A 56252-nucleotide genomic window follows, 5' to 3' on the forward strand; every position below is an offset into this window, starting at 1 on the left:
ACCCGGGGCAAGATCGTCGTCACCGTGGACTGGGCGACCGAGGAAGGGCCCGCAGATCACTGACGGCGGCGCACTGACGGCGGCGCACTGACGGCGGCGGCGCCTTGGTGCGACGGGCCGCTCAGAACACCATGGCCGTCGCGCACACCGCCAGCGCCATCGCGCACAGCGCGGCCGTCGCCGCGGCCCGCGCCGGAAGCCGGAGCGGCCTGCTGCTCGCGGCGAGCTCGGTCATCCTGCGGTGCGCCACGACCAGGAAACCGAGCCACACGAGCAGGCAGAGGGCGCAGGCGACGACGGCCACCGCGGTGGCGCCCTCCTGGAGGGCGGCGCGCGCAGCGAGAACCGACACGACCGTGCAGGACAGGGTCGTACGCCGCCACGCGAGCCGTGTGCGCTCCGGCTGCAGCCCCGGATCGCGCTCGGGAACAGCCGTCTCGCCCTGCTCGGTCACCCCTCCCACCCGAAGAGCACGACGACGACCATGGCGAGTGCCACGACCGCGACGGCCAGGCTCAGGACGGTCGGGAAGCGCGAGACGGGCAGATCGTCGCCGCGCCGCATCGCCCGCTCGCAGCGCACCCAGTGATTGACCGCGCGCAGCGAGCTGAGCACGCCCGCGGCGAGCAGGGCGAGCGCGAGCCCGATGCGCCACCCCCAGCGCAGGTCCGGCAGGAACTGGTCCACCGCGAAGCCGCCGCCGATGAGGGCGAGCGCGGTGCGCAGCCAGGCGAGGAAGGTGCGCTCGTTGGCGAGCGAGAAGCGGTAGTCGGGGGTGTCACCCTCGTCGCGGATCCGCTCGGGCGCGAACCACAGGCGCAGGGTCTGTACGAAGTTGCTCACTCGCCGCACCCTAACCGGCGCTAACCCGCACGGAACTCCCGCAGTCGCTCGTACGCCGCGAGCCCGTCCGGGACCCATGCCCACTCGCCGAGCCGCTCCGTGAGCTCCTCCTCGGTGAGGAAGGCGTGCCAGGCGACCTCCTCGGCCTGCGGGTCCACCGGCAGGTCGCAGCGCACCTCGTAGAGGTACGACCACCAGCTGTGCCCCGCGCCGTCCTCGTAGAGGAACTTGAACAGCGGTGTGGGTTGCGGCAGTCCGTGCACGCCGAGCTCCTCCTGCGCCTCGCGCAGGGCCGCGTCGTCGTAGGACTCGCCGGCCCCGACGACACCGCCGACGAACATGTCGTACATCGAGGGGAAGACCAGTTTGACCGGTGTGCGCCGGTGGACGAACACGCGCCCCTCGGCGTCCCGTGCCTGGACGAACACGCAACGGTGACGCAGGCCGCGCGCGTACACCTCACCGCGCGGGGCCTCGCCGACGACCTCGTCGTTCTCGTCGACGATGGACAGGATCTCTTCGCTGGGATCGGGCACGGTCCGGCTGTTCGTCGTCATGACGGCCATCCAACCCCACCACGCCGATCGGCCGCCCTCACTGCCCCATGACGTACTTGACGGTCGGGCCCGCGGTCCAGCCGCCGTCGACGGCGAGCTCGGCGCCGGTCACGTACGAGGCGGCGTCGGAGAGCAGGAAGACCATGGCGCCCGCGATCTCGTGCGGCTCGCCGACCCGGCCCATCGGGGTGTTGGGGTACTTGCCCTCGCCCTTCTCGATGCCCACCTGCGCGGTCATCGGGGTGTACGTCATGCCCGGGTGGACGGAGTTGACGCGGATGCGGGCGGTGCCGAGCTCCACGGCGCCGATCTTGGTGAGGCCGCGGACGCCCCACTTGGACGCGCCGTAACCGGCGGTGAGGGCCAGGCCCATGAGCCCGGCCGCCGACGAGATGTTGACGATGGAGCCGCCGCCCGCCTCCTTCATGGCCGGGACGACGCTCTTCATGCCGATGAAGACACCGGTGAGGTTGATGTCGAGGACCTTGCGGAAGTGCTCGACCGACTCCGACTCCAGGAACTGGCCCGTGGAGATGCCGGCGTTGTTGACCAGCCCGTGGACCCCGCCGAACTCGCCGACCGCGAGGGCCACGACGCGCTGCCAGTCCTCCTCCGAGGTCACGTCGTGGTGCGCGAAGCGGGCGCGCTCGCCGAGCTCGGCGGCGGTGACCTCGCCCTCCTTGTCGAGCACGTCGGTCAGGACGACGTTCGCACCGGCGGCGACCGCCTGGCGTGCGGCCTCGGCACCGAGGCCGCGGGCCGCTCCGGTGATGACGACGGTCTTGCCGGTGAGGTCGTGCGCTGCGCTCATGGTTCTCTCCGCGGGACAGGGGCCCGAAGCAGGGCCGTGGTGGTCTCGACGAGGTCCGCGAGGAAGAGCGGTTCGTCGGTCAGGGGGGTGGTGCCCGCCAGGTACTGGCCCGCGCGGTCGGCCATGGCTGCGCCGATCAGGGTGAGGGCCAGGTCGAGGCGTTCGAGCCGCAGCGGCTCGGGGAGGTCGGTGAGGCAGTTCTCGACGCGGCCGATCAGCTCCCAGTAGACGGTGCCGTCGAGGGTCGGGTGCGGGGTGCGGCTGCGGACGCCGCTCTCGTGGCTGAGCTGGGCCGAGATGCGCAGGCAGCGGCGGCCCCGTTCGGAGCGCAGCTCGGTGGCCTCCGCGTGCACCAGGGCCGTGAGCAGCCCGCCAAGGCCGTCCGCCGCCTGCTCCAGCTCGGCGGCGAGCATCTTCTCCGTACGCGTCTGGCGCTCGGCCATGACGGCGTCCAGGAGGCCCGCGCGGCTGCCGAAGTGGTACTGGACGGCGGAAGGGTTGCTCTGTCCCGCGAGTCGCACGATGTCCCGCAGCTGCGCGCCGTGCACGCCTTGCGCGGCGAAGACGTCCTCGCCCGCGCGGATCAGCTTCTCCCGGGTCTCGGGTCCTGAGGTCCTGGCCATGCGGTCATCGTAATGCTGGCCATTATTAAAAGCCAGGAGCTGTTCCAGGGGCCAGACGGTTGACGCCGCTCCCGCGGTTACTCAGGATCTGACTCACCAGTAAGCCCCTGCTTAGGAGGAACCCCCGGATGGCCTACGACGCAGACGTCATCGTGATCGGCGCGGGCCTCGCCGGCCTCGCCGCCACCGCGGAACTCGTCGACGCGGGCCGCCGGGTCATCCTCGTCGACCAGGAGCCCGAGCAGTCGCTCGGCGGCCAGGCGCACTGGTCCTTCGGCGGGCTCTTCTTCGTCGACTCCCCGGAGCAGCGCAGGCTCCGCATCAAGGACTCCCGCGCCCTGGCCCTCCAGGACTGGATGGGCACGGCCGCCTTCGACCGCCCCGAGGACCACTGGCCCCGTCAATGGGCCGAGGCGTACGTCGACTTCGCCGCGGGCGAGAAGCGGCCCTGGCTGTACGGACAGGGTGTGCGGTTCTTCCCCGTGGTGGGCTGGGCGGAGCGCGGCGGCTACGACGCGCAGGGGCACGGCAACTCGGTGCCGCGCTTCCACATCACCTGGGGCACGGGTCCCGGCCTCGTCGCCCCCTTCGAGCGCCGGGTGCGCGAAGGCGTCGCCCGCGGCCTCGTGCAGCTCAAGTTCCGCCACCGCGTCTCGGGCCTGTCCCGCAGCGCGGGCAGCGTCGACACCGTCACCGGCGAGATCCTCGAGCCCTCCGACGCCGAGCGCGGCACGGCCAGCAGCCGTGAGGTCACCGGCTCCTTCGAGTTCAGGGCCCAGGCGGTGATCGTCACCTCCGGCGGCATCGGCGGCAACCACGACCTCGTGCGCGCCAACTGGCCCGAACGCCTGGGCACTCCGCCGGAGCGGACGGTCTCCGGCGTGCCCGCGCACGTCGACGGGCGGATGCTCGGCATCACGGAGGGAGCGGGCGCGCGGCTCATCAACCGCGACCGCATGTGGCACTACACCGAGGGCATCCAGAACTGGAACCCCATCTGGGACAACCACGGCATCCGCATCCTGCCGGGCCCCTCCTCACTCTGGCTCGACGCGCGCGGCGACCGGCTGCCCGTGCCGCTCTTCCCCGGCTTCGACACCCTCGGCACGCTCGAACACATCATGAAGTCGGGCTACGAGTACACGTGGTTCGTGCTCAACCAGCGCATCATCGGCAAGGAGTTCACGCTCAGCGGCTCGGAGCAGAACCCTGACCTCACCGGCAAGTCCGTGCGCGGCGTCATCGACCGGGCGCGCGCGGATGTCGCCGCCCCGGTGAAGGCGTTCATGGACAACGGCGCCGACTTCGTCGTGGAGAAGGACCTCTCCTCCCTGGTGCGCGGCATGAACGCGCTCACCAAGGAGCCCCTCATCGACGAGGCCGCGCTGCGCCGCACCATCACCGCGCGCGACCGCGAGATCGCCAACCCCTTCACCAAGGACCTCCAGGTCACCGCGATCCACGGCGCCCGCAAGTTCCTCGGCGACCGCCTCATCAGGGCCGCGGCCCCGCACCGCATCCTCGACCCCAAGGCGGGCCCGCTCGTCGCGGTGCGGCTCAACATCCTCACCCGCAAGACCCTCGGCGGCCTGGAGACCGACCTGTCGTCGCGCGTCCTGGCCCAGGGCGGCGAACCGCTGCCCGGTGTGTACGCGGCGGGAGAGGCGGCCGGGTTCGGCGGCGGGGGAGTGCACGGCTACCGCTCGCTCGAAGGAACCTTCCTGGGTGGCTGCCTCTTCTCGGGGCGCACGGCGGGCCGGGCGGCGGCCAAGTCGGTGAGCTGACGGGGGCGTTCGTCGCGCCGTGGCGTGATCGTCGCCGCTTGTCCGAATCGTGTCCTGTCGGTCAACTGCGCAGGTCGGGGGTGAAGTCTGAGGATTTAGAAACGAGTTGGTGAAGGGGCCCGGGTAAGGCAGACCTTGACTGGAGGGCTGCCTACCGCTTTGCTGTGCGTGATCATCCGTACGCGAGCCGCGCCGGGGAGGAAGTCCCGCGGTGTCACCACCCCCACCCCCCTTGGGCCGTTCCCGCAAGCGAGCGGCCTACGCCTTCGACCCCGCACTCGACGACACCGAACTCGCCGACGCCCGCACCGCCTTGGCCCAGGGACGCTGGACCGAGGTCCGCGCGCTGCTCGCCGCCACCGGTGACGACTGGGACCGCAGGGGGCACCGGTTCGACGTACTCGCGCAGGAGCACACCACCACCGCCTGGGCCCGTGACTGGCGGCTCGCCGAGCCGGAGAGCACCGATGTCCTCGTGCTGCTCGCCTATGCGTCCGTACACCTCGCGCTGCGCGGCAAGGGGCGCTCCGAGAAGGCCCGGGACGCCTGCCGTGAAGTGGCCGCGCTGCTGCCGGCCGACCCCACACCGTGGCTCGCGCTGCTCACCCTGGAGCGTTCACTCGGCCGCGAGGAGGACGTCGTACGGCTCTTCGACGAGGTCCGCCACCGGCACCCCGAGCACCATCACGCCCACCATCTGATGGTGGCGAGGCTCGCCGAGCGGCGCCCCGCCGCGGGCCAGGACCCACTGCACGAGGTGTACGACTTCGCCGCCTGGGCGGCCGAACAGGCACCCGCGGACTCGCCGTTGGCGGTCCTGCCGGTCATCGCGCACGCCGAGCGCTACCGCGTGCTCGCCGCTGCGGGCAGCGAGCCCGTGAACCCGGTGGCCTCCGAGCACTGGACGGGACGCCGGGCCCGGCAGGTCATGAAGGCCGCCTTCGACTGGTGGCTCGAGTGGCAGATGCCCAGGAGCCCCGAGAGCACAGCCCACCCGCGCGCCCATGTCGACCTCAACTTCCTCGCCCACGCCAAGTTCTGCGAGGACCGGGCCGCCGAGGCGGCCGCCCTCTTCCACCGCATCGGGCGGCACGCGACCCGAGCCCCCTGGTCGTACCCGGACCGGGACCCGTACAAGGCCTTCACCGCCGCGCGCAGCGCCGCGCTCGGCTCCGCCTGACCCACCGCACCAACCCGCCGAATCGAAAGGACAACCGCGCCATGGCGACGGGCAGTTCGAGCAGCACGAGCGACACGAGACCCGCGAGCGGACCCGCCAAGAGCGCCGCCGACGGCAGCGGGATCAGCACGTACAAGGGTCAGGAGACGGCGCTGCGGGCCGGCCGCCTCGGCACGGCGGGTCTCCTCCTGTCCGTGCTCGCGGCGACCGGGCCGCTCATGGTCGTCGCCGGTGTCATGCCCACCACATACGGCGTGATGGGTGTGGTGGGACAGCCGCTGCTCTTCCTCATCCTCGGCGTGGTCCTCGGTCTGTTCAGCTTCGGCTACGCGGAGATGAGCCGGCACGTACACAACGCGGGTGCCTTCTACGCGTACATATCGAGGGGCCTGGGAGGCACCGCGGGCGCGGGTGCCTCGCTGGTCGCGCTCGTCGCCTACAGCGTGCTGCAGGCGGGGCTCTACGGCCTCCTCGGCTTCGAGGTGTCCGGGCTGCTGCACACCTACTTCGACGTCGAGGTCGCCTGGTGGATACCGGCACTCGTCACCGTCGCCGTCGTCGCGGTGCTCGCCTGGCTGAAGATCGACCTGAACGCGCGTGTCCTCGGCGTGCTGCTGCTCATCGAGGTGGCGCTCGTCGTCATCTTCGACATCGCTGCCATCGCGGACCCGGCCAAGGAGGGCCTGTCCCTGGAGGCGTTCCACTTCGACACCCTCACGGGGGCGGGCGTCGCCACCTCGCTCTGCTTCTGCATCGCCGCCTTCACCGGCTTCGAGCAGGCCCCCGTGTACGCGGAGGAGACCGACCGCCCGCAGGTCGTCGTCGCCCGCGTGATGTTCTTCGCGGTGGGCTTCGTCGCGATCTTCTTCGCGATCAGTTCCTGGGCGCTCTCGGTCGCCGCGGGTCCCTCCGGCATCGTTTCCGCCGCGCAGGAACAGAGCGCCGGGCTGCTCTTCGGGCTCACCGAGTCCCGGCTCGGCGGCACCTTCACCGACGTACTCCATGTCCTGTTCGTGACGGGCATGTTCGCGGCGATCCTTTCCTTCCACAACGTGGTCGCGCGATACGCCTTCGCCATGGGCCGTGAGGGTCTGCTGCCCGCCGCGTTCGGAAAGACGAACACCTCCACCGGCGCCCCCGGTACCGGCTCCCTGCTCCAGACGGTCATCTCCGTGCTGATCGTGGTGGCCTTCGCGGTCACCGACGACGGAGCCTTCGGCGACCCGACCGCCCCGGTCCTGCACCTGTTCACCTGGGGCGGCAACATCGGTGCCCTCGGCGTCATCCTCCTGATGGCCACGGCGTCCGTCGCGGTCATCGTCTTCTTCGTACGGCGCGGCGCCGCGCGCGCCCAGGCATGGCGCATCACCGCCTCCGCGCTCGCCGCGGTCGGCCTGCTCGTCATCGCGGGTTACACCGTCAAGGACTTCGACGTCCTGGTCGGCGCGGACTCCGGGTCGGCGCTCAGCTGGGTGCTGCCCGGCATCATCCTGCTCGCCGCTCTCGTCGGCGTGGTCTACGGCCTGTTCCTGCGCTCGACCAAGCCGGAGGCGCACGCCCGGATCGGCCTGGGCAACGAGGCGTTCCAGCTGGAGAAGGCGGCGAAGACGCCGGGCGAGTAGGGGCCGGGCCGAAGGTGACACCTGGTGGCGCGGGCAGACGCAGACGCCGGACGGGCTGGTGACAGCCCGTCCGGCGTTTCAGGACGATCTCGGCGCAGCCGGACCCCGGCTAGATCACGAGCGACAGCAACAGCACGAACCCGCCCGCGACCACGGAGATGATCGTCTCCATGACCGACCAGGTCTTGATCGTCTGCCCGACGCTCATCCCGAAGTACTCCTTCACCAGCCAGAACCCCGCGTCGTTCACGTGCGAGAAGAAGAGCGAACCCGCTCCGATGGCGAGCACGAGCAGCGCCGTGTGCGTGTCGGACATGTTCGCGGCCAGCGGCGCCACGAGACCCGCGGCCGAGATGGTGGCGACGGTCGCCGAACCCGTGGCGAGGCGGATCACGACGGCGATCAGCCAGGCGAGCAGCAGCGCCGGAATCGACCAGTCCTCGGAGATCTCCAGGACCATCTTGCCGACACCCGACTCGATGAGGGTCTGCTTGAAACCGCCACCCGCTCCCACGATCATCAGCACACCGGCGATCGGCGCGAGCGACTTCTCGACGGTGGTCGAGAGTTGCCCCTTGGTGAAGCCGGCCGCACGGCCCAGCGTGAACATGCCCACGATGACCGCCGCGAGCAGTGCGATCAGCGGCGATCCGACGACGTCGAAGACGCGCTGAACCGTGTGCTCGGGGTTGTCGACGATGATGTCGACCAGGGCCTTGGCCAGCATCATCACGACGGGCAGCAGCACGGTCGCGACCGTCACGCCGAACCCGGGACGCTTCTCCAGGTCCTCCGAAGGACGCTGCGGCGTCATCTTCTCGGGGACGGGGACGTCCACCCACTTCGCCGCGTACTTCGAGAAGACCGGCCCGGCGATGATCACCGTCGGGATGGCGACGAGCACGCCGAGGGCGAGGGTGATGCCGAGGTTCGCGTCCACCGCGTCGATCGCGACCAGCGGGCCGGGGTGCGGCGGGATGAGCCCGTGCATCACGGACAGGCCGGCCAGGGCCGGGATGCCGATCCGCATCAGCGAGTAGTTGCCGCGCTTGGCGACCATCAGGACGACCGGGATCAGCAGCACGATGCCGACCTCGAAGAAGAGCGGGAGCCCGATCACCGAGGCGATCAGGACCATCGCCCACGGCATGGAGCGCCCGCCCGCCTTGGCCAGGATCGTGTCGACGATCTGGTCCGCGCCGCCGGAGTCGGCGAGCAGCTTGCCGAGGATCGCGCCGAGAGCGATCAGCACACCCACGCCCGCGACCGTCGAGCCGAGACCTGCGGTGAAGCTGGCGATCGCCTTGTCGAGCGGGGCGCCCGCGAAGGCGCCCAGGGCGAGCGAACCGATGGTCAGGGCCAGGAACGCGTGCAGCTTGAACTTCGTGATGAGCAGGACGATGACGGCGATGCCCGCGAGGACGGCGATACCCAGCTGGGCATGGCCAGCGGAGGTGATCGGCTCGACGGCGTCCGCTGCCAGCATCTCAACGCTGAGACTGGTCACGGTGTCTTCCTTGTACGTCAGGGGAGGGGGTGCGGGGGACGGGGGACTACTGGTCGAGCAGGCCGAGCGCCTCGAAGGCGCGCTCGCTGATCTCTTCCGGACTGCCGGTGACGTCGACCGCGACGCCCGCCTCGTCCGCGCCGAGCGGCTGCAGCGTGGCGAACTGCGAGTCGAGCAGGGCCGTCGGCATGAAGTGGCCCTGGCGGTGGGACATCCGGTCCTCGATGAGGGCCCGGTCACCGGTGAGGTGGACGAAGACGACGCCGGGGGCGGCGGCCCGCAGCCGGTCGCGATAGCTGCGCTTCAGCGCCGAGCTGCTGACCACACCGCCGAGTCCGGCCCTGCCGTGGGCCCAGGCGCCGATGGCATCGAGCCACGGCCAGCGGTCGTCGTCGGTCAGCGGGGTCCCGGCCGACATCTTGGCGATGTTCGCCGGGGGGTGGAAGTCGTCGCCCTCGGCGTAGGGAACGCCGAGCTGTGCCGCGAGCAGGGGACCGATCGTCGTCTTGCCGGTTCCTGCCACGCCCATGACCACGACGACGTGGGGGGTGCTCATCGCTGTCCTGCCTCGCTGTCTTCTTCGACATCGGTCCGAAACGAGCCATCGGGCCGGAACGAGCCACGGGACGGGGGAGACCCGTGGCTCGTTCACGTCACTGAAACCCATTAGGTCCGACAAATTCAAGAGGCTGTGACACAAAAGTCTGACTTTTTGTTCCCGCGGGTCCCCACATACCCTGACGACATGACCGATCAGGCCCGTGGGCTGCACGCTCGCGTACTGGAAAGCCTCGGGCCCGCCATCACCGGCGGCGAGTACCCGCCGGGCAGCGTGTTGCGCACGGACGAGCTGGCCCAGCGCTTCGAGGTGTCACGCTCCGTCGTGCGCGAGGCGGTGCGCGTCCTGGAGTCGATGCACCTGGTCGAGTCCCGGCGCCGGGTCGGCGTGACGGTGCGGCCCACCGCGGAGTGGAACGTCTACGACCCCCAGGTCATCCGGTGGCGTCTGGCGGGCGCCGACCGGCCCCGCCAGCTGCGCTCCCTCACGGTCCTGCGCTCCGCGATCGAACCGGCCGCGGCCGGGCTCGCCGCCCAGCACGCGACCCCCGAGCAGTGCGCGGCCCTCACCGAATGCGCCCTCGGCATGGTCGCCACCTCGCGGGGCCAGCAGCTGGAGGGCTACCTCTTCCACGACATCAACTTCCACCGCATCGTCCTGAACGCGTCGGGCAACGAGATGTTCGCCCGGCTCGGCGATGTCGTCGCGGAAGTCCTCGCGGGCCGTACCCACCACCAGGTCATGTTCGAGGACCCGGACCCGGCGGCCGTCACCCTGCATGTCAGGCTCGCGGAGGCGGTGCGCGAGGGCGACGCGACGCGTGCGGAGGAGCTCACGCGGGAGATCGCGGTGGGGGCGCTGCACGAGCTGGACATCCTTGCCCCGTAGCGTCGGGGACAATGGTCCGCATGTCCCGACGTGCCGCCAGTCTCCAGTCCTCCTGCCCCTGCGGGCACCCCGTCCCCTACGAGAAGTGCTGCGGGCGGCTGCACCGGGGTGAGGCCGTGGCCGCCGTGCCCGAGGAGCTGATGCGTTCCCGCTACTGCGCCTTCGCCGTCCAGGACGAGACGTACCTCCTGCGCACCTGGCATCCGCGCACCAGGCCACCGCGCGTGGAGTTCGACCCCGGCCTGCGCTGGGTCGGCCTGGAGATCCTGGACACGGCGGACGGCACCGCGTTCCACACCACCGGCACGGTCGAGTTCCGGGCCCGCTACACCGACGGGGGCCGCAAGGAGGCCCTGCACGAGCGCAGCCGCTTCGAGCGGCTCGACGGGGCCTGGGTGTACGTCGACGGTGCCTTCATCGACTAGCCACGGGCCCGCCCGCTAGCGGATGTCCCCGTACTCGCTCATGACACCCGGCGGGGCCAGCGCGTTCACGTAGTGCCCGGGGCCGTGGTCCTCGAAGGAGTACGTGAACGGGACGTTGCGCGTGAGCGCGAGCCGGGCCGCGAAGAACGCGAGGGGCGCCACCACCGCGAGCCCCGCCAGGCTGTCCATCTGCGGGTAGTGCGGCGCCGGATCGCGCACCTCGACCCAGCCGGCCTCCCGGCCGCGGCCCCGCGCCAGGTCCGTCACGGCACGCCCCACCGCCCTCGCCCGGCGCCCGGCCGTGGCACGCAGCCGCCCCGCGAGCAGATCGCCCGGCAGGGACAGCGCCTCGATCGTCGCGTCGGCCACGAGCGACAGGCCGCCGTCGACCACACCCCGCTGCCGCCGGTAGTGGAACTCGCGGCCGAAGGGCGCGTAAGGACCGACGGGGCGCGGCGGCAGCGCGGGCACGACATCACGGTCGAAGATGTAGCGGATCAGCCGGTCGCGCAGCACGTGCTCGCCCCGCCCGTCACGGACCCGGTGGCAGGCCGCGGCGAGGTCTGGCCCGCCGAGCATGGGCTGGCCGAAGGTGTAGACGGCCCTCAGCCGCTCCGCGACCGCGGCGTACCGCGGCTCGTGCGTCAGGACGACACCCATCAGCGCCGCCATCGCACCGCCGAGGCTGTGCCCGGTGATGTAGAGCGCCTGCATGCCGTCGCCCACCGTGCCCTGTTCGTCCGGGTTGACCGACTCGCCGCGCAGGGCCCGCTCCAGGGCCTGCATGACCAGGTAACGGGAGGCCCGCATGTTGCGGTAGAAGCCCGCGTGGACGTCGTAGCGCTGGTCGCCCAGGTCCACGTGGAGCATCTCGGGGCGTACGTCGGCGTCGGTGAGGATGCTGATGATGTCCTCGGGCTGCGTGCCCCGGTAACAGAGGATCACCACCCGGCGGTCCTTGTCCTGCAGCAGATACGCCGCCGACGCGATGTACATCGCGCCCACCCGCTGCTCGAAGACCCGGCAGCGGTTCTCCTCGAGGCCGAGGCGCGCCATGATCATGGCCAGCGTCTCCGGATCGGCTGCCTCGGGGGTACCGGCGTACGCGTACGCCGCGCAGGTCGCCAGGGCATGCGGGAGGACACCGTCCGGATCGGGCTGCGCCTTGCTCGCCGACAGCAGCTCCACGAGGTCCGGATAGACCGGGAAACCCGGGCCGGGGCCGGGGTCCGCGGTCGCCTTGTACGGGTGGCGCAGCTCGGTGAAGGACGGCGCCTTGGCGTGCTGGTCCCGCATGGCTTCCCCCCGCGACGAGCCGTGGCGGCAACGGAGTTGCGAGCACACCACCGGCCCGATCGCGCAGTCAACTCAACGGGGCCGTACCCCCGCCCACCCGTCATGGACCGGCCATCGGCGCGCCCCGCTCCTGGGGTTGCTGTGAGAGGAGTCCCCAGAGGGGCATCCGGACGATCATCCGCGCCGTGCCGCACGGCCACCTCGGGCCGCCCGACGGGCCCAAATGCCGTTGCCCGCCCGCCTGTTCGACGACCACGCGACGCCCCGCACATAGGCGGGAACCCGCGCTGTGGCCGTAGCACGCCGCCAGTAGCGTCCTAGGCCCTGTCGGCAGACTCCCGCCTGCCCCGCGGCGTACGGCAAGTCTGGCAACAGGGCCTGGCCCCCCGTCCCGTATGCCTGCGTGCGAAGGAAGCGCCTGATGGCCGACACCGGACAGTACGAGCAGACCTACGAGCGATACGTGGGCGGCAGCCCAGAGGCGGAGCACCGCCTCTTCGAGCGCCTGGCCCGCGAGATCATGAAGGTCCAGGCGAAGAGCCGGCGCACCAGCGGTGCCGGTTCCCTCGCGCGCACCCAGCACGCGAAGCCCGCGCTCGGCGTGGAGAACGCCCGCCTCACCTTCCACGAAGACCTCCCCGACGCCCTGCGCGGCGGCTTCGCCCAGCCGGGCGCCGACTACGCGGCGACCGTGCGGCTCTCCAACGCCAGTGGCACCCGGCAGCCCGACGCGGTGGCCGATCTGCGCGGCGTGGCCGTACGCGTGACCGTGTCGGCCGAGGAGAGCCACGACCTGCTGGCCACCAACTTCCCGGTGTCGCACGCCCGCGACGCCCGCGAGTTCGTGGCCTTCGCCAAGGCCATGGCGGGCGCGAACAGCACGCTGCAGAAGGCCTTCGGCCTGTTCGTGAAGCTCCCGCTCGCCGTCGGCTTCTCCACCGCGACCCGGATGCGGCGCAACATCCAGGAGGCCACCCGGCACAAGGTCAACAGCCTCGCCAAAGAGACGTACTGGAGCCGCGGCGCCATCCTCTGGGGTGACGCCGGCCCCGTCCGCTACCTCCTGCGTCCCGTCCTCGGCAGCGCCCCCGACCCCAAGCCCGAGCGCCGCGACCCGGGCTTCCTGCACCGTGAACTCGCGCACCGCCTCGTCACATCGGACGTCGTCTTCGACCTGTGCGTCCAGCGGTACGTGGACGAGGAGCGCACGCCCATCGAGGACGGCTCCGTCGAGTGGAAGGACGACGTCGCGCCCCCGGTGCCCGTCGCACGCCTCACCGTGCCACGCCAGGACCTGGCCTCCGCCGACGCGCAGGCGGCGGCGGGCCGGGTCGAGGAACTCGCCTTCAACCCCTGGTACACCACCGACGAGTTCCGCCCCCTCGGCAACCTCAACCGCGCCCGCAAGGCCGCGTACGAAGCGAGCGTGGCCCACCGCCAGGGCCTGCGGTTCAGCACGGACGAGCCGCTGCGCAACACGCTGCTCGGCATCCCGGTCGGCCGGTTCTTCGGGGCGCTCAACCGCTATGTGCCCTGGCACAGGCTCCCGTTGGAGGCGAGCCTGCTGAACCTGGTCTTCCTGCGCAAGGCGCTCCGGCGCCTCAACCTCATCGACACCGACGTCCACGAGGCGCCGCCGAAGGCCGTCCGGGTGCCGCCGCCGGTCGACGAACGGCTGCGCACGGCCCGTTCGTACGACGGGACGTACAACGACCTCTCCGCGCCCAAGATGGGATCCGTGGGCGCGGCCTTCGGACGCAACCTGAAGCCCGACTTCCGGCCCGACCTCTTCGACACCCCGAATCCGGTCACCGTCAGCCGCACGCTCCTGCAGCGCGACACCTTCGTGCCCGCGACCTCGCTCAACATCCTGGCCGCCGCCTGGATCCAGTTCCAGGTGCACGACTGGGTCAACCACGGCCGCTACCCGACCGGCACCAAGTCGGTCGAGGTCCCGATGCCACCCGGCAGCACCTGGCACAACACCCCCGGCGGGCCACCGGAGAACGTCATGCGCTTCGCCGAGAACGAGGGCATCCAGCTCCCCGGCGACCAGCCTCCGATCCTCTTCGCCAACACGGCGTCCCACTGGTGGGACGGTTCCGAGGTGTACGGCGCGGACGAGCAGACCGCGAGGTTCCTGCGCGAGGCGGACGGCAGCGCCAACCTCCGCCTGGAGGACGGCCACCTGCCCGTCGGCCAGAACGGCATCCCGCTCACCGGCTTCAACGAGAGCTGGTGGCTCGGCCTCAGCGCCATGCACACGCTCTTCGCCCGCGAGCACAACGCGGTCTGCACCGCCCTGCGCCGCGAGTACCCGGCGATGAGCGAGGACAGCGTTTACCACACGGCACGCCTTGTCGTCTCCGCCCTCATCGCCAAGATCCACACGGTGGAGTGGACCCCGGCGATCCTCGCCACCGAGGCCATCGACCTCGGCCTGCACACCAACTGGGAGGGCCCGCCGGACAACTGGCTCAACAAGCTCGGCCTGTGGCTCCTGGAGTCCCACTCGCTGACCGGCATCCCCAAGACCCTGCCGGACCACCACGCGACGCCGTACTCCCTCACCGAGGACTTCGTCACCGTCTACCGCATGCACCCGCTGATCCCCGACGACTACGTGATGCGCGAGCACCACTTCGGGCAGCGCCTGGAGAGCCTGACCTTCCAGGACATCCAGGGCGGCGCGGCGGAGGCAGCCATCCGCAAGACGGGCCTGGCCGACACCCTGTACTCGCTGGGCATCGCCCACCCCGGCGCGATCACCCTGAACAACTTCCCGCGCGCTCTGCAGCGCTTCGAGCGCGACGGCGAGATCATCGACCTGTCGGTCGTCGACCTGGTCCGCACCCGCAGGCGGGGCGTGCCGCGCTACAACGACTTCCGCGCGGGCCTGCACAAGCCGCGCATCCGCCGCTTCGAGGAGCTGAGCCAGGACCCGGAGACCGTCGCGCGCCTCAAGGACGTCTACAGCTCGGTCGACGAGATCGACACCGTGGTCGGCCTGTTCGCCGAGAATCCGCCGACCGGCTTCGGCTTCAGCGACACGGCCTTCCGCATCTTCATCCTGATGGCCACCCGCCGACTGCAGAGCGACCGCTTCCTGACCGTCGACTACCGCCCCGAGATCTACACGCCCCTCGGCATCGAATGGGTCGAGAAGAGCGGCATGAAGTCCGTGATCCAGCGCCACGCACCGGACCTCGCGAGTCTGCTGCCCCGCGACGCGAGCGCGTTCGCCCCGTGGCGGCAGGTCAAGCCGGTGCGGGACGGAGGCAGCGATGTCAACGGGTGAGACCGGGCCCGACAGCCGGGCGAACGGCCACCACCCCGGGCTCGCCGACCTCTTCGTACGTCCCCTGCTGGAGACGGTCTGGCGCCGCCGCACCCACCGGGTGAGCCGCGGCGCCACCGTCCCCGCGGGATCGATGAGTTACGTCTCCAAGGACGCCCCGCAGCCGCTGACCGATCTTGAGGAAGCGGTCCTGATCGCCCTCACCGGCTGTACGGGGCTGACCATGCCCGACCGCCCCTTCGAGGACCCGCGCAACGGTAAACCGATCATGGCGAAGCCGAACCTGACCATGGCGGGGCGCACCGCGGGCAGCCCCGACAACGCGCAGGGCACGCACTTCTTCCTGATCAACGACACGGGCACGTACTACCTGAGGAAACTGCCGCCGGCGCCGGAGGAACCCTTTGACGACGCGACCCTGACCGCCCGCGCACGCGAGGCCAAGGTCAAGGTCCTCGACCACCGCCTCGACGTGGCGGAGGGCCTGCGGGACTTCCCGGCCTACCTGGACTCGAACCGCTTCCTGTCGAACCTGCCGGGCACGACGGTCCTCTTCCCGGTGGTCGACCTGTCCCATCAGTACATCAACGCCCTGATGTACCTGCTCACACAGCCGGACGGGGCGCGGCCCACGCTGGTGGACGACCGGAACTTCTACCGGCCCGCGGGCGTACAGAAGTGGATCAAGAACGGCTTCCTGAACGAGAAACTGAAGCTGCCGCTGGGCGCCCTCGGCCCGCTCCGCACCCAGATCGAGGCCGACCTGCTGCTGCAGAACCTGATGCTGGTGGCGGAGGCGATGGGCCTCGGCGCCTGGATCCACGCGTCGATCAACCCCCAGATCGCCCTGGGCGACCCGAAGTTCTCCCGCGCCTACGGCAGGATGCTCGGCTTCACCTTCGTCACCCCGCGCTGGCGCCCGGCCGACATCTGGCGCTGGCACATCCCGCTCCCCAAGTACGCGAACGTGCGCTCGCACCCGGTGGGCCTGAAGGGGCCGGGCGGCGAGCAGCTGATCTCCGCGATGTGCCCGCCTGCCTTCGCGTCGATGTCCGACGCGGTGGACGCGGTGATCCGCGAGAAGTTCGGCCCCGGGGGCGTCTACGGCGACAAGGACGTCTTCAGCCGCATCTACCGTGAGGACTACGGCCAGCGCTATCTCGCCGAGGCGAGCGAGTACGAGGAGCGGGTGATCGAGTGCGCCCGCGACATCTGCACGTACATCCTGCGCACCCACCGCCGTTTCCCCGCGCACACGGACGCGATCCACGTCCCCGGGGTCTGGCTGCAGGCCCACCACGTGGAGAACGAGTACTACGACAAGTACTTCACGCAGGGCCTCACCCCGGCACACCGCCGCCACGGCGGCCTGTGGGACGGAGCCCTTGATCCGCGGGATTGATCAGTGCTCGTTCGGCGGTACGTCCGGCTGGTTTGGTGGGGATTGCGGGTATTCGATCTGGCATGCCCTCAGCTCCCGATACGCCGCCGGATGACGGACGCCGATCACCGCGCTTCCGCCGTCGCCTGTTGACGTCCTCGTCGTTCGCCGGGCTTGCCTGGAACCGGGGGCGGGAGATGGAGCTGATGCACCGTGCCATGGGCTTCGCGGCGCTGAGCTTTCTGACCCTCGTGCCGCTGCTCGTCGTGGTCGCCGCGGCCGACCTCGCGAGGGGAGAGGGCTTCGCCCGGTGGCTGGTGCAGGGTCTTGGGGTGTCCGAGGTGCCGGAGGAGGAGATCGAGCAGCTCTTCGGCGTACCGGGGCGGGCGTTGCAGCGGACCACGGCACTCGGCCTCGCCGCGCTTGCCGCGTTCGGCGTGACCTTCGGATCCGCCGTACAGACCGGCTACGAACGTGCGTGGGACCTGCCGTCGGCGCGCTGGCACACCATGTGGCGGCATGTCGTCTGGCTGGCCGTGCTGGTCGTCTTCTTGCTGCTCTTCGTCACCCTGCCCGCGCCGGAGGAGTCGTCCGCCGCCGAGACCGCTCTCGTCACCGTGGGCGACACCATCGGCGTGTTCCTCTTCTTCTGGTGGTCACAGCGACTGCTCCTCTGCGGCCGGGTCCGCTGGCGGGCCTTGGCCCCCGGGGCCGCCTTGACCGCGTTCGGGCTGCTCGGGCTGCGCGTCTTCTCGCAGTTCGTCTTCTCTCCGCTGATCGCGTCGAACGCGGTGACGTACGGCCCGTTCGGCACCGTGCTGATCCTGCAGTCCTGGCTGGTGGGCGTGGGTTTCGTCGTGTACGGCGGGGCCTTGGTGGGCCGCCTCGTCCATGAGCGGCGGCTACGTCGCGTGCTGCCGTCCGACGGAGAGGACTGACGGCCTGCCGCCGGAGTGCCGGAGCGCGGTGGCCACGCGGACCAGATGGGCTCGTTCCTCTGCCGGTGGGACCGAGGGCAGCGGAGCCGTGGGGGTGTCCGGCCGGGGTGGGACACCCTGCTGTTTGCGCGTGATGGCATCGATGAGCGTGGCGGCCGCACATGCGGCGGTGAGGTCGGGCGCGGGAGTGGTGGAGGGGGCTGACCGCCGGACACCGTCCGCGGGCTCGGGTCGCATCCAGGGGTGCAGGGCGTGGATGGCGTCGGAGATCTCCATGATGCGGCGGGGCAGATACCACGTCGTGACGTTCAGGGCGAGCTTCTCCGTGAGGGGGCCCGGCGGGGCGAGCGCCAGGCGTGGATCGCCGGCCAGCACCGTCAGCTCCCACAAGGGGTGGAGGGTGCGGAAGTCACGCCGCTCCTCGATCCAGGCGTCAAGGGCGGGTGCCAGGTATCCGTACTGCACGAGGAGGGTGCCCGCGCCGCTCAGGAGGGGCACACCGAGGTGGAGTACGTCGATGTGATGCGCGCCGAAGGAACTGGCCGTCAGCGGCGGAAGTTTGAGCGCGAACGACGTACCCAGGAGGAGCGCCCCGATCTGCACCGAGCGCAACCCGCGGCTGATCGAAGGGTGTTCGGTCTGGTGGGCCAGCCGCATCTTGCCGCACTGGTGGGCCGTGGCGAGCAGGGGAGCGGCGATGGCCACCCAGGTGGTGGCGAAGAAGTAGACCACCAGAGGGTGGGTGTCGACGGTGATGCGCCCGGCCCCCAGGTCCTGCGGGTAGCGGAAGGCGGCCAGGAAGTAGAGCGTGGTCATGGCGATGCCGAGCGGCGGATACAGCGTGGCCGGGCGGAGCAGGGGGCGCGGCCCCGGAGCGCGGACGCCGCCTTGGTCCTGACTCCAAAGCCGCACCAGCACATGGGAGTTGATGGCGAAGCCGAAGAGGCACAGGTAGATCAGCAGGGTGCTGAAGGTGGGGATGCCGGAAACGGCCCCGAGCCAGCGGTAGAGGGCCGGATACATGAGCAGAAAGGAACCGGCTGCCAGCAGGGTGCCCCAGGCGAGGATGCTCAGAGAGCGGGCGGAGTTGTTGCGCAGTGCGAGCATCTTGCTGGCGGCCGTCATGACCGACAGACCGCTGAGGAAGAAGTAGAGGGTGACGTAGACGGTGTTGAGGGCCGTCATCAGACACCGGTTCTGCGATGCGCCAAAGAGGCCGCGAGCTGGGCGTTGCCGATCTGATCCGCCCGCAGGTCCAGCATGGTGACCAACTGGGTGGCCACCACTTCCGCCTCCCGCTCCTGCGGAGAGCCGTAGTGGGAGCGCCCCATCAGGACCCCGTGGACGACGTCCGGATGAATGCCGGGCAGCAGGGTGCGCACGGTGGCCTTGTCGAACAGGGCGCCCTGGGCGGGAGTGTGCCCGCGCCACAGGTGCACGAGCTCATGGCACGCCGTGAGGATCCTGTTCAGGGGTGAGGCACTGTCACCGATGACGATGACATCGCGGTGGGCCAACTGCGCGCAGAAGCCGGTGAGTCCGGACGGGAGCCGACGGTGGTGGACCTCGACCGGCCTGCCACGTGCTCGCGCCACGGACTCGACGACATCCTTTAGCACGGGCAATTCCGGAAGATCGAGTTCCCGTATGAGCCTGATCGCGCGCCGTCGTTCACGGCCGATTCGCATGGTGCCCCCGTAGTGTTTCGACGCCTGCGGTCTGGTCAGGACCACGTGCGAGTGATCCTATGACCACCTGACCGTTCTCGGACACGGTGGCGCATTTTCCTGGTCGCTCAACCTGTTTGCCAGTGTGATGCGGGAGGTGCGGGCGCCCGTGCGCTCCGTCCTCGCCGCACCGACCAAGTCCTGCTGCTCCCACGCGAGTTATTTATGCGGGGGAGGCTTGGAAACGTTGTCGTGCGCGCCCGGGTCCGCGAGCAGGCTCTCGATCACGGCCGCGACCTCCGACGCCTGCCCCGGGGGGAGGCCGGCCATGCGGAACGCGATCTGCGCGGCGGCGGGGTTGTGAGAGATGCGGCGATAGGCGGCCAGGGCCTTGAGGGTGTCCTCCAGCTCGATGGCGACCGGTTCGCTGCTGTCGTAGGTGAGGGCCTCTCGGCGGACACCGAAATGGTGCGCGAGGGAGCCGAGGTCATCCGTCAGGAGGGCGTCGATGCCCACGCGGAGAAAGGCGGCCAGCGGCGCCAGCTTCGACAGGGTGGGCTGACTGTGCCCTTCGAGCAGCTTGTCGAGATACGTCGAGGACATACCCGACGCCCTGGCCGCCGCCCGCAGCGAGTAGCGCCGCCCGCGCTCGTCCACGCGCTGTGCCAGCAGGTGGTTGAGGCGGTCGGTGAAGCGTGCGGAGATGTGTTCCTGCGGAGGGTCGCGGTGCAGGGGTTCGAGCGGTCGACCGCGGCGAAGGCCGACGATCCGGCCCACTGTCACGCCCGTGGCCTCGGAGACCTCCTCGTTCGTCCACGGGCGGCCCAGCCGGGCGGGTACGACGTTCTGGAACAGCTGCTCCAGACGCTCCGCCACGCGCTGAGCCAGCTCGTCACCACTATCACTCACGGCCAAGCTCCTTGTCTGCCCAGGGCGTAGAGGGCCTGGGGAGTCTAGAGGGTCCTCGAAAGCTGCACATGGCGCTCAGTCAAATGGGAAGAACTGCCGGTTTCCGGGCGGGACTTCGAGAGCTTCATGAGGGTGCCATTAATAGTTGACACTTGTGCGGGTGGCCAGTGAGGATTCGGTGCGAACGGCTGATCGGGCGGATGTACCTCCAGCACGGCATGTTCAGGGGGATTCTCATGTGTACTTACAGGCTTCGTGTGCCGAGAGGTGCGCATCTCGTGCCGCCTGACACCGTCAACGGCTTGGCGGCCGCCCGTTGTTCTCCCCCCGCGCGGAAGTCTCTTTGAGCCGGCGCCGCACCTGCCGGCCGCACCGGCCGCGCTCGGGTGGGCCGTGCGTCGCGATGCCGTCCCACGGTCGCCCCGTGTGTGCGAGCCATTGATCACGTCGGCTCCGGCCGGCGTCCCCACGGTGGCCGCATCCTCGGTGGCCGCACCCTCTCCACGGCGCGCTCCTGACCGGGCGGTACGCGAACCCCCGACACCCCACCGCCCGGCAAGGGAAGACCTGTTCCGGTCTCGCGGCTGAGCCGATCGGTCATCGGAGAACCGGCTGACAGTGCTGCGCCCCCACGCGGCGCAATGTACCTGCGTAATGCACCTATTTTGTGAGGCTTGACTTGCCCCCCACGTCCGAGTCCGGTCCGTACCCCTCCTTCACACTCGCCCCGTTCTCCCACCGGGACGTGCGCCGGCCTCCGCTGGAGCCGACGCAGTTGAACGCCACACGCCAGGATGCCGAGCGCTTCGAGAGACACACCCGACAGGGCCTCGTCGTCTGCCTGACCGCACCCCTCCTGGTCTTCGTCGTGCTTGCGGAGATGCCCGAGCCGCACCCCGTACTCGGGTTCGTGACCGCCCTGTACGCCCTCCACCTGGGAGCCTTGCTGCGTCCGGTGTGCACCGGGTGCCGCTACGCCTTCCCGCCGTCGGCCCTGCTCGGCCCCACCTTCGCGTGGCCGGCTTGTCTCTGGCTTCTCCCCTATGCCGGTGCCTTCACGCGGGCGGAGATCGTCCCGCTCTCCGCAGTGGCCGTCGTGCCCGCGGCCGTCGCCGCGGCCGAGTTGTCACCGCGCGTCCAACTGGCCACCGGTGCCACGTGCGTTGTGCTGTCCGCCGCCGTCAGCCCGGACCCGGCGACCTCGGCACTGATCGCCGGGGGGATCTGTCTGACCGTCATCATCGCCGTCCGCAGCCTGATGCGACCCGTCACCGTCATCTCCCGGCTGGAGGCGGCCGCGGACGTGGCCGCCCTGCACGCGGTGGCCGAGGAACGGCTGCGGATGTCGCACGATCTGCACGACACGCTCGGCCGGCATCTGGCCATCATCGCCCTCAAGTCCGAGCTCGTCGCCCGCACCGGGAAGTTGCAGGAGATGGAGGAGGTGCAGGTGCTGGCGAGGGCGTCACAGAGTGAGCTGCGCGCGGTGGTCAACGCCGTACGCGCCGCGTCGCTCGACGAGGAGCTGGAAGGCGCGCGCTCGCTGCTCCAGGCCTTCGGCATCCGGTGCGACGTGATCGACGAAGGGTGTGGCCCGAGCTTGCCCCGCGAGGCGCGCGAAGTCCTCGGTTGGGCCGTGCGGGAAGCGGCCACGAACGTCATCTGGCACGCGTCCGAGGCCACCGCCTGCACGTTCACGCTGGCCCTGTCCGGCGCGGGGGAGGAGAGGGCGTGCGTCCTGCGGGTGGTGAACGACGGTGTGCGTGACCTGCGGGACCAGAGGACGGCACCCGGCACGGGCATGAACGGATTGAAGCGGCGCGTCGCACCGCTGGGCGGAAGCCTGGAGCACGGACCCGGACCTCATGGCACCTACCGCCTCGCGGTCACCGTCCCCCTCGCGCGAGAGGTGTGAGGGATGCGCGTCCGAGTCCTGCTGGCCGACGACGAGAAGATGATCCTGGGGGCGCTCTCCGCGCTGTTGGCGGCAGAGGAAGACCTCGAAGTGATCGGTGAGGCGGCCGGCGGTGTGGAAGCGGCCGAGATGGCGAAGAAGCTCGTTCCGGACGTCTGCGTACTGGACCTGAGCATGCCCGACAAGGGGGGAATCAGCGTCATCCGGGAACTCCGGTATGCCCGGCCCTCCATACGGTGCGTCGTGGTCACCTCTCATACGGCGCCCGGATATCTGGCGTCGGCCCTGTCGGCGGGAGCCTGGGGCTTCGTGCCGAAGACGACGTCGGCGAAGGAGCTGGCCGTCATCATCAGGTCGGTCCATCGCGGCACCCGCTACGTCGATCCGGAGATGGCCGCGAAGGCGATGTCGGCGGGCGGATCCCCGCTGACCCGGCGTGAGACGGACATCCTGGCGCTGTCGGCGGACGGGGCGCCCATAGACACGGTGGCACGGCGCGCGGTCCTGTCCCCCGGAACCGTACGCAACTACCTCTCGAAGATCGCCGGGAAGCTGCAGGCGGCGAACCGGCACGAGGCCGCCCATGTCGCCCGTCGGAAGGGGTGGATCTGACCGACGGACCTGTGCCGTTGCTTGCGCAGATCACGTCTCACCTGCGTGTGGCGTCAGTCACATTCTCTGGGCCCGCGAGGTGAGCGGGTCCGCTTCCCGCGGCGAACGTGCAGGTCAGGACGGCAACTGCGGCACGGGGCACGGTGACATTCGTCACGCCGGAGCCGTGCCACATGTCAGGCATCCAGCGAGGCATGCTCCGTTTGCCCCTGTGATCTGCGCCATGACGAAGGCCCCCGAGTGCTGGTTGTATCCCTTGCGGGTGGCCGGCGGAGACCCCTCCGTGGGACCAGCAGGAGGGAGCGTCGGATGCCGGACGCGGTGATCGTCGGTACGGGGCCCAATGGGCTCGCCGCAGCTGTGACGCTCCTGCGGGCGGGCCTGGGCGTCGACTTGTACGAGGCGCACGACACGCTCGGTGGCGGTCTGCGCACCGAGTCGCTCTTCGACTCCGACGTCGTGCACGACATCTGCGCCGCCGTGCACCCCATGGCAGCCGCGTCCAGGTTCTTCCGGGAGTTCGACCTGCCCGCGCGCGGCGTCGACCTGCTCCAGCCCGAAATCCCCTACGCCCACCCGCTTCTCGGGCAGGACACGGTCCTCGCCCACCGCGACCTGGCCGAGACGAGCGCCGGACTCGGCGCGGACGGCGAACGCTGGCGCCGGCTCATGGCACCGCTCGCCGCACACAGCCAGGGAGTCGTCGACCTGATCCTCTCCGGCCAGCGCGGCATCCCCGGCGACCTGGCGGCGCCGCTGCTCCTGGCGCCCCGAGTCCTCGCCCATGCCACCAGGATGCCCTTCCGTACGGAGCGGGCCGGAGCCCTGCTCACGGGGGTCGCCGCACACGCTGTCGGCAAGCTCCCCTCGCTGGCCGCCGGGGCCGTCGCCCTGCTCCTGGGACACCTGGCACACAGCACGGGATGGCCGCTGCCCCGGGGCGGCAGCGCGCGCATCGCCGACGCCCTCGCCGCGGACATCACCGCGCACGGGGGCCGCATCCACACCGGGCAGCCCGTCAAGGACCTCGGCGAACTCGGTGACGTACCCCTGGTGTTGCTCGACACCAGCCCCAAAGGGCTCGTCCAGCTCGCGGGCGACCGACTGCCCGCTCGCTACCGACGGTCCCTGGAACGCTTCCGGTACGGGCCCGGGGCGTCCAAGGTCGACTTCCTGGTGTCCGGGCCCATCCCGTGGGCCGACCCCGCAACCGGCCGGGCCGGCACCGTCCATCTCGGCGGCACCCGTGCCGACATGTTCCGTACGGAGTCGGCGGCCGTACGCGGCACTCAGGACCCCGAGCCGTTCGTGCTCCTGGTCGACCCCGCGGCGACCGACCCCGGCCGGGCCGTCGGCGGCAGGCGGCCGGTCTGGGCCTACGCCCACGTTCCGAACGGCGACCGGCGGGACCCCGTCGAACTCGTCCGTCGCCGCATCGAGCAGTACGCGCCCGGGTTCGGTGACACCGTCGTCGCCGCCCGCGGTGTGAGCGCCGCCGACTACGAGACGTACAACCCCAACTACGTCGGCGGCGACATCGGCGCCGGGGCCATGACCCTGCGTCAGTCGCTGCTGCGGCCCGCCGTGCAATGGGACCCGTACAGGACCCCGCTGCCCGGCCTGTACCTGTGCTCGGCCTCCACCCCACCGGGACCCAGCGTGCACGGGATGTCCGGCCATCTGGCCGCGCTCTCCGCGCTGCGCAACGAATACGGCGTCCGAACTCCACCGTCACTGCGCCCGCGGCCTGGTCAGCGCGAAAAGCATGACTAATGTCATCACCAATGTCATGCAAAGGCTTGAAAAGTTTTGTGGATCTCATAAAGTGGTGACCGTAACGGGGAGTTGATCGATCGTTGGTGAGCGGGTGCCGAGCGCCACTGATTTCTTGGCGATATTCCATGCGGAATCTTATGTGCTGATTCATTCCGGACTGCATCCCAATTCGTTCCACGGGTGCATTCCGTCGGAATTTCTCAGCATGCAATCGGCGACGATTAAAACACCCCGATGCCTCGGTTCACATCAACAGGAGGAATGGATCATGGGCAAGATCGCCGCCTTTATGAACGAGCAGGAGCTCGGCTCCCTCGAAGAGGGTCTGATGAGCGCCGACGGCACCCCCGTCATGGCCACCCCGGCCGTGGCCGTGCCGGTCACCGCCAAGATCACGGCCGGCATCGTCGCCTTCACCGTCCCGGTGGGCGCGTACGTCGCCGGTCGTGTCGTCAACTAAAGGCCGCCAGGCCCTTCCGAGCATCTTCGAAAAGGAGATCAGAATGACTCACATCATCGACAGCGTGCGCTCGATAACGGAGCCCACCCTGACCGAGGATGAGCAGGACCGTGTCACTCGCACCATGCCGGTCGCCTTCACCCCGGCCGTTCTCGTCACCTGCCCGTACGCGGGCGGCGGACTCGCGGCCGGCGCGACCATCGTCGGCGCCTACGAGCTCGGCCGTGCCGCCGGCGCCGGCGGCAAGTAGCGAACACCGTCAGCAGCCCTTGACATGAGTGTGGGCTTCTGAAGCCGCTCGGAGTGACGTCTGCGAGCACCAGGCGAGTTGTCGGGCCGCGCCGCAATCGCGGCCCGACAACTTTCAGATATTAGCTCACCCATGGTTCAGTCGTGAGGAACATCTTGTGAGACGAATGAAGAAGCTTGTCTCGTCGCTTTTCTCTCCGGTGCCAATATCGCGGGACCGTGCCCTGGGTATATCTGAGCGACTCTCCGCGCTCACCACGCTCTCCTCCTCCCTCGAATATCTGCACCAGCACAAGCAGCTGGACCCCGGTGGGCTGAACGACTGGGAAATCATGAAGGAGGCTCCGGAGACCAAGAACCTGGCGATTCGTAAACTCACCGAGGCCGTCAGCGGCAAAAAGGTGACGGTGGCGATACACGTCGCGCGAGCCGCCGTGAGTGCCGGGCTCCTTCTTCCGGGAAACAGCCGATGGCGCGGGGCCGGAAATCTTTTCCTCACCGCCTCCACCTCTGTCCTGCAGACACGCCACCGCTACGGCACGGACGGTTCGGACCAGGTGGCGAACCTGGTGCAGACCGCCAACGGCCTCGCCCGCCTCTCGAAGAGCCCCCAGACCAAGGACGCGTTCCTCTGGTACGTGGCGATGCAGGCGAGCCTGTCCTACGCCGCCTCCGGCTGGGTCAAGCTCATCGGCGAGAAGTGGCGTGACGGCTCGGCACTGCCGGGAGTGATGCGCACCCGCACCTATGGGTTCGAGAGCGCCTACCGCCTCACCCAGCGCTACCCGCGGACCGCGAAGTACCTCCAGCACAGCGTGCTCGCGATGGAATGCCTCTTCCCGGTCGTGTACCTGGCCGGCGGCAGGCTGACCCGCCCGATGCTCGCGGCAGCGGGAAGTTTCCACGTGGCCAACGGATTCGTCATGGGACTCGGGCGCTTCATGACGGCCTTCCCTGCCATGCACCCCATGGTCGCCTACACCACGGCCCCCAAGACGCACCCGCTGGTGGCGGGCCGCGACGACCGCGCGGTGAAGGCCGCGGGGCTGCTGCTCGCCGGAGGCATCGCCGTCGGCGCCGCGGTCGCCGCCCAGCGCCGTGCCGTGGTCCTCGAAGGCTGGCCCACGTCAAGGAAGTTCGTCACCCGCCACGGCAACGAGCTCATGTACGAGACGGGCGGCCGGGACGACGAGACGGATTCCCCGGTGCTCGTCTTCTGCGCGGGACTCACCTCCACGTCCGAGCACTTCGCCTGGATCACCGAGCGGTTCGTGAACGACTCGGACAACGCGGTCGTCGCCTACGCACGCGCCGGATACGCGGGCAGCCTCCGCCGGACCAGCGAGCCCTTCGTCCTGGACGAGTCGGTCGACGACCTCGAGGACCTGATCCGCGCCACCGTGCCCGCCCACCGCAAGGCGGTCCTCGTCGGCCACTCCCTGGGCGGAGAGCTGATCCGCCGGGTCTCGGCCCGTATCCCGGACCGGGTCGCAGGGCTCGTCTACCTCGACCCGTCACACCCCGCCGAACTGCAGCGCTCCGAGCGCCAGAGCGACGGCGCGAAGGACCTCAACGACAACATCACGCACGCGGCCCGCTACCTCTCCCTGGGCACCGGCATCCTCATGAGCCGCCCCGCATGGCTCGACAGGCTCCCGGCGAACTATCGGGACAAGGTCTTCGCCCAGTACACCGACGCCCGCCTCTGGAAGGCCGGCAGGCGTGAATGGGCGGCGGTCGAGAAGGACTTCAGGTCCTTCGACGGCGACCTGCCGCAGGTGGCGGCACCCGCGCTGATCATCGCCGCCCAGCAGACCGTGGACCAGGACCCCGAGCAGCTCCTGATGTACAACGAACTCGTCCGGGTACACCAGGGCGGCGAAGTGAAGATCGTCGACGGAGCCGACCACGACTCCCTGCTGACCAACGCGCTGTACGCCCACAAGACGGTGCAGCACATGACCGACTTCCTGCAGCACGGTGCGGGCGACGCGCACAGCGAGTCCGCCGTCGACGAACAAGGAGCACAGAGGTGAAGCCGACAGCCCTGCTCAAGGACACGTTCACCGGTCCCGGCTCCATGGCGCGCGTCGTGGGCGCGGGGATGCTCGTGGCGACCGTCGCCGCGCAGCACCCGCACCCGGCGTTCGACCGGGTCCGCTCCAAGGACCTCTTCTCCTTCATCCCGAACTGGAAGTTCTTCGCCCCCAACCCGGCGACGCACGACTTCCACTACGTCTACCGCACCCTCGACCACACGGGCGGCACGTCGGAGTGGAGCGAGATCGACATGATCGAACCCCGCAGGATGTACCAGGCGTTCTGGTTCGCCACCCGCCGCCCGGAGAAGTCGGTGTTCGACCTGTGCACCGCCATCCTCCAGCAGGCCACCAAGGCCGGCGCGACGGAGGTGCAGAAGACCTCCTCCTACCGGGTCCTCGCCGAGTTCATCCGCAAGACGATCCGCGAACAGCAGGGTGAGGCGAACGTCAAGGGTTTCCAGTTCGCCGTCGTACGAGCCGCGGGGCACGACACCAGCGAGGAGCCCGAACCGCTGTTCATCTCCCCGTACACCCCGATGCGCAGGGTCGGTCCGCACCTCGCCGCGGCCTGAGCAGCACCGAGAACCACCGCCACACCGAGTACCAGTGTTGGAGAACGCGCCATGACCACCGCCCCGATCCCCGCCGACGACTTCGTCGGCTACCTCCGCACCTACACCGCCGACGCATTCGCCTCCGAGCAGAGCCTCGAGGACGTCTGGGACCGCTACCACGTCCCGGACGCCGTGCACGTGGTCAACCGCAAGCAGCGCGACCGCGACGGCGCGCTGAAGAACCTCGCGCAGTGGCGGGCGGACCAGACTCCGTACGAGCTGTGGATCCACGAGGCGGTGGTGGACGGCACCCGTGCCGCCGCCCGCTACACCATCAGCAAGCCCCTGGTGATGCAGGTGCGGCACAACACCGAAGCGGTGATCTTCGCCGACCTCGCGGAGGACGGACGCGTCGCGTCCACCGTCACCACCGCGCGTTCGACCTACGGCTGGGGCAGCTCCGACACCGCGACCTGGGACAGCGACGCGGCGTCCGCCGGCGCGCTGAGCAGTGCGCCGACGGACCCCGCGGCCTACCTCACGACCTTCGCGGAGCTGGCCAACGACCCGGGCGTGCCCCTCGAAGAGGCCTACGACCGGTTCCACACCCCGGACTCCGTCCAGTACATCAACGGCACGTCGATGCAGCGCCCCGCGGCCCTGCAGTCCCTCGCCGCGGCCCGCGACAAGGGCCCCGACTACACCCTGGACGTCCACACGGCGCTCACCCAGGGCAACCGCTTCGCCGCCCGCTACTCCATGGTGCCCTCGCGGGACGGGCGCAAGGCAGGCGAGATGGAGGTCTTCACCTTCGGCGAGTTCGCCGACGACGGACGCGTCCGCCTCCTCCGCTCCGTGATGCAGACCCGGAGCGGCTACTGGCCCACCTGAGCCGCGCCACCGCCCCCGGACACCGCCCATGGGAAGTGAAGCCCCGTCATGACCAGCACAGTTGCAGACATCGGCTACGGCGCGCAGTTCGCGAAGTGGTACGACCGGATCTTTCCCAAAGGGGCCGACGCGCAGACCACCGCGGACGCCCTGGTCCGACTCCACCCCGACCCCGAGGCCGGAACCATCGAGTTCGGTGTCGGCACCGGACGCATCGCGATTCCGCTGTCCCACAAGACCGGACAGGTGACGGGGGTCGACTCGTCCCCGGAGATGCTCGCCCAACTCGCCGACGCCCCGGGAAGCGAACACGTCGTCCCCGTGCACGCGGACATCCGTACGTACACCGACACCCGTACCTACGGCCTGGTGTACGTGGTGTGCGGAACGCTGTCGATGCTGCTCAGCCCCGAGGACCAGCAGGAGACGGTGCGCCGCGCCGCCGAACTGCTGCGCCCCGGCGGCCGGTTGGTGGTGGAGACCGGCAACCGCCCCGCGGTGGAGGCGCTCCACGAGGGCCAACTGCGCACCACCCTCTTCACGCCCTACCCGGAGCCGGGGACGGGACTGCAGACCCACTCCACGCTCACCGCCGAGCTCTGGCAGTGCTCCCACATCTGGTACGAGTCCGACGGCAGCACCCGTGTCGGCAGCGAACTCGCGCGCCTCACGACCCCCGACGAGGTCGACGGCTACGCCACGGCGGCCGGTCTCACCCCCGAGGGCCGCTACGCCGACTGGAATCTCTCTCCCTGCACCGAGCAGTACCCGATGTTCCTGACCACGTACACGAAGAGCGCCTGAGCCACCGCCGGTGCCGCGAGCAGCACAAGGGAGGAACCATGATGACAACAAGCCGTGCGGTGTGGTTCGCGGTCACGTTCGCCTTCGCCGCGCCGGGCATGTCCGCGATGTTCCGGGAGAACGGACGGCTCACCGGACGGGCGACGGCCCTCGGCATCGTCTTCGCCACGAGCATCGCGGTGATCATGGCCATCTCCTTCGGCCGGGACGCGTCGTGAACTTCTCCGCGATCGTCCGGCGCCACCGGGTGCTCCTCGCCGTCGGCATCATCCTCGGTCTCGGCGGCACCGCCGCGACCCTCGTACAGCCGCTCCTCATCGGCGACCTGATCGAGGCCGTCTCCCTGGACAAGTCCACGACCTGGCCGATCCTGTCCATCGCCGGCCTGTTCGTCGCCGACGCCGCGCTCGCCGCCACGCACTTCTATCTGATCGGCAGGGCGGGCGAGAACATCGTCCTGGACATGCGCTCCACCCTGACCGGGCGATTGCTGCACGCGCGGATACGGGCCTTCAACAAGCTCGAGCACGGTGACGTGTTCACCCGCACCGTCTCCGACACCTCGCTCGCCAGGATCGCCCTGTCCTCGTCCGTCGCCCAGATGATCACAGCCGGATTCACCACGGTCGGCTGCATCGCCGTCATGGCCTGGATCGACTGGCGGCTGCTCCTGGTCACCGCCGCCTGCCTCGGAGCCGCGTCCACGCTCGCGCTGTTCCTGGCCAGGGCGGTCCGCAGGGCGGCGGTCCAGAACCGCGAGGACACCAGCGACTACGGGTCCGGACTCCTGCGGGTCCTCGGTGCGCTCACCACGGTCAAGGCCTCCGGCGCCGAGGAGCGTGAAGCGGACCGGATCGAGGCGCTCGCCGACGCCGCACGCGGCAGCGGAATCCGGGTGACCCGGCTGTCGGCGATGCTGATGCCCGCGATGAACGTGGGCACACAGGTGTCCCTCGCGGTGGTGATCACCTGGGGTATGGCCCGCACCACCACCGGAGCACTCCCGGCCGCGGACCTCACCTCCTTCATCATGTACCTCTTCTATCTCGTCTCACCGCTGGTGACGCTCTTCATGTCGCTGGGGGAGTTCCAGCAGGGCCGGGCCGCCATCGACCGCGTCAACGACCTCGCCACCATCGAGCAGGAGACCGGCGAGGCACCGACGGGACCAGTGGCGACGCGGAACCGGGACAAGTCCGGGACCACCGCCGCCATCGAGTTCCAGAACGTCACCTTCAGCTACTCCGACACCGCGCCCCGAGCCCTCGACGACGTCTCGTTCACGCTCCCCGCCACCGGCATCACCGCGATCGTCGGACCGTCCGGCGCGGGCAAGTCCACGCTGTTCCAGTTGATCGAACGCTTCTATGACCCCGACAAGGGGACGGTCCGGATCGCGGGCGAGGACGCCTCCCTCCTGCCGTTGCGCGAACTCCGCTCCCGCATCGGCCTGGTCGAGCAGGACTCACCGCTCATGCGGGGCACGGTCCGCGAGAACCTCGTCTACGCCCGGCCCGACGCCACAGCGGAGGAGATCGCGCGGGCCGTGCGGGCGGCCCACCTCACCGACGTCGTCGCCGCCCTGCCGGACGGCCTCGACACCCACCTCGGGGAAGGCGGCGCGGGGCTCTCCGGCGGTCAGCGCCAACGTCTGGCCATCGCACGGGCGTTGCTGACCCGCCCCGCGGTCCTGCTGCTCGACGAGGCCACGTCGAACCTCGACTCGGATTCCGAGGGGGCGTTGCGCTCCGCCCTCACCACCATCGGAGCCCACTGCCAGGTGCTCACGATCGCCCACCGCCTCTCCACCACGGCAGGCGCCGACGAGATACTCGTCATCGAGCAGGGCCGGCTGCGGGCCCGCGGCAGCCACCCGCAACTGATGGCGCAGGACGCCACCTACCGGCGGCTGGCCGAGCGGCAGTTGGCCCCCGTCGGAGCCTCGTAGAAAACCGGGCCCGCCGGAACGCGTCATGTCACCGTGACAGGATGCGGGCGCCGCCCGAACCGACACACCTGCGAAGAGGTGCACATGCTCGTGATGCTGTGGAAGCGCTATGGCCTGGTGTTCGCCGCCGGTGCCTTGTGCATCGTGGTGAACTCCCAAGGGCTCGGCCCTCTCTGGTTCACCGGTGTGGCGCTGCTGATCGTCGGTCAGACCATGCGCGTGACACTGATCCGTGCCCAGCGCCCGCCCCTGGGCCGCGAGCCGTTGCTCCTGCGCATGCCTGTCGCCGGGCGCTGGACCGTACTCAACGGCCCGGCCACGAAGGTCCCCAGCCACACCCACAGCCATGCGCAGACCTACGCCGTCGATCTGATGCACGTTCCCGAAGGGAGCGGCGACGGAGTCACGCCGCAGGCCCCGCCCTTCCGCTGGCTCTGGCCGCTCGCCCGGCGCCCCCGCCTCTATCCCACCTACGGCATGCCCGTGCTCGCCCCCGCCGACGGAGTCGTCGTCGCGACCGGGCGACGTCAGCGGGACCACCTGTCGCGCATGTCGCTGCCCGCCTTCCTCTTCCTCTACCTGGAGGGCTTCATCCGCAGTCTCGGCTGGCCGAGCCACCTGATGGGAAACCACATCATCCTGGACATCGGCGACGGCGTGTACGCGGCCTTCGCGCACCTGCGGCGCGGCTCGCTGCGCGTGGCCGTGGGGGACCGGGTGACGGCCGGCCAGGAGATCGCCGAGTGCGGCAACTCCGGCAACTCCTCCGAGCCCCACCTGCACTTCCAGCTCATGGACGGCCCCGATGTGATGACGGCACGAGGTGTGCCGTTCGCATGGCACTACCGCGACGACGAGGGCGTGGAGCACACCGGAGTTCCCGAGGACAGCACGCACTGTGCCCCTGCTGGACCGCTCCCCGTGACGGGCGTGACGGAGCCGGTCGAGGGCCCCGATTCCCGCCGCCGGTGACCGGCAACGCGAAAGCGCTGGTCGGGATCGCTCCCGACCAGCGCTTTCGTGGTCAATCTCTGGTGTCCGAGGGGGGACTTGAACCCCCACGCCCGATAAAGGGCACTAGCACCTCAAGCTAGCGCGTCTGCCATTCCGCCACCCGGACCGGTGGTCTCTCGCGGTTTCCCGCGGCGACGTGGAAAACCATAGCAAACATTCGGGGGCCTCCGATCACACAGGTCAGGAGCGTGAACGGGACGTGACGGCGGGTGCCCGGTCTTGGGTGTCGGAGGGGGAACGCGGGAGGATGAGGGGGACCACCAGCAGCGATAGCGGGAGGAACCATCGTGAGCGAGCCGAGCAGGGCCGACAGGGCGGGCGACGCGGACCGGTCGCGGACCGTCACCGGTGAGGACGAGGTCGTCGATCTCTGCCGCGATCTCATCCGCATCGACACGAGCAACTACGGCGACCACTCGGGTCCGGGCGAGCGCAAGGCCGCCGAGTACGTCGCGGAGAAGCTCGCCGAGGTGGGTCTGGAGCCGCAGATCTTCGAGTCGCACCCCGGCCGCGCCTCCACCGTGGCCCGCATCGAGGGCGAGGACCGCTCCAGGCCCGCGCTGCTCATCCACGGCCACACCGACGTCGTACCGGCCAATGCGCAGGACTGGAGGCACCACCCCTTCTCCGGGGAGATCGCGGACGGCTGCGTGTGGGGCCGCGGCGCGGTCGACATGAAGGACATGGACGCGATGACGCTGGCGGTCGTCCGGGAACGCATGCGCACCGGCCGCAAGCCCCCGCGCGACATCGTGCTGTCCTTCATGGCCGACGAGGAGGCCGGCGGCACATACGGCGCGCGCTATCTCGTCGACAACCACCCGGAGCTCTTCGAGGGCGTCACGGAGGCCATCAGCGAGGTCGGCGGCTTCTCCTTCCAGGTCAACGAGGACCTGCGGCTCTACCTCATCGAGACGGCCCAGAAGGGCATGCACTGGATGAAGCTGACCGTGGACGGCACCGCGGGCCACGGTTCGATGATCCACAAGGACAACGCCATCACGGAACTCTCCGAGGCAGTGGGCCGGTTGGGGCGCCACAAGTTCCCGGTGCGGGTGACCAAGACGCTGCGGCACTTCCTGGACGAGCTCGGTGACGCGCTCGGCACCGAGCTGGACCCCGAGAACATGGACGAGACGCTCGCCAAGCTCGGCGGCATCGCCAAGCTCATCGGAGCCTCCCTGCAGAACACCGCCAACCCGACCCAGCTGGGCGCGGGCTACAAGGTCAACGTCATCCCGGGCCAGGCCACGGCGCACGTCGACGGCCGCTTCCTGCCGGGGTACGAGGAGGAGTTCCTCGCCGACCTGGACCGGCTGCTCGGCCCGAACGTCAAGCGCACGGACGTGCACGCGGACAAGGCCCTGGAGACCACCTTCGACGGGGCGCTCGTCGACGCCATGCAGACGGCGCTCCAGGCCGAGGACCCGATCGCCCGCGCCGTGCCGTACATGCTCTCGGCGGGCACGGACGCCAAGTCCTTCGACGACCTCGGCATCCGCGGCTTCGGGTTCGCGCCGCTGAAGCTGCCGCCGGAGCTGGACTTCGCGGGCATGTTCCACGGCGTGGACGAGCGGGTGCCGGTGGACGGCCTGAAGTTCGGCGTGCGCGTGCTCGACCGGTTCATCGACGCGTCCTGAACGCCGGCGTTCCTCCAATATTCGTCAGCGCGTGCGTACTTGACTGAAAAGAGTGAAAGGGACCATAGGCTCGTAGCCCTATTACCTCCTCCTCGTTACAGGTGGTGCGGTCCGCGGCTGGGATCGCATTGCCAACGAGGAGGAATAATGCTGAAGAAGATCGTCGCTGCTGCGGCTGCCACTGGTGGTCTCGTGCTCGCTGGTGCGGGTATCGCTGCTGCCGACGCCGGCGCCCAGGGTGCCGCCGTGGGGTCTCCCGGTGTGCTCTCGGGCAACGTCGTCCAGGCGCCCATCCACGTTCCGGTGAACGTCTGTGGCAACACGGTCTCCGTGATCGGGCTCCTGAACCCCGCCTTCGGCAACACCTGCGCCAACGTCTGACGTTGTTGTGCCTCACCCCATGAGGGTCTGAGTCTGTCGGCCCCGGAGTGCGAGCCATGCACTCCGGGGCCTTCCGGCATTCGGTGTGCGCGCCCCGAGGCGCGTGCACAATCTCGAAGGTCATAAGGCAGGGAAAACCTATGCGACAGGTCACTCGTAAAGGCCTCATCACGATGGCGGCCGCGACGGGCGTGCTCGCCATCAGCGGTGGATACGCGCAAGCCGACTCGGGCGCCCGCGGGGGAGCATCGGATTCTCCGGGCGTCGCGTCCGGCAACTCGGTCCAGCTCCCGGTCAACGTGCCGCTCAACGTCTGCGGCAACAGCGTCAACGTCGTCGGGGTACTCAACCCCGCGGCGGGCAACAACTGCGTCAACACCTCCGACGACGGTGGCAGCGGCCACGGCAAGCCCTCGGGGGGCGGGTCCTCGGCGGACGGGCACACCAGTGACTCGCCCGGCGTGGCCTCGGGCAACGACGTCCAGTTGCCGGTCGACGTGCCGGTGAACGTCTGCGGCAACAGCGTCACCATCGTCGGCCTCGGCAACGCGACCGGCGGCAACGACTGCGCCAACGACTCGGGCGGGGGAACCCCGCCGGGCAGCGAGAAGCCGCCCACGAAGCCCGAGCAGCCGCCGGGCGGCCCGGAGAAGCCCGAGACGCCGGAGAAGCCGGAGAAGCCGGGCGGGCAGGAGAAGCCGGGGGACCCCGGTACGCCGGGTGAGAAGCCGGTGGACGACCGGGCGATGCCGAACCAGCCGGGGGCTCAGACCATCGCGCAGCCCAAGGGCTCGGAGACGCTCGCCCAGACGGGCAGCGAGCTGCCGGTCGGTGTCATCCTGCCGGTGGGTGCGGGCATGCTGCTCGCGGGCACGGTGCTGTACCGCAGGACACGGTCGAACGCCTGATCAGGGTGCGCGTCGCCCCCTGATCGGGTACGCAGAACGGAGGGTGTCCCGCCTGGTCGGGGCACCCTCCCCGCTCGTTACCTCAGCTCACCAGGTGGCCCGCAGCTGGCGGATGATCCGCCGCTTCAGCCGCACCCTGCGGCTGCCGTCCGTACGCAGGCTCAGGCGGTCCAACTCCCAGTGCCCGTACTCCGCGTGGTCGGTCAGCAGGCGCGTCGCTTCCTTGCGGGTGACCCCGCGCGGCACATACACGTCGACAAATTCGTATTCCGGCATCGCATCTATTGTGCAAGTACAGCCCCGGTACGGATAGCGTCTGCACTATGTCTGATGCTGCGCAGCCCACCGCTGCCGAGGTACGCGCCGCCGCCGAGGCGGTCAAGACCGCGCTCGACCGTCACCTTGCCGCGGTCGAACGCAGGTCGGGTGAGGACGACCCGGCCGTCTACGAAGCGTTCAACGAGCTGGCCGCCGCGGCCGAGGAGTACGACGAGCTTCTCTACGACCGCCATGACGAGGTCACCCCCTTCGAGATCCCCGGTTCGGACAGCGGAGTGCTGCCGCCCTACCAGGGCCCGGAGGAGGCGAACGCGCTCAGCGTGCTGATCCGCAGGGACTACGCCGTGGCGGAGCCGCAGCGGCTCCTCGCGCAGGCCCAGCGGATCGCGGACCTCGACGCGGGCCCGTCGGGCGAGAGGCCCGCGGCCACCGCGGCCGGCAGCAGTGTGCACGCCGCGCTCGGTGTTCTCTTCGGAGAGTTCGAGCCGGACGAGATCGCCTCCCGGCACAAGGAGTTCGGCCTGGAGGAGGGCGATTCCACGCTCTGGGTCACCGCGGCGGACGAGCCCCCCGAGCCGGGGGAGTGGCTCGACGCCCCCTTCGACCAGGCGGACCCGCACCGGGTCCTGTGCCGGTTCGACGTCAGTGCGGTCTTCGACGACGAGCCGGACGACGACGGGATCGAGGTCGACGCCGTGGCGGTGCTCGAGGAGCTCGACGAGGTCGACGAGGTCGATGAGGTGGACGTGCTCGACGTCGACGACGACAGGAGACCTCTGGACGCGGATCGCTGACCCCCGGGCCCGCGGGTGCCGGTGGTCCTCGCGGCCACCGGCACCCGCAGGCGCGGGAAGGGCTCTCGCCTCAGGACGTGGCGGGCGCTGCGGGGGTGGCGGGTGTGGCGGGCACCTGAGGGCGCAGGAGGGTCTGGAGGCGCGTCGTGCGGGCCTTGGCGGGGATCTCCGCCACCGCGCGCGGCAGTGCCTGCTCGGCGCCCTGGACCACCGACAGATGGCGCTCACCGCGGCTGAACGCGGTGTAGACCCAGGGCCTGCTCAGGGCCGCGGTCGCGTCACCGGGCAGCACCACGACCGCCGCGGGCCAGCTCAGGCCCACGGCCTGGTGCGCGGTGAGGGCCCAGGCGTGCCGCACCGTCTGCTCCACCTGCTCCTTCGCGACGACGACGGGGGCGCCGTCGCACTCCAGGTGCAGCCCTTCCGCGTCGGCCCGCAGGACCCGGCCCAGCGTCGTGCGCCCGGGGGCCGGGACGTGGGCGACGCGGTCGCCGGGGTCGAATCCGGCGAACTTGCCGGGGCCGGGGTTCAGCCGCTCCTTGAGCGCGGTGTTCAACGCACGCGTGCCGGCGGCGCCGCCATGCCCGGGAGTGATCACCTGGGTGTCCTCCGTGGGCACGCCGATCGCCCGCGGCACCGAGTCCGCCACGAGCTGGACCGTGCGGTGGACCGCCTCGCCCGCGTCGCGCACGGGGACGATCACGACTTCCTTGCCCGGCGCCTCGACTTCGTTCAGCTCGCCGATGCCGATGCCGGACACCAGCTCCCCGATGGGCCCCGGGTCCGGGACGCGTGAGACGACCTGCGGGCAGCAGCGCGCCGCGAGGAGGTCCGCGAAGACCCGGCCGGGGCCTGCCGACCAGAGCACCCCCGGGTCGCCGCTCAGCACGAGGCGGGCGCCGTCCGGCAGGGACTCCACCAGCATCGCGGCGCTCTCCACGTCCAGCTGCGGCGCGTCGAGGACCACCAGGATGTCGAGGGCGAGCGCGCCGTCCCTGTCCCGCCCGGGGCCTTCCGCCCCGGACAGGAGCCCTGCGACGGTCGCGGTGCCCGCCTCGTCCGTTCCCGCGAGCCCGGCGACGCGACGGCGGCCGGCGGAGCTGTGCGTGGCCGCCCAGGCGCGCAGGCCGAGGCCCGTGGCGGCCTTCAGCACCGCGGCGGGCTCGGCGCGTGCCGCCTCGCCGCCGGTGTGCAGGACGAGACCGTGACCGGCCACCGCGCGGATCAGCTCGGCGGTGGAACCCGGTGCCTCGCCCGCCGCGGACTCCCAGTCGGCGGCCTGGGGGCCCGAACCCTCTTCCTTGGAGAGGGAGTTGATCACCCGGGCGAGGCCGTCGGCGAGGCTCTCCTCCGCGAGGGCGTACTGCTCGAGGCCGACCAGGACGCGGACCGGCTGCTCCGTCTCCTCGCCCTCGCCGTCGGCTTCCTCGCGCGTGGGAGCCGGCGCCGCCGCTGTCTCGATGGCGTCCTGGAAGACCAGGATGTCGCCCTCCGCGATGGCGCTCTGCACCGCCGCGTCCGGATCGGGCACGGCCTGTCGGTCCAGCGCCGCGGTGAGCGCCGCCGCGTCCAGGGCCGTGTGCCCCGCGACGGCGGCCTGCTCCAGGAGCCAGGCGGTGATCGCGCGCCCCCTGCGCTCGTCGTCGGGTCCGCACTCAGCGCCGAGCAGCGCCCGTGCGAACCCGTCGGCCTGCTCCGGGCGCACGCCGCTGACCCGCAGCAACTGCCACGGGTCCGCGCGCAGTTGGTCCTGCGCACCCTCGCCGAGCACCGCCGCCGTCCGTGCCGCGAGGGCGACGGGCGCCCCTCCGTCGGTGAGAACGGCGCGGACCGCTTCCACGGCCTCGTCGCCGGGGCCCGAGGGGGCCGGCGCGACGGGCTGGGGCCGCCGCACGGGCTCCGGCGCGGTCCTGCGGGGTGCGGGCGCGGGCTCGCTGAAGGCGCCGGTGACGGGCTTCTCGCCGCTCTCCACCGCGCGCACGGCGGCCAGCAGGTCAGCGGCCTTGCCGCTGAGCTTGGCTCCGGCGTCGACCGGCCCCTGCTTGGCGGCCTTCCGCTCGGCGATCCGCTCCTGGAGCTCCCGCTGGGCGGCGATCTCCGCCTCCGTCTCGGAGAGTTCCTTGCTCTCCGCGGCGGCCTCGCCTTCCGCGGCGGCTGTGTCGGCGGCGGCTTCCGGAGCCTGCGCCCCGGTTTCCTCCGGAGCCTGTGCCTCGGTCTCCTCCGGGGCAGCGGCCTCCGCTTCCTCCGCGGCAGCGGTCTCCGGCTCCGTACTCACAGCGTGCTCCAGTCGTGATCGGGGTAGCGGTGCACGGGCGCCGACACGTCGTCGAGCGCCCGGCAGATCTCGTCAGGAAGACTAAGGGTCTCCACTGACAATGCGGCCGTGAGCTGCTGCGCGTTGCGCGCGCCGACGATCGGCGCGGTCACTCCCGGGCGATCGCGCACCCACGCGAGGGCGACCTGCAGGGGCGTGGCCGCGAGGCCGTCCGCCGCCGTGGCGAGCGCGTCGACGATGCGGCCCGCGGCATCGTCCAGGTAGGGCGCGACGAACGGCGCGAGGTGCTCGGAGGCGCCGCGCGAGTCGGCCGGGGTGGAGTGGCGGTACTTCCCGGTGAGCACGCCGCGGCCGAGCGGCGACGAGGGCAGCAGGCCCACCCCGAGGTCCATCGCGGCGGGCAGCAGCTCCCGCTCGACGCCGCGCTGCAGCAGGGAGTACTCCAGCTGCGCGCCGGCGAGACGGGTCCGCGTGCCCGGGGCCGCGAGCTGCCACGTCGCCGCCTTGGCGAGCTGCCAGCCGGAGAAGTTCGAGATGCCCGCATAGCGCGCCCTGCCGCTGCTGACGGCGATGTCCAGGGCCTGGAGCGTCTCGTCCAGGGGCGTGCAGGGGTCGAAGGCGTGCAGCTGCCACAGGTCCACGTAGTCCGTGCCCAGGCGGGCCAGGGAGGCGTCGAGCGCGGCCAGGAGGTGACCCCGGGAGCCGTCGAAGCGGCGGTCGGGGTCGGGCACGCTGCCCGCCTTGGTCGCGATGACCAGATCGCGACGCGGCACGAGCCGTTCTATGAGTCGGCCGAGCAGATACTCGGCCTCCCCGTCGCCGTACACATCAGCCGTGTCGACGAGGCTGCCACCGGCTTCCCAGAACACCTTCAGCAGATCGGCGGCGTCGCTCTCCTGGGTATGGCCCCAGGTGAGGGTGCCGAGTCCGATCCGGGACACGCGAAGGCCGGTACGGCCGAGATGCCTCTGCTCCATGGGCGCTGAGATTACTGGCCGTGCTCCAGCGGCGTGAGGGGCTGTGGACAAACCTGTGCCTGTGGAAAACCCGCGAAGCCCCCGGCCACCCCCGCGCCCGCCGCTGACGGGCCCCGTACCCACGCGCTACAGTCCCCGGCACAGGACGTTACTGCTCAGTAAGGGGATTCGGCCATGCAGCTCGGGATCAACCTCGGCTACTGGGGCGCGGGGATGGACGCGGACAACCTCGCCGTCGCCAAGGAGGCCGACAAGCTCGGCTACGCGGTCTGCTGGGCCGCCGAGGCCTACGGCTCGGACGCCGCGACGGTGCTGTCCTGGGTGGCCGCGCAGACCGAACGCATCGACATCGGATCCGCGATCTTCCAGATCCCGGCCCGGCAGCCCGCGATGACCGCCATGACGGCGGCGACGCTCGACTCGCTCTCCGGCGGCCGCTTCCGCCTGGGCCTCGGAGTCTCGGGACCGCAGGTCTCCGAGGGCTGGTACGGCGTCAAGTTCGACAAGCCCCTGGCCCGCACCCGCGAGTACGTCGAGATCGTCCGCAAGGCGATGACGCGCGAACGCCTCAGCTACGAGGGCGAGCACTGGACGCTCCCGCTGCCGGACGGACCGGGCAAGCCCATCAAGCTGACCGTTCACCCGCAGCGCGAGCACATCCCGCTGTACGTCGCCGCGATCGGCCCCAAGAACCTGGAGCAGACCGGCGAGATCGCCGACGGCGCCCTGCTGATCTTCCCCGCCGCCGAGCACCTGGAGGAGACCGCGATCCGCCACCTGCGGGCGGGGCGCGAGAAGGCGGGCAAGACGATGGACGGCTTCGACGTCGTCCCGACGGTGCCGCTCGCGGTGGGGGACGACGTCAGCGGTCTCGCGGACATGTTCCGCCCGTACACCGCTCTCTACGTGGGCGGCATGGGCAGCCGCAAGCAGAACTTCTACAACCAGCTCGCCCAGCGCATGGGTTACGAGAAGGAAGCCGCCGAGATCCAGGACAAGTACCTGTCCGGCGACAAGGAGGGCGCGGCGGCAGCCGTCCCGCGCGAGCTGATCGACTCGACCACGCTGCTCGGCTCCGTGGACCGCATCGCCGACCGCATGCAGGCCTACGCGGCCGCCGGGGTCACCACCCTCACGCTGGCACCCGCCGGCTTCACGCTGGACGAGCGGATCGCGGCCCTGCGCGCGGGTACGCAGGCGCTGGAGCGCGCTGGACTGGCGTAACCCGGGGGAAAAGTTCTGCGGCCGTGGTGGGGGCTCGGGGGTCTTCCCCGCCACGGCCGTCACGGGACACAACGCGTCATGGAGCCCGTCGGTTACGGCCCCGTCCGGGGGCAACCGTCCTTCGTTTGGCGGAGCTGTCCGCGACACCTGTTGCCACACCCGCGCCACCGCACTTGACTTGTTCTTTGCGGAGGTCCGCGCGGAGGGCATGGAGGTGCCACTGATGCTTTCGGCCAGAAGTGTCTTCGAGGAGATCCTCGACAACGACGAGTCGTTCCAGCTCTTCTGTTCCATCGCTGCCAGCGGGGAGTCGCAGGGGGGCTGGGAGAACGGGCGCATCGCGGCGCTGCTCCCCGAGAGCTATCGCGCCCTCACCGCCAAGGTCACCCGGCACGGCGCCGACGAGGACAAGCACGGGCGGATCTTCAACGCCCTGCTCAAGAAGCGCGGCCTGGAGCCCGTCCCCGTGCCGCCCGAGACCGACTACACCATGCTCCTCGAGCGGAAGGGCATCGGCCTCGCGCACGACAAGCTGCGCCGTGAGGAGCCGCTGACCGAGCGGGACGTCGTCGTCTACCTCGCGCACAGCCGCGTCACCGAACAGCGGGCCGCGGACCAGATGGACATGCTCGTCACGTACTTCGGCGACCACCCCGAGGTCGGCAAGGCCATCCGGATGATCTGCCACGACGAGGACAACCACCTGGCGTACTGCCACGAGGAACTGCTGGGTCTGGCGGCGGCCGGCCACGGGCGGACGATCCTGGACACCCTGCACGAGTGCGCCCGCGCCGAGACGCGGGTGTACCGCGACGTGAGCATCGCCGTGATGGGCCACATGGGACGCATCCTGGGCTGGCCGAAGCCCAAGGCGGCGGCGCTCGCCTCGGGCGTCAACGCGCTCTACGCGTTCGAACGGCTCGGCGGCTGGCGGCGGATGGTGTCCCTGAAGATGCCCGAACGGCGCGACGCCCTCGGCGGGCCCGCCACGTCGGCCGCCGGATTCGCGTGACGCGGCCGCACCGCGGCTCGAAGGGTCCTAGAGCCAGCCGCGGTGCTTGAACAGCCGGTAGAGGAAGAACTCGATCCCGACCATCAGCAGGATCACCGCCGGATAGGACCACAGCCAGCGCAGCTCGGGCATGTGGTCGAAGTTCATGCCGTAGACCCCGGCGATCATCGTCGGCACCGCGGCCATGGCCGCCCACGCCGAGATCTTCCGCATGTCGTCGTTCTGCCGCACGCTCATCTGCGCCAGGTGCGCGGACAGGATGTCGGACACCAGGCGGTCGAGGCTGTCCACCCAGTCGTTCACGCGCGTCAGATGGTCGTTGACGTCCCGGAAGAACGGCTGGGCCGTGTCCTTCACGAACGGCACGTCGGGCGCGAAGGGGCCCGACCCGGACAGGCGCATCATGGGCGCCGCCAACGGACCCGTGGCCCGGCGGAACTCGACGATCTGCCGCTTGAAGCGGTAGATCCGGGACGCCGTGTTGCGGCTGCCCCCGCTGTCGGGCGAGAAGACCTCCGCCTCCAGCTCCTCCAGGTCGGTCTGCAGTTCGCCCGCCACTTCCAGGTAGTGGTCGACCGTGGCGTCGGCGATCGCGTACAGGACGGACGTGGGGCCGTGCCTGAGCATCTCCGGCTCGGCCTCCATGCGGTGGCGTACGGCACCGAGGGGTGAACCCTCGCCGTGCCGGACCGTCACCACGAAGCCCTCGCCGATGAAGACCATGACCTCGCCCGACGACACGGCGTCGCTGTCCGGCTCGTACACGACCGGTTTCAGGACCACGAAAAGGGAGTCGTCGAACACCTCCAGCTTGGGCCGCTGATGCGCCTTCAAGGCGTCCTCCACCGCCAGCGGATGCAGCCCGAACTCCCTGCTGACCTCGTCGAACTCGTCCTCCGTCGGTTCGTGCAGGCCCACCCAGACGAAGGCGTCCCCCGCGGCACGTGCCTTGCCCAGGGCATCGGAGAAGTCCGCCTCGCACTCGGTGCGGCGCCCGTCCCGGTACATCGCGCAGTCCACGATCACGGAGGGCATTCTTCCGAACCTCTGCTCGGGGCGCACCCCCGCGTCGGCTTAGGCTGGCCCGCATGCCCACGCTGATCCTCGTCCGGCACGGACGATCCACCGCCAACACCGCGGGCCTGCTCGCCGGGTGGACCCCCGGCGTGGCCCTGGACGAGCGGGGCGCCGCACAGGCCGCCGCGCTGCCCGGGCGCCTCGCGGACCTGCCGCTCGCCGAAGTCGTCACGAGCCCGCTGCAGCGCTGCCAGGAGACCGTCGCGCCGCTGCTCGCCGCCCGGCCGGACCTGCGGCCGCACACCGACGACCGCATCGGGGAGTGCCACTACGGCGACTGGTCGGGCCGCAAGCTGGCCGAGCTGTCCGACGAGCCGCTGATGGAGGTCGTACAGCAGCATCCGTCGGCCGCCGCCTTCCCGGGTGGTGAGTCCATGCGCGCCATGCAGACGCGGGCGGCCGAGGCGGTACGCGAGTGGAACGCGCGCGTGGAGCGCGATCACGGGCCCGACGCCGTCTATCTGATGTGCTCGCACGGCGACATCATCAAGTCCCTCGTCGCGGACGCCATCGGCCTCCACCTGGACCTCTTCCAGCGCATCTCCGTGGAGCCCTGCTCCGTCACCGCCATCCGCTTCACGCGCCTGCGCCCCTTCCTCGTACGCCTGGGGGACACCGGTGACTTCGGGTCGCTCGCGCCCCGCGTGGAGCCGTCGGGCAGCGACGCGGCGGTGGGAGGCGATGCGGGAGCACCGTGATCGTCACCCGCAGTAGGGTGCAGTCGTCGCGCCGAACGAGCGCAAATGATCAACCGCAGTCGATCCCAATGGAGACAGGACGTGTCGCGTCAGGTGTTCCTCTACGACCCGCCGGAACGCTTCGTGGCCGGAACGGTCGGACTCCCCGGACGGCGTACCTTCTTCCTCCAGGCCTCCGCGGGAGTCCGGGTGACCAGTGTCGCCCTGGAGAAGACGCAGGTGGCCGCCCTCGCAGAACGCATGGAAGAGCTGCTGGACGAGGTGGTGCGCCGCAGTGGCGGCAACACCCCCGTGCCCGCGGTGGCGCCCTCGGAGGTCAATGACAGCGCGCCCCTGGACGCACCCGTCGAGGAGGAGTTCCGCGTCGGCACGATGGCGCTGGCCTGGGACGGCGACGAGGAGCGGATGATCGTCGAGGCGCAGGCCCTGGTCGAGCTGGACGCCGAATCCGACGAGGATCTGGCGGAAGCCGAGGAAAGGCTTCTGCAGGACGAGGAGAACGGGCCGCCGATGCTGCGCGTGCGGCTCACCGGGGCGCAGGCGCGCGCGTTCGCCAAGCGCGCCCTGGACGTCGTGAACGCGGGGCGGCCGCCGTGCCCGCTGTGCAGCCTCCCGCTCGACCCGGAAGGACACGTATGCCCGCGGCAGAACGGATACCGGCGGGGCGCGTGAGCACCTCCGGGGTGGAAGCGGCCGCCGGGGTCGTGGAACTGCTGGCCCAGGGGGAGCTGACCGTCCGCGGCCGGATCCGCGAGGCCTCGAACGCGGTGCTCTACTGCTCCGTCTCGTACGAGGGCAGGGAAGCCGTCTGTGTCTACAAGCCGGTCGCCGGGGAGCGTCCCCTGTGGGATTTCCCCGACGGGACGCTCGCGCAGCGGGAGGTGGCCGCGTACGAGGTCTCCGAGGCGACGGGGTGGGGCCTGGTCCCGCCGACCGTCCTGCGGGACGGGCCGCACGGCGAGGGCATGTGCCAGCTGTGGATCGAGGGCTCGGACACCGACCCGGAGGCCGCCGAGGACGGCGGGGAGCTGCTGGCCCTCGTCGAGGGCGCGGAGCCGGGTGAGGGCTGGAAGGCGATCGGCTTCGCCGACGTGGGGGAGGGGCGTACGGCCCTTCTCGTGCACGCGGACGACGAGCGGCTGCGGCGGCTCTCGGTGCTCGACGCCGTGATCAACAACGCGGACCGCAAGGGCGGGCACCTGCTGACCGACGCGGGCCGCCTGTACGGCATCGACCACGGCGTCACCTTCAACGCCGAGGACAAGCTGCGGACGCTGCTGTGGGGCTGGGCGGGGGAGCCGCTGACCGCCGAGGCGGTGGGGGTCCTGGAGTCCCTGCGCGACGGCCTTGGTGACGGGGCGCCGCTCGCCCGCCGACTGGGTGAGCTCATCACCGGGACGGAGCTGGACGCGCTCCGCGCGCGGGTCGCCGCACTGCTGGCCTCCGGAAAGCACCCCGTGCCGGGCGGCGAGTGGCCGGCCATTCCGTGGCCGCCGGTCTAGGGGCTCCTTCCCGCGGTTCCGGCGGGCGTGCGGGGCGAAACCGCCGCTGAGCGGCGGCGCGGTTTCCCGACAGCGGGCGTCCGCGCCCGGACAAACCTTGATCCCCACTCGTATGCGGACGCTCCGTCCGGTTAGGCTCATGGAATGCATGCCTGGCCCGCTTCTGAGGTCCCCGCCCTTCCTGGCAAGGGCCGCGACCTCCGGATCCACGACACCGCGACCGGTGGTCTTGTCACCCTTGACCCCGGTCCCGTCGCCCGTATCTACGTCTGCGGCATCACTCCGTATGACGCCACCCACATGGGTCACGCGGCGACCTACAACGCGTTCGACCTCGTGCAGCGCGTGTGGCTCGACACCAAGCGGCAGGTTCATTACGTCCAAAACGTGACCGACGTGGACGACCCGCTCCTGGAACGCGCCATCCGCGACGGCAAGGACTGGGTCGAGCTCGCCGAGGGTGAGACCGCCCTGTTCCGCGAGGACATGACCGCCCTGCGACTGCTCCCGCCGCAGCACTACATCGGAGCCGTCGAGGCGATACCCGGCATCGTGCCGCTCGTCGAACGGCTCCGGGACATGGGCGCCGCCTACGAGCTGGAGGGCGACGTCTACTTCTCGGTCGAGTCCGACCCGCACTTCGGCGAGGTGTCGGGACTCGACGCCGCCGCGATGAAGCTGCTCTCCGCCGAGCGCGGCGGCGACCCGGACCGCCCGGGCAAGAAGGACCCGCTCGACCCGATGCTCTGGATGGCGGCCCGTGAGGGCGAGCCGAGCTGGGACGGCGCCTCGCTCGGCCGTGGCCGCCCCGGCTGGCACATCGAGTGCGTGGCCATCGCCCTCGACCACCTGGGCATGGGCTTCGACGTGCAGGGCGGCGGCTCCGACCTCGCCTTCCCGCACCACGAGATGGGTGCCTCGCACGCCCAGGCGCTCACCGGCGAGTACCCCTTCGCCAAGGCGTACGTGCACGCCGGCATGGTCGCCCTGGACGGCGCGAAGATGTCCAAGTCCAAGGGCAACCTGGTCTTCGTGTCGAAGCTGCGGCGGGACGGGACCGACCCGGCCGCCATCCGCCTCGCACTCCTGGCGCACCACTACCGCGCCGACTGGGAATGGACCGACGCGGTCCTGACCGAGGCCGTGGAGCGCCTCGGCCGGTGGCGTGCCGCCGTCTCGCGTCCCGACGGACCCTCCGCCGACGCGCTCGTCGAGGAGATGCGCGAAGCCCTGGCCGACGACCTGGACGCACCGGCCGCGCTCGCCGCGGTCGACGCGTGGGCCGCCCGCCAGGAGGCCGAGGGCGGTACGGAGGAGGGCGCCCCCGGCGTCGTGTCCCGCGCGGTCGACGCGCTGCTCGGCGTGGCCCTGTAGTCACGCGGCAATCGTCGGGTCCGACCGTCGGGTCCGACCGTCGGGTTCATCCGGCACAGACAGAGCGGCGCCGGGCGGGAAGGACTCCGCCCGGCGCCGCGGTCTGTTCACGCGACGGCGGTGACCGTCACTTCGTGACCACGACGGCCACCAGATACGCCGGGTTGGTGGTGTCGTAGTAGCCGTACACCCGCTGCCCGAACGCGAACGCCTTCTGCACCTCGTCGCGGGTCTGCGGGTTGGGGCTGACGAACACCCGCCACGCGTCGTCGACCCACAGGTAGAGGGCCGACGCCTGGCCGGGGAGGGGCTGGACGACGTCCCAGAACGACGTCGCGACGTTCGACGCGACCGCCTGGGTGGAGATCTCGGGTGCCTGCGCCTGCGGGATGCTCTCCTGGCCGAGCTGCTGGAGCAACTGCTGGTAGGGCTGCTGCCGGCCGAGCTGCTGGAGCTGCTGCTGGAGGTGCGGCGGGGCCTGCTGCTGCGCACCTTGCATTCCCTGCGTCCCCTGCGTCCCCTGGGGGGCCTGCATGCCTTGCATGCCCTGCTGGCCGAACGGCTGCTGTTGCTGCTGCTGGTAGTGCTGCTGCAGTTGCTGTTGCTGTCCGAACTGCTGGGGCGGCGCGGTGCTCGGGCTCTGCCGGCCCTGTTGCTGCTGGTCTTGCTGCTGCATGGGACTCATTTGCGGGGTGGTGCTCATGCGTGTGCCACCTTCCCTCAATGGTTGTGATGCTTCAGCCCGTGACGACCAGGCCGACGACCTCGTCGTCCGAGAACCAGACGCGTACGTCGGGGTGCCCGCCGGCGAAGGCGGCGCGCACGGCCTGGCGGATGTCGGGCGACGGGTCGTTCAGGTTGCGCCACTCGCCCGCGACGAACAGCCGCAGGCGCGGCGGGAGTTCGGGGGGATACGGGATCAGTTCGTCCCAGTAGCGCTCGGCGCGGCCGGAGCCCACCGCCGACGGCAGCAGGTTCGTGACCGCCGACTTGATGTCCGGGCGGTTGCCGATCCGCTGCGAGGCCGGGCGGCCCGGCGCGTCCTGCTGCGGCGAGCCCGTCGAGCGCAGCACCGCACGCGCCCGGTCCGGAGTCATCAGCTGCTGGCCCGCGGCCTTCAGCATGCCCTGCAGACAGGCCAGGGCGCCGACGACGACCGGTGAGGCGGACGAGGTCCCGGAGAACGTGTCCGTGTACCAGGCGATCTCGTCGGGGCCGCCCTGCAGGTCGCCCGGCTGGTTCCAGGAGCCGCCGGTCGTGGTCGTCTCGCGGCCCCAGCCCTGGGCGTCCACGCGGGCACCGTAGTTGGAGAACCCCAGACGTGAGCGGTCGGGGCCGTGATCGCGGCCGTGAGTGCCGGGCGGCGGTGCGCCAGCGCCGACCAGGACGGCGCGCGAGGGCCGGTTGGAGGGGTTGAAGGGGTTGCGCCACCACTCGGGGAACTCGTCGGGCCTGCGCTCGTACACCGCGTCGTCCAGGGACTCGGCGCCGTTGCCCGCCGCGCCCACGACGATCACGCCCTTCGCGGTGGCGTACCGGATCGCCGCGTAGTCGTCGGGCCACCACTCCAGGGCGATGTAACCCCGCTGGTCGTCGCGCGGCGCGAAGTCGAACCGCGGCCCCGGGCGGTGCAGTTCGATCAGCACGATGTCGCCGGCGCCGAGCCGCTCCGCCGCCGCGTGGATCGTCGCCGCGGTGCCCAGGGGCTGGAAGGAGGCCGTCGCGGTCATCGCCTCGGGCGCGATGCCCGTGATCCCCACGTGGTTGCGGTCGCCGCCGATCACACCGATCACCGCGGTGCCGTGGTTGCGCCAGGCCACGTCCTGGAGGGGCGTCCCGATGACCACGCCGGCGAGCTTGCCCGCAAGGTCCTCGTGGCTCAGCTGCCAGGCCCCCTCGATGTCGATCACCGTGATGCCCTCGCCCGAACCACCGAGCCGCTGCCACGCCCAGTGCGCGTCCACGCCTTCGGGCGCGGGGCGCAGATAGCCCTGGCGGCCCGTGAAGTCGGGGGTGACGGGGGCGCCTTCCTTGCGGCGCGCGGACTCACCGGCGTCGGGCGTGCCGAGCTCTCCCGTTCGGCGCTGGGGCGGGGTCTGCGACTTGTCGGTCGAGCCGAGCGACGCCGGTACGGCCCCCGGCTTGACGTACGCCGTGTCGATCCCCGGCAGCGCGGCGAGCCGCGAACGCAGTTCCTGTGCCCGGCTCTCACCGCCGCGCACGCGGTAGAAGAGTGCCAGGTCGGGAACGTCGGCGCCGTCGGCGCCGTCGACGCCCTCCGCTTCGACGAGCTGCCCGGCCGCGGAGCGCAGACGCTCCTCGTTGCCGAACAGCGGTTCAAGGGCGAGCTGTTCGTCGCCGAGGAACATGTTCAGGGCCGACACATCGGACCCTGCCGCCGAGCGGACGCCCTCGGCCCCGGCCCGCAGCCGGGCCTCCGGCCGCGCGACGACGATCAGCTCCTGCTCGGACGCACGGTAGGTGAATCCCGCCCCGTCGGGTCCGGGGCCACTGGCTCCCGGGCCCCCTGCCGGCTCTACCTGGTCGGTCATCGCTTCACCGCTCCCTTCGGTCATCGGAGCCTCCCCTGCCCGAACGGAGTCGAGAGCTCGGGGAGGGGTGCCGTGCCGCGCGCTGTGGCCGCGCGTTCCGGGGCACACCCTGCTACCGCCGGGCGCGGTCGTCCACCCCCTTTGCCCCAACTCGGTTTGAAATCAAGGGGATCGGGGAAGCCCGTGCAATTCGTCCGGAAGGCGATGTCACGCCCCAATCCGGCCAGAAACCGAACGAGAAGAGGCGGCACCCGTACGGATGCCGCCCCATGTCGCTCGCTCTGCGCCGCTGTCAGTCCTCGGAGGAATCAGCGGGTCCGGATTCGTCGCTGCTCTCCTCGTCCGGTGCCGCTGCCGCACCGGGTCCCGGCTCCGTGTCCGGACGCGTCTGCGGCTTCGGCGGCCGCGTGCGGTCGCCGCCGGGGCTGTCCCGCAGATACGGGGCCGTGTCGCCGCCCTCCGTGGCGTGGCCGCCGGGCTGCGGCGGGCCGCCGCCGTCGCGTCGCCGCAGATAGCGCTCGAACTCGCGGGCGATGGCCTCGCCGGTCGCCTCGGGCAGCTCGGCCGTGTCCCGTGCCTCTTCGAGCGACTGGACGTACTCGGCGACCTCGCTGTCCTCGGCCGCGAGCTGGTCCACGCCGACCTGCCAGGCGCGCGCGTCCTCGGCGAGGTCACCCAGCGGGATGCGCAGGCCGATGAGGTCTTCCAGGCGGTTCAGGAGGGCGAGGGTCGCCTTCGGGTTCGGCGGCTGCGAGACGTAGTGCGGGACGGCCGCCCACAGGCTGACCGCAGGAACACCCGCGTGCGTGCACGCCTCCTGGAGGATGCCGACGATGCCCGTCGGGCCCTCGTACTTCGTCTCCTCCAGGTCCATGGTGCGGGCCAGGTCCGGGTCGGACGTGACGCCGCTGACCGGGACGGGGCGGGTGTGCGGGGTGTCACCGAGCAGCGCGCCCATGATCACCACCAGCTCCACGCCCAGCTCGTGGGCGAACCCCAGGATCTCGTTGCAGAACGACCGCCAGCGCATCGACGGCTCGATCCCGCGCACCAGCACGAGGTCGCGCGGCTTGTCGCCGCCCACGCGGACCACCGAGAGCCGGGTCGTCGGCCAGGTGATCTTGCGGACACCGCCCTCCAGGAAGACCGTGGGGCGGTTGACCTGGAAGTCGTAGTAGTCCTCGGCGTCAAGTGCCGCGAAGACCTCGCCCTTCCACTCCTTGTCGAGATGCGCGACCGCGGTGGAGGCGGCGTCGCCGGCGTCGTTCCAGCCCTCGAACGCGGCCACCATGACCGGGTCGACCAGCTCGGGTACCCCCTCGAGCTCGATCACCCAGGCCTCCTTCCGACGTCCTTTACGTACGCCCCAACCTTACGGCGTCCGGCGGGGCCCTCCGCAGCCCCCTTGCGCGGGCCGCGATGGATGGATCATTGCCCCGCGGAAGGCCCGCGCACTCCCTCGGAACCCGTGCTTCACAGCGTCGAGCGCAGCCACTGCTCCACGCTCGCGATGTGCACCGTCGCCCACGACCTGGCCGCCTCGGCGTCGCGGGCGCGCAGCGCGGTGAGGATCGCGCGGTGCTCGTGCAGGGTGCGGCTGACGGCGTCCTCCTGGGTGAGGCCGCGCCAGACGCGGGCCCGGGTGGTGGGTCCCGAGAGACCGTCCAGGAGCGAGCAGAGCACCGAGTTGCCGGACGACTGCACGATGCCGCGGTGGAACTCCAGGTCGCAGGCGACCAGTTCCTCCACCGAGGGGGCCGGGCCGAGCGCGTCCAACTGCTCGCTCAGTACGTCGAGTTCGGCCTCGGTGATGTGGGCGACGGCCATCGCGGTGGCGGCCGGTTCCAGGATGCGGCGCACCGCGAGGAACTCCAGGACCGTGTCGTCGCGGTGGAAGTCGACGACGAAGCTGAGGGCTTCGAGGAGGAGCTGCGGGTCCAGACTCGTGACGTACGTGCCGTCGCCCTGTCGTACGTCGAGGATGCGGATCAGCGAGAGGGCGCGCACCGCCTCACGCAGTGAGTTGCGTGAAAGGCCCAGGTCGGCGGCGAGTTCACTCTCCTTGGGCAGCCGGTCGCCGGGGCGCAGCGCGCCGGAGACGATCATGCCCTTGATCTTTTCGATGGCTTCGTCGGTGACAGCCATGGGGACCTCGCCTCGCAAGACAAAAGACATCCGATGTATCGGACGAGTATGGCGGGTCCCTGCGCCGTCGTGCATGCGGTCCCGTGAACAGGTACTTATCTCAGGGCTAAGATTTCCGTACTGACCGCGGCAGGACACTGGCCGCGGGACGGCGAGAGGGAGGCTACGGCAGATGGCCGGGAAGAAGTCGGCGGGGGCCCAGCGGGACGCGGTCGCGTCGATCATCGAGGACTGGGCGAGGGAACGGCCGGATCTCGACACCGCTCCCCTGGAGGTCCTGGCGCGGCTGCACCGGACCTTCCTGCGCTACAACACCAGGCTCACCACGGCGATCGAGCGGCACGGCCTCGCGGTCGCCGGGTTCGACGTGCTGACCGCGCTGCGCAGGGCCGGGGCGCCCTACCGGCTCACGGCGGGCCAGCTCGCCGACTCCGGTCTCGTGTCGTCGGCCGGCGTGACGCTGCGCATCGACCGCCTGGAGAAGGACGGCCTCATCGTGCGTGAGCGCGACGCCGAGGACCGCCGCGTCGTCTACTCACGGCTCACCGAGACGGGCCTCGCCAAGATCGACGAGGTGTTCGCCGAGCACCTCGACAACGAACGCCGGATGCTCGACGGACTCTCCCCGGCGGAGTGCCGTCAGCTGGCCCGCCTGATGTCCAAGCTGGAGCGGTCCATCACCGACTCCGACGCACCTCACGAAGCGGAGGCCTGAGCCTCCGCCTCCGCGCGGTACATCCGGCGCAGCCGGACCACGCCCAGGTCGTGCTGGTAGAGGTTCTCGCGCTGGTCGGCGTCGGCGGGCATCGCCTCCAGCATCACGCGGTCCTGTTCGAGGACCTGCCAGTGGCGCTCCTCGATGAGCGTCTTGTAGAGGAAGCGCCAGGTGTCGCGCTGCCAGCCCTGCACCCGGCGGTAGCGCCAGAAGAAGACACCGGTGCGGTTCTCGTCGACCGGGCAGACCATGCCGACGATCCCGAACGGGCCGCCGGGGCCTGCGGAAGGCGGGTACGGAATGGTCAGGTCCACCCAGTCCACGCCGGTGCGGCACAGCTCCACCCAGTCGAAGTTGACGCCCCGCTGGTCGGTCTTCTCGAAGAAGTAGCCGCGGTCCGTCTCCCGGATGCGGAACTTGGCGGTGGTGTCGCCGTCGTACATCGTGTGCGACTCGTGGTGCAGGAACGCGCCGTGCATCGGGTCGAGGAGGTTCTCCACCGCGAACCGCCAGGGGCCGTTCCACTCCGCGTAGCAGAGGATCGCGTCGACGTCGGGGTCGGTGAGCGGTTCGGGCAGCGTCAGTTCGGCGGGCTCCGGGTGTTTCTCGTCGCCGAAGTACGCCAGGATCGCGCCGCCGATCTCCCGCACGGGCAGCGAGGTGACGAGTTTCTTGCCTTCCAGGTTGCAGCCGGGCAGACCCGGTACGGAGGAGACGGTGCCGTCGGTCTCCACCTCCACGCCGTGGTACCAGCAGGCCACCCGGTCGCCGAGGTGTTTCCCCAGGGAGAGAGGTGCCCCGCGGTGCGGACAGCGGTCGGCGAGCATCGAGAGGGCGCCGTCGGAGCGGCGGAAGAGCAGCCATTGCTCGCCCAGCGCGGTGACCTTGCGCATGGCGCCGGGGGCCACGAAGTCCGAGGGGACGACGGGGTGCCACTGGTTGCGCAGGCCGGTGGCGTAGATGTGGTCGGCGGAAGCGGGCGCTCCGGCATGTGTGGTCATCGGGGTCACGCTCCCAGTCGGTTCATCTCGGCACGGAAGGACTCTTCGGTCCAGGGGGCGCCGTCGGGCGCGTGGACCTGACGGGCATTCAGCCCGTTGATGACGTCGGAGAGTTCATGGCCCTCCTTGGTGAAGACCTCTTCGAGGGTGGCGGCGAGCTTGTACTCGTAAGGGGTCGGCTCGTGCGTACGGGACTGGTGGATGTCCAGGTACGGCCAGGTGGTGGTCACTGTTGCCTCCGGTGGGGAATCACGGATCGACGAATCGCAGATCGGGGGATCACAGGTCGAGGACGAGACGGCCGGACGCGCAGCGCGAGACGCAGATCATCATCGAGGCGTTCGCGGCGTGCTCGGCCTCGCTGAGCAGGAAGTCGCGGTGATCGGGCGTGCCGTCGAGCACGCGGGTCTCGCAGCTGCCGCAGATGCCTTCCTGGCAGGAGCTGCTGACGCTCAGGCCCGCGTCCTCGGCGGCCCGCAGGATGGACGTGCCGGCGCCGACGGAGAGGGTGAGGCCGGACGTACGGCACTCCACCTCGAACGCGGAGTCGTCCCCGGTCTGCTCCACGACGGGCGCGGCGAACCGCTCCACGCGCAGCCGGTCCGCCGGGGCGACGGCCTCCACGGCGGTGAGCAGGGGCTCGGGGCCGCAGCAGTACACGAGCGTTTCCTCGGGCAGCCCGTCGAGAGCCGCGGCGAGATCGATGTGACCGTGCTCGTCCTGCGGTACGAGGGTCAGGTCGCCGTCCAGTGCGCCTAGTTCGTCGGTGAACGCCATCGACTGCCGGTTGCGTCCGCCGTACACCATGCGCCAGTCGGCCCCGCGTCGCGCCGCCTCGCGGGCCATGGCGAGGAGCGGGGTGACACCGATGCCGCCCGCGACGAAGAGGTAGCCGGGGGCTTCCTCCAGCGCGAAGTGGTTGCGCGGTTCGGAGGCGGTGACCGTCTGTCCCGGACGCAGCTTGGTGTGCACGTGCCGTGAACCGCCGCGCGACGCGGCCTCGTTGAGGACGCCGATGCGGTACACGGAGGTGTCCCGCGGATCGCCGCACAGGCTGTACTGGCGTACGTGGCCGCCCGTGTGCAGGTCGAGGTGTGCGCCGGGGGTCCAGGCGGGCAGCGGCTTGCCGTCCGGGTGGGCGAGTTCTACGGAGAGGACTCCGTCAGCCTCCCAGGTCATGCGGCGGACGAGGAGCGTGAGCGCGCTCTCGGTCATGGTGGTCCCTCCTCACTGGCCGGGGATCTTGACGGGCGGGGTGAACGGGTTCTTCATCGGGCCGAGCCGGTCCAGGTCGACCTCGACGAGGGTCGGGCCTTCGGACTCGACCGCATGGCTGATCACGGGCCGCGCGTGCTCCTCGGCGGCGATCCGGGCGTAGGGCAACCCGCAGGCACGGGCGAGGAGTTCGAAGTCAGGAGTGGCGAGGTCGACTCCGGAGCGGCGCTCGCTGTGGCGGTCCTGCATGTTGCGCAGCACGCCGTACCCGCCGTCGTTGAAGACGATCAGCGTCAGGCGTGGCCGCTCCTGGGCGAGCGTGAGCAGTTCGCCCAGGTGGACGGCGAGTCCGCCGTCCCCGGCGAGGACGACGGTGGGCGTGTCGGGCCGTGCGAGCGCCGCGCCGATGCCCATGCCGAGCCCCTGTCCGATGCCGCCGCCGCGCGGGAAGACGTTGTCGCGGGGGTCGTACATCTCCAGGAGCCGGTTGCCCCAGCTGCTGGACGGGATGGTCACGTCGCGGGCCACGACCGCCTCGCGGGGCAGCGCGGCACGGATGGCGTCGCAGATCGCGGCCTGCGGGCCGATGTTGTCGTGCAGGGTGGCGCGGACGTCCTCGCGGACGGCGGCGACCCGCCGCGTCCAGCTCTCGTCGGCTCGCCGCGCGTGCGGGAGCAGCGCCGCGAGCACGTCGGGCGCGTGACCGTGCAGGGCGTGCCGGGCCGGGTACACGCGGCCGAGGGCGTCGGCGTCGATGTCGACCTGGATGTGCGCGTCGGGGAGGACGAGCCCGTAGTCGGCGGTCTCGTTGGACCGGAAGTGCGTGCCGACGGTCAGCAGCAGGTCCGCGTCCGCGAGGAGGGCGCGGGCGGCCGGGGTGGTGGCGAAGTTGCCGATGACCTGCGGGTGGTCCTCGGGCACGGAACCCCGCCCGGAGTTGGAGGTGAGCAGCCCGGCACCGGTGGCGTGCAGCAGCTCGGCGAGCTGGGTGCAGGCGCGAGTGGCCCCGCCGCCGGCCCAGATGAGGGGACGCTCGGCGCCGGCCAGGAGGGCCTGGGCCGCGGCGAGTTCGCCTTCGGCGGGCAGCGGACGGGCGGAGAGCCGGCCCCCGAACGCCGAAGAATCGGCGCCGGACTCGCGGTGCGCGGATGAGGGGAAGAACGACTCCGGCACCCCGGTCATCCCGGGGAAACCGGTGGCCTCGCGGCCTGCGCCCGCCGCGTGGGTCGGGGACGTGCGAACCGCAGCCGCAGCCGTTGCCTCTGCGGTTCGGGAGTCGCCCGTTGAGGGCTCCGCGTCCTCCTGTGCCGCGTACTGCAGATCCACCGGCCACTCCACGCTCGCCGGGCCGCCGGGGTCCGTCAGGGCGGCCTGTGCCGCGTCGCGGAGGATGCGGGCCGCCGTGTCGGTGGACGTGATGGTCGCGGCGTACTTGGACACCGCGCCGAGCATGCCCAGCTGGTCCTTGGTCTCGTGGATGAAGCCGCGGCCGCTGCCCAGGAACCCGCTCTCCACCTGCCCGGTGACGTGCAGGACGGAGGTGCCCGCGCTCAGCGCCTCGACCAGGGAACCGGCCGCGTTGCCCGCGCCCGTCCCCGTCGAGGTGAGCGCGCAGCCGAGCGAGCCGCGCGCGCGGCCGTAGGCGTCGGCCGCGTTCACGGCGGTCGCCTCGTGGCGCACCGGGACGAAGCGCAGCTCCCGGTCGACCGCCTCGACCAGCGGCAGGTTGTGCACGCTGACGATCCCGAAGACCGTGTCGATGCCGAGTTCCCGCAGGACGGCGACCAGGAGATCACCGCCGGTGGCGTACCGCGCGTAATGCGCGTCCTGCGCGGGCGGCGTGGATGGGGTGGGTGGCATGGGGTGAGCTCCTAGAGGATGCCGCGGCCGACGCCGCCGCAGACGTCGATGCTGGTGCCGGTGGTGTACG

At 70.7% G+C, this 56252-nt stretch carries 56 protein-coding genes and 1 tRNA gene (2 of these 57 cut by a window edge); 32 read left to right on the plus strand and 25 right to left on the minus strand.

The window, feature by feature from the left end:
- Nucleotides 1–63, plus strand: partial view of an NADP-dependent oxidoreductase gene (locus ACWD02_RS22810; protein ID WP_451213776.1) — the end only. The gene continues 894 nt to the left of window position 1, outside the view; the window shows 63 of its 957 coding nt (coding positions 895–957); its start codon lies off the left edge, out of view; the stop codon is at nt 61–63.
- Between the two features lie 58 nt (nt 64–121).
- On the opposite strand, the gene ACWD02_RS22815 is transcribed toward ACWD02_RS22810, so the two are convergent.
- The 5 genes from ACWD02_RS22815 to ACWD02_RS22835 are packed head-to-tail and all read right to left on the minus strand — an operon-like array spanning nt 122 to nt 2834.
- Nucleotides 122–463 carry a DUF202 domain-containing protein gene (locus ACWD02_RS22815; RefSeq protein ID WP_451213778.1) on the minus strand — a complete coding sequence of 114 codons (342 nt, stop codon included), beginning with the start codon at nt 461–463 and terminating at the stop codon, nt 122–124.
- Nucleotides 451–843, minus strand: coding sequence for a DUF202 domain-containing protein (locus tag ACWD02_RS22820; protein ID WP_160504099.1), 393 nt, complete (start codon nt 841–843; stop codon nt 451–453). The genes ACWD02_RS22815 and ACWD02_RS22820 overlap by 13 nt, the downstream gene beginning before the upstream one ends.
- Before the next feature lie 20 nt (nt 844–863).
- Nucleotides 864–1400 (minus strand): NUDIX hydrolase, encoded by a 537-nt coding sequence (locus ACWD02_RS22825; RefSeq protein ID WP_451213782.1) that lies wholly within the window; start codon nt 1398–1400, stop codon nt 864–866.
- Between the two features lie 37 nt (nt 1401–1437).
- Complete coding sequence (locus tag ACWD02_RS22830; protein ID WP_451213785.1) at nt 1438–2211, minus strand: glucose 1-dehydrogenase; 774 nt, start codon at nt 2209–2211, stop codon at nt 1438–1440.
- A complete protein-coding gene (locus tag ACWD02_RS22835; protein ID WP_451213788.1) occupies nt 2208–2834 on the minus strand; it encodes a TetR family transcriptional regulator in 627 nt (208 codons plus the stop codon). The genes ACWD02_RS22830 and ACWD02_RS22835 overlap by 4 nt, the downstream gene beginning before the upstream one ends.
- A gap of 128 nt (nt 2835–2962) precedes the next feature.
- On the opposite strand from ACWD02_RS22835, the gene ACWD02_RS22840 reads away from it, so the two are divergent.
- From ACWD02_RS22840 to ACWD02_RS22850, 3 genes are all read left to right on the plus strand, one after another.
- Nucleotides 2963–4618 (plus strand): FAD-binding dehydrogenase, encoded by a 1656-nt coding sequence (locus ACWD02_RS22840; protein ID WP_451213790.1) that lies wholly within the window; start codon nt 2963–2965, stop codon nt 4616–4618.
- 211 nt (nt 4619–4829) lie between these two features.
- Nucleotides 4830–5798, plus strand: a complete 969-nt coding sequence (locus ACWD02_RS22845) for a hypothetical protein (RefSeq protein ID WP_451213793.1) — start codon at nt 4830–4832, stop codon at nt 5796–5798.
- 41 nt (nt 5799–5839) lie between these two features.
- Nucleotides 5840–7420, plus strand: coding sequence for an APC family permease (locus tag ACWD02_RS22850; RefSeq protein WP_451213794.1), 1581 nt, complete (start codon nt 5840–5842; stop codon nt 7418–7420).
- Between the two features lie 109 nt (nt 7421–7529).
- Here the strand turns inward: ACWD02_RS22850 and ACWD02_RS22855 are convergent, their stop codons facing one another.
- Both ACWD02_RS22855 and ACWD02_RS22860 read right to left on the minus strand, forming a co-directional pair.
- Nucleotides 7530–8927: a GntT/GntP/DsdX family permease gene (locus ACWD02_RS22855; RefSeq protein ID WP_451213797.1), complete on the minus strand. Its 1398-nt coding sequence runs from the start codon at nt 8925–8927 to the stop codon at nt 7530–7532.
- Between the two features lie 46 nt (nt 8928–8973).
- A complete protein-coding gene (locus ACWD02_RS22860; RefSeq protein ID WP_451213800.1) occupies nt 8974–9483 on the minus strand; it encodes a gluconokinase in 510 nt (169 codons plus the stop codon).
- A 189-nt stretch (nt 9484–9672) separates the two neighbouring features.
- Here ACWD02_RS22860 and ACWD02_RS22865 point away from each other — a divergent pair, with 189 nt between their 5' ends.
- Together ACWD02_RS22865 and ACWD02_RS22870 are read left to right on the plus strand one after the other, a co-directional pair.
- Nucleotides 9673–10374 (plus strand): FadR/GntR family transcriptional regulator, encoded by a 702-nt coding sequence (locus ACWD02_RS22865; RefSeq protein ID WP_451213803.1) that lies wholly within the window; start codon nt 9673–9675, stop codon nt 10372–10374.
- Between the two features lie 20 nt (nt 10375–10394).
- Nucleotides 10395–10799: a YchJ family protein gene (locus tag ACWD02_RS22870; RefSeq protein WP_451213806.1), complete on the plus strand. Its 405-nt coding sequence runs from the start codon at nt 10395–10397 to the stop codon at nt 10797–10799.
- 15 nt (nt 10800–10814) lie between these two features.
- On the opposite strand, the gene ACWD02_RS22875 is transcribed toward ACWD02_RS22870, so the two are convergent.
- Nucleotides 10815–12095, minus strand: a complete 1281-nt coding sequence (locus ACWD02_RS22875) for a lipase family protein (RefSeq protein ID WP_451213809.1) — start codon at nt 12093–12095, stop codon at nt 10815–10817.
- Nucleotides 12096–12516: 421 nt separating this feature from the next.
- Between ACWD02_RS22875 and ACWD02_RS22880 the strand changes: the two genes are divergently transcribed.
- The 3 genes from ACWD02_RS22880 to ACWD02_RS22890 all read left to right on the plus strand — a co-directional run bounded on the left by ACWD02_RS22880 (nt 12517) and on the right by ACWD02_RS22890 (nt 17712).
- A complete protein-coding gene (locus ACWD02_RS22880) occupies nt 12517–15393 on the plus strand; it encodes a peroxidase family protein (RefSeq protein ID WP_451213812.1) in 2877 nt (958 codons plus the stop codon).
- Nucleotides 15380–16795, plus strand: a complete 1416-nt coding sequence (locus ACWD02_RS22885) for a hypothetical protein (RefSeq protein ID WP_451213815.1) — start codon at nt 15380–15382, stop codon at nt 16793–16795. Before ACWD02_RS22880 ends, ACWD02_RS22885 begins: the two co-directional genes overlap by 14 nt.
- A gap of 62 nt (nt 16796–16857) precedes the next feature.
- Nucleotides 16858–17712 carry a YhjD/YihY/BrkB family envelope integrity protein gene (locus ACWD02_RS22890; protein ID WP_451213818.1) on the plus strand — a complete coding sequence of 285 codons (855 nt, stop codon included), beginning with the start codon at nt 16858–16860 and terminating at the stop codon, nt 17710–17712.
- Here the strand turns inward: ACWD02_RS22890 and ACWD02_RS22895 are convergent.
- From ACWD02_RS22895 to ACWD02_RS22905, 3 genes are all read right to left on the minus strand, one after another.
- Nucleotides 17677–18897 (minus strand): MAB_1171c family putative transporter, encoded by a 1221-nt coding sequence (locus tag ACWD02_RS22895; protein ID WP_451213821.1) that lies wholly within the window; start codon nt 18895–18897, stop codon nt 17677–17679. The two genes, ACWD02_RS22890 and ACWD02_RS22895, sit on opposite strands and share 36 nt — an antisense overlap.
- Nucleotides 18897–19307, minus strand: coding sequence for a hypothetical protein (locus ACWD02_RS22900; protein ID WP_451213824.1), 411 nt, complete (start codon nt 19305–19307; stop codon nt 18897–18899). The genes ACWD02_RS22895 and ACWD02_RS22900 overlap by 1 nt, the downstream gene beginning before the upstream one ends.
- A gap of 291 nt (nt 19308–19598) precedes the next feature.
- The gene (locus ACWD02_RS22905; protein WP_451213827.1) at nt 19599–20288 is read right to left on the minus strand and encodes a helix-turn-helix domain-containing protein; all 690 of its coding nucleotides are present in this window, start codon (nt 20286–20288) and stop codon (nt 19599–19601) included.
- A gap of 775 nt (nt 20289–21063) precedes the next feature.
- Between ACWD02_RS22905 and ACWD02_RS22910 the strand changes: the two genes are divergently transcribed.
- From ACWD02_RS22910 to ACWD02_RS22965, 12 genes are all read left to right on the plus strand, one after another.
- Entirely contained in the window at nt 21064–22203 is a 1140-nt protein-coding gene (locus tag ACWD02_RS22910) for a sensor histidine kinase (protein WP_451213830.1), read from the plus strand.
- A gap of 3 nt (nt 22204–22206) precedes the next feature.
- A complete protein-coding gene (locus ACWD02_RS22915; RefSeq protein WP_451213833.1) occupies nt 22207–22815 on the plus strand; it encodes a response regulator in 609 nt (202 codons plus the stop codon).
- Nucleotides 22816–23124: 309 nt separating this feature from the next.
- Nucleotides 23125–24588 carry a phytoene desaturase family protein gene (locus ACWD02_RS22920; protein WP_451213835.1) on the plus strand — a complete coding sequence of 488 codons (1464 nt, stop codon included), beginning with the start codon at nt 23125–23127 and terminating at the stop codon, nt 24586–24588.
- Between the two features lie 271 nt (nt 24589–24859).
- Nucleotides 24860–25051, plus strand: a complete 192-nt coding sequence (locus ACWD02_RS22925) for a hypothetical protein (protein WP_451213838.1) — start codon at nt 24860–24862, stop codon at nt 25049–25051.
- A 43-nt stretch (nt 25052–25094) separates the two neighbouring features.
- Entirely contained in the window at nt 25095–25301 is a 207-nt protein-coding gene (locus ACWD02_RS22930; RefSeq protein WP_451213841.1) for a hypothetical protein, read from the plus strand.
- A 199-nt stretch (nt 25302–25500) separates the two neighbouring features.
- Nucleotides 25501–27336 (plus strand): alpha/beta fold hydrolase, encoded by a 1836-nt coding sequence (locus tag ACWD02_RS22935; protein ID WP_451213844.1) that lies wholly within the window; start codon nt 25501–25503, stop codon nt 27334–27336.
- Entirely contained in the window at nt 27333–27914 is a 582-nt protein-coding gene (locus tag ACWD02_RS22940; RefSeq protein WP_451213847.1) for a hypothetical protein, read from the plus strand. Before ACWD02_RS22935 ends, ACWD02_RS22940 begins: the two co-directional genes overlap by 4 nt.
- A 51-nt stretch (nt 27915–27965) precedes the next feature.
- Complete coding sequence (locus ACWD02_RS22945) at nt 27966–28787, plus strand: nuclear transport factor 2 family protein (RefSeq protein ID WP_451213849.1); 822 nt, start codon at nt 27966–27968, stop codon at nt 28785–28787.
- Nucleotides 28788–28835: 48 nt separating this feature from the next.
- The gene (locus tag ACWD02_RS22950) at nt 28836–29591 is read left to right on the plus strand and encodes a class I SAM-dependent DNA methyltransferase (protein ID WP_451213852.1); all 756 of its coding nucleotides are present in this window, start codon (nt 28836–28838) and stop codon (nt 29589–29591) included.
- A 38-nt stretch (nt 29592–29629) separates the two neighbouring features.
- Complete coding sequence (locus ACWD02_RS22955; protein ID WP_451213855.1) at nt 29630–29809, plus strand: hypothetical protein; 180 nt, start codon at nt 29630–29632, stop codon at nt 29807–29809.
- Entirely contained in the window at nt 29806–31539 is a 1734-nt protein-coding gene (locus ACWD02_RS22960) for an ABC transporter ATP-binding protein (RefSeq protein ID WP_451213858.1), read from the plus strand. The genes ACWD02_RS22955 and ACWD02_RS22960 overlap by 4 nt, the downstream gene beginning before the upstream one ends.
- Before the next feature lie 84 nt (nt 31540–31623).
- The gene (locus tag ACWD02_RS22965) at nt 31624–32511 is read left to right on the plus strand and encodes a M23 family metallopeptidase (protein ID WP_451213860.1); all 888 of its coding nucleotides are present in this window, start codon (nt 31624–31626) and stop codon (nt 32509–32511) included.
- Nucleotides 32512–32571: 60 nt separating this feature from the next.
- On the opposite strand, the gene ACWD02_RS22970 is transcribed toward ACWD02_RS22965, so the two are convergent.
- Nucleotides 32572–32659: transfer RNA gene (locus ACWD02_RS22970), tRNA-Leu, on the minus strand.
- Between the two features lie 181 nt (nt 32660–32840).
- Here ACWD02_RS22970 and ACWD02_RS22975 point away from each other — a divergent pair.
- The 3 genes from ACWD02_RS22975 (at nt 32841) to ACWD02_RS22985 (ending at nt 35482) form a co-directional block, all read left to right on the plus strand.
- The gene (locus ACWD02_RS22975) at nt 32841–34193 is read left to right on the plus strand and encodes a M20/M25/M40 family metallo-hydrolase (protein WP_363210839.1); all 1353 of its coding nucleotides are present in this window, start codon (nt 32841–32843) and stop codon (nt 34191–34193) included.
- A gap of 147 nt (nt 34194–34340) precedes the next feature.
- On the plus strand, nt 34341–34574 hold the full coding sequence (chpH, locus tag ACWD02_RS22980) for a chaplin ChpH (protein WP_363210840.1): 234 nt from the start codon (nt 34341–34343) through the stop codon (nt 34572–34574).
- 140 nt (nt 34575–34714) lie between these two features.
- The gene (locus ACWD02_RS22985) at nt 34715–35482 is read left to right on the plus strand and encodes a chaplin family protein (RefSeq protein ID WP_451213864.1); all 768 of its coding nucleotides are present in this window, start codon (nt 34715–34717) and stop codon (nt 35480–35482) included.
- An 87-nt stretch (nt 35483–35569) separates the two neighbouring features.
- Here the strand turns inward: ACWD02_RS22985 and ACWD02_RS22990 are convergent, their stop codons facing one another.
- Nucleotides 35570–35758 (minus strand): DUF5703 family protein, encoded by a 189-nt coding sequence (locus ACWD02_RS22990; protein WP_363210842.1) that lies wholly within the window; start codon nt 35756–35758, stop codon nt 35570–35572.
- 47 nt (nt 35759–35805) lie between these two features.
- On the opposite strand from ACWD02_RS22990, the gene ACWD02_RS22995 reads away from it, so the two are divergent.
- The gene (locus ACWD02_RS22995; RefSeq protein WP_451213868.1) at nt 35806–36555 is read left to right on the plus strand and encodes a hypothetical protein; all 750 of its coding nucleotides are present in this window, start codon (nt 35806–35808) and stop codon (nt 36553–36555) included.
- 70 nt (nt 36556–36625) lie between these two features.
- On the opposite strand, the gene ACWD02_RS23000 is transcribed toward ACWD02_RS22995, so the two are convergent.
- On the minus strand, nt 36626–38830 hold the full coding sequence (locus ACWD02_RS23000) for a helix-hairpin-helix domain-containing protein (protein WP_451213871.1): 2205 nt from the start codon (nt 38828–38830) through the stop codon (nt 36626–36628).
- Nucleotides 38827–39807: an aldo/keto reductase gene (locus ACWD02_RS23005; protein WP_451213874.1), complete on the minus strand. Its 981-nt coding sequence runs from the start codon at nt 39805–39807 to the stop codon at nt 38827–38829. Before ACWD02_RS23005 ends, ACWD02_RS23000 begins: the two co-directional genes overlap by 4 nt.
- A 174-nt stretch (nt 39808–39981) precedes the next feature.
- Here ACWD02_RS23005 and ACWD02_RS23010 point away from each other — a divergent pair, with 174 nt between their 5' ends.
- The gene (locus ACWD02_RS23010; protein WP_451213877.1) at nt 39982–41031 is read left to right on the plus strand and encodes an LLM class F420-dependent oxidoreductase; all 1050 of its coding nucleotides are present in this window, start codon (nt 39982–39984) and stop codon (nt 41029–41031) included.
- 223 nt (nt 41032–41254) lie between these two features.
- The gene (locus tag ACWD02_RS23015; protein WP_451213880.1) at nt 41255–42043 is read left to right on the plus strand and encodes a ferritin-like domain-containing protein; all 789 of its coding nucleotides are present in this window, start codon (nt 41255–41257) and stop codon (nt 42041–42043) included.
- A 27-nt stretch (nt 42044–42070) separates the two neighbouring features.
- Here the strand turns inward: ACWD02_RS23015 and corA are convergent, their stop codons facing one another.
- Nucleotides 42071–43069 (minus strand): magnesium/cobalt transporter CorA, encoded by a 999-nt coding sequence (gene corA, locus ACWD02_RS23020; protein WP_451214574.1) that lies wholly within the window; start codon nt 43067–43069, stop codon nt 42071–42073.
- Between the two features lie 62 nt (nt 43070–43131).
- Between corA and ACWD02_RS23025 the strand changes: the two genes are divergently transcribed.
- The 4 genes from ACWD02_RS23025 (at nt 43132) to mshC (ending at nt 46694) form a co-directional block, all read left to right on the plus strand.
- A complete protein-coding gene (locus ACWD02_RS23025) occupies nt 43132–43818 on the plus strand; it encodes a histidine phosphatase family protein (RefSeq protein ID WP_451213883.1) in 687 nt (228 codons plus the stop codon).
- 81 nt (nt 43819–43899) lie between these two features.
- The gene (locus ACWD02_RS23030) at nt 43900–44490 is read left to right on the plus strand and encodes a DUF3090 domain-containing protein (protein WP_451213886.1); all 591 of its coding nucleotides are present in this window, start codon (nt 43900–43902) and stop codon (nt 44488–44490) included.
- Nucleotides 44454–45320, plus strand: coding sequence for an SCO1664 family protein (locus tag ACWD02_RS23035; RefSeq protein ID WP_451213888.1), 867 nt, complete (start codon nt 44454–44456; stop codon nt 45318–45320). The genes ACWD02_RS23030 and ACWD02_RS23035 overlap by 37 nt, the downstream gene beginning before the upstream one ends.
- A gap of 144 nt (nt 45321–45464) precedes the next feature.
- Nucleotides 45465–46694 carry a cysteine--1-D-myo-inosityl 2-amino-2-deoxy-alpha-D-glucopyranoside ligase gene (mshC, locus tag ACWD02_RS23040; protein ID WP_451213891.1) on the plus strand — a complete coding sequence of 410 codons (1230 nt, stop codon included), beginning with the start codon at nt 45465–45467 and terminating at the stop codon, nt 46692–46694.
- A gap of 127 nt (nt 46695–46821) precedes the next feature.
- Here mshC and ACWD02_RS23045 read toward each other — a convergent pair whose 3' ends face one another.
- From ACWD02_RS23045 to ACWD02_RS23060, 4 genes are all read right to left on the minus strand, one after another.
- Nucleotides 46822–47397, minus strand: coding sequence for a hypothetical protein (locus tag ACWD02_RS23045; protein WP_451213893.1), 576 nt, complete (start codon nt 47395–47397; stop codon nt 46822–46824).
- A 34-nt stretch (nt 47398–47431) separates the two neighbouring features.
- Nucleotides 47432–49246, minus strand: a complete 1815-nt coding sequence (locus ACWD02_RS23050; RefSeq protein WP_451213896.1) for a S8 family peptidase — start codon at nt 49244–49246, stop codon at nt 47432–47434.
- 292 nt (nt 49247–49538) lie between these two features.
- Nucleotides 49539–50579 (minus strand): PAC2 family protein, encoded by a 1041-nt coding sequence (locus ACWD02_RS23055; RefSeq protein ID WP_451213899.1) that lies wholly within the window; start codon nt 50577–50579, stop codon nt 49539–49541.
- A gap of 140 nt (nt 50580–50719) precedes the next feature.
- Entirely contained in the window at nt 50720–51391 is a 672-nt protein-coding gene (locus tag ACWD02_RS23060; RefSeq protein WP_451213902.1) for a FadR/GntR family transcriptional regulator, read from the minus strand.
- Between the two features lie 172 nt (nt 51392–51563).
- Between ACWD02_RS23060 and ACWD02_RS23065 the strand changes: the two genes are divergently transcribed.
- A complete protein-coding gene (locus ACWD02_RS23065; RefSeq protein ID WP_451213905.1) occupies nt 51564–52106 on the plus strand; it encodes a MarR family winged helix-turn-helix transcriptional regulator in 543 nt (180 codons plus the stop codon).
- On the opposite strand, the gene ACWD02_RS23070 is transcribed toward ACWD02_RS23065, so the two are convergent.
- The 5 genes in view from ACWD02_RS23070 to ACWD02_RS23090 are tightly spaced (at most 49 nt apart) and all read right to left on the minus strand, a layout consistent with a single transcriptional unit that may run on beyond the window.
- Nucleotides 52088–53107, minus strand: coding sequence for a Rieske 2Fe-2S domain-containing protein (locus ACWD02_RS23070; protein ID WP_451213908.1), 1020 nt, complete (start codon nt 53105–53107; stop codon nt 52088–52090). The genes ACWD02_RS23065 and ACWD02_RS23070 overlap by 19 nt on opposite strands.
- Nucleotides 53108–53112: 5 nt before the next feature.
- Nucleotides 53113–53337 (minus strand): recombinase-like helix-turn-helix domain-containing protein, encoded by a 225-nt coding sequence (locus ACWD02_RS23075; protein WP_363210856.1) that lies wholly within the window; start codon nt 53335–53337, stop codon nt 53113–53115.
- 49 nt (nt 53338–53386) lie between these two features.
- On the minus strand, nt 53387–54322 hold the full coding sequence (locus ACWD02_RS23080; protein WP_451213911.1) for a PDR/VanB family oxidoreductase: 936 nt from the start codon (nt 54320–54322) through the stop codon (nt 53387–53389).
- Between the two features lie 12 nt (nt 54323–54334).
- Complete coding sequence (locus tag ACWD02_RS23085; RefSeq protein WP_451213914.1) at nt 54335–56182, minus strand: thiamine pyrophosphate-binding protein; 1848 nt, start codon at nt 56180–56182, stop codon at nt 54335–54337.
- 11 nt (nt 56183–56193) lie between these two features.
- On the minus strand, nt 56194–56252 hold the 3' portion of the coding sequence (locus ACWD02_RS23090) for an SDR family oxidoreductase (protein ID WP_451213917.1). Its footprint extends 727 nt past the window's final position; 59 of the gene's 786 nt are visible here — the last part of the coding sequence; the start codon falls outside the window, past its right edge; its stop codon occupies nt 56194–56196.

Source organism: Streptomyces sp. NPDC002853 (assembly GCF_053591915.1).

Coding starts and splice junctions, on each gene's coding strand:
- ACWD02_RS23065 (WP_451213905.1), top strand. CDS start 51,564: ATGGCCGGGAAGAAGTCGGCGGGGGCCCAGCGGGACGCGGTCGCGTCG.
- ACWD02_RS23005 (WP_451213874.1), bottom strand. CDS start 39,807: ATGGAGCAGAGGCATCTCGGCCGTACCGGCCTTCGCGTGTCCCGGATC.
- ACWD02_RS23080 (WP_451213911.1), bottom strand. CDS start 54,322: ATGACCGAGAGCGCGCTCACGCTCCTCGTCCGCCGCATGACCTGGGAG.
- ACWD02_RS22930 (WP_451213841.1), top strand. CDS start 25,095: ATGACTCACATCATCGACAGCGTGCGCTCGATAACGGAGCCCACCCTG.
- ACWD02_RS22950 (WP_451213852.1), top strand. CDS start 28,836: ATGACCAGCACAGTTGCAGACATCGGCTACGGCGCGCAGTTCGCGAAG.
- ACWD02_RS23060 (WP_451213902.1), bottom strand. CDS start 51,391: ATGGCTGTCACCGACGAAGCCATCGAAAAGATCAAGGGCATGATCGTC.
- ACWD02_RS22885 (WP_451213815.1), top strand. CDS start 15,380: ATGTCAACGGGTGAGACCGGGCCCGACAGCCGGGCGAACGGCCACCAC.
- ACWD02_RS22925 (WP_451213838.1), top strand. CDS start 24,860: ATGGGCAAGATCGCCGCCTTTATGAACGAGCAGGAGCTCGGCTCCCTC.
- ACWD02_RS22880 (WP_451213812.1), top strand. CDS start 12,517: ATGGCCGACACCGGACAGTACGAGCAGACCTACGAGCGATACGTGGGC.
- ACWD02_RS22850 (WP_451213794.1), top strand. CDS start 5,840: ATGGCGACGGGCAGTTCGAGCAGCACGAGCGACACGAGACCCGCGAGC.
- chpH (WP_363210840.1), top strand. CDS start 34,341: ATGCTGAAGAAGATCGTCGCTGCTGCGGCTGCCACTGGTGGTCTCGTG.
- ACWD02_RS22965 (WP_451213860.1), top strand. CDS start 31,624: ATGCTCGTGATGCTGTGGAAGCGCTATGGCCTGGTGTTCGCCGCCGGT.
- ACWD02_RS22990 (WP_363210842.1), bottom strand. CDS start 35,758: ATGCCGGAATACGAATTTGTCGACGTGTATGTGCCGCGCGGGGTCACC.
- ACWD02_RS22860 (WP_451213800.1), bottom strand. CDS start 9,483: ATGAGCACCCCCCACGTCGTCGTGGTCATGGGCGTGGCAGGAACCGGC.
- ACWD02_RS22875 (WP_451213809.1), bottom strand. CDS start 12,095: ATGCGGGACCAGCACGCCAAGGCGCCGTCCTTCACCGAGCTGCGCCAC.
- ACWD02_RS22915 (WP_451213833.1), top strand. CDS start 22,207: ATGCGCGTCCGAGTCCTGCTGGCCGACGACGAGAAGATGATCCTGGGG.
- ACWD02_RS22920 (WP_451213835.1), top strand. CDS start 23,125: ATGCCGGACGCGGTGATCGTCGGTACGGGGCCCAATGGGCTCGCCGCA.
- ACWD02_RS22865 (WP_451213803.1), top strand. CDS start 9,673: ATGACCGATCAGGCCCGTGGGCTGCACGCTCGCGTACTGGAAAGCCTC.
- ACWD02_RS22995 (WP_451213868.1), top strand. CDS start 35,806: ATGTCTGATGCTGCGCAGCCCACCGCTGCCGAGGTACGCGCCGCCGCC.
- ACWD02_RS22825 (WP_451213782.1), bottom strand. CDS start 1,400: ATGACGACGAACAGCCGGACCGTGCCCGATCCCAGCGAAGAGATCCTG.
- ACWD02_RS22945 (WP_451213849.1), top strand. CDS start 27,966: ATGACCACCGCCCCGATCCCCGCCGACGACTTCGTCGGCTACCTCCGC.
- ACWD02_RS22895 (WP_451213821.1), bottom strand. CDS start 18,897: ATGACGGCCCTCAACACCGTCTACGTCACCCTCTACTTCTTCCTCAGC.
- ACWD02_RS22985 (WP_451213864.1), top strand. CDS start 34,715: ATGCGACAGGTCACTCGTAAAGGCCTCATCACGATGGCGGCCGCGACG.
- ACWD02_RS22835 (WP_451213788.1), bottom strand. CDS start 2,834: ATGGCCAGGACCTCAGGACCCGAGACCCGGGAGAAGCTGATCCGCGCG.
- ACWD02_RS23025 (WP_451213883.1), top strand. CDS start 43,132: ATGCCCACGCTGATCCTCGTCCGGCACGGACGATCCACCGCCAACACC.
- ACWD02_RS22830 (WP_451213785.1), bottom strand. CDS start 2,211: ATGAGCGCAGCGCACGACCTCACCGGCAAGACCGTCGTCATCACCGGA.
- ACWD02_RS22955 (WP_451213855.1), top strand. CDS start 29,630: ATGATGACAACAAGCCGTGCGGTGTGGTTCGCGGTCACGTTCGCCTTC.
- ACWD02_RS23035 (WP_451213888.1), top strand. CDS start 44,454: ATGCCCGCGGCAGAACGGATACCGGCGGGGCGCGTGAGCACCTCCGGG.
- ACWD02_RS23085 (WP_451213914.1), bottom strand. CDS start 56,182: ATGCCACCCACCCCATCCACGCCGCCCGCGCAGGACGCGCATTACGCG.
- ACWD02_RS22890 (WP_451213818.1), top strand. CDS start 16,858: ATGCCCTCAGCTCCCGATACGCCGCCGGATGACGGACGCCGATCACCG.
- mshC (WP_451213891.1), top strand. CDS start 45,465: ATGCATGCCTGGCCCGCTTCTGAGGTCCCCGCCCTTCCTGGCAAGGGC.
- ACWD02_RS23045 (WP_451213893.1), bottom strand. CDS start 47,397: ATGAGCACCACCCCGCAAATGAGTCCCATGCAGCAGCAAGACCAGCAG.
- ACWD02_RS22870 (WP_451213806.1), top strand. CDS start 10,395: ATGTCCCGACGTGCCGCCAGTCTCCAGTCCTCCTGCCCCTGCGGGCAC.
- ACWD02_RS23050 (WP_451213896.1), bottom strand. CDS start 49,246: ATGACCGACCAGGTAGAGCCGGCAGGGGGCCCGGGAGCCAGTGGCCCC.
- ACWD02_RS23010 (WP_451213877.1), top strand. CDS start 39,982: ATGCAGCTCGGGATCAACCTCGGCTACTGGGGCGCGGGGATGGACGCG.
- ACWD02_RS23015 (WP_451213880.1), top strand. CDS start 41,255: ATGCTTTCGGCCAGAAGTGTCTTCGAGGAGATCCTCGACAACGACGAG.
- ACWD02_RS22840 (WP_451213790.1), top strand. CDS start 2,963: ATGGCCTACGACGCAGACGTCATCGTGATCGGCGCGGGCCTCGCCGGC.
- ACWD02_RS23070 (WP_451213908.1), bottom strand. CDS start 53,107: ATGACCACACATGCCGGAGCGCCCGCTTCCGCCGACCACATCTACGCC.